Annotated in this window: 53 protein-coding genes (1 of these 53 cut by a window edge); 34 read left to right on the top strand and 19 right to left on the bottom strand. The window is 72.4% G+C overall.

The features are described from left to right. Positions 1–126: 126 nt before the first annotated feature. From dnaK to U5C87_RS01320, 7 genes are all read left to right on the top strand, one after another. Entirely contained in the window at positions 127–2,040 is a 1,914-nt protein-coding gene (gene dnaK, locus U5C87_RS01350) for a molecular chaperone DnaK (RefSeq protein WP_330474864.1), read from the top strand. Further along, complete coding sequence (locus tag U5C87_RS01345) at positions 2,037–2,726, top strand: nucleotide exchange factor GrpE (RefSeq protein WP_330474863.1); 690 nt, start codon at positions 2,037–2,039, stop codon at positions 2,724–2,726. Before dnaK ends, U5C87_RS01345 begins: the two co-directional genes overlap by 4 nt. An 89-nt stretch (positions 2,727–2,815) precedes the next feature. Further along, positions 2,816–3,829 (top strand): DnaJ C-terminal domain-containing protein, encoded by a 1,014-nt coding sequence (locus U5C87_RS01340; protein ID WP_330474862.1) that lies wholly within the window; start codon positions 2,816–2,818, stop codon positions 3,827–3,829. Positions 3,830–3,878: 49 nt separating this feature from the next. Next, a complete protein-coding gene (locus U5C87_RS01335; RefSeq protein WP_443082119.1) occupies positions 3,879–4,331 on the top strand; it encodes a heat shock protein transcriptional repressor HspR in 453 nt (150 codons plus the stop codon). A 252-nt stretch (positions 4,332–4,583) separates the two neighbouring features. Next, positions 4,584–7,664, top strand: coding sequence for an ATP-binding protein (locus tag U5C87_RS01330; protein ID WP_330474860.1), 3,081 nt, complete (start codon positions 4,584–4,586; stop codon positions 7,662–7,664). Between the two features lie 194 nt (positions 7,665–7,858). Beyond that, entirely contained in the window at positions 7,859–8,524 is a 666-nt protein-coding gene (locus U5C87_RS01325; RefSeq protein WP_330474859.1) for an ANTAR domain-containing protein, read from the top strand. 18 nt (positions 8,525–8,542) lie between these two features. After that, on the top strand, positions 8,543–8,821 hold the full coding sequence (locus U5C87_RS01320; protein ID WP_330474858.1) for a hypothetical protein: 279 nt from the start codon (positions 8,543–8,545) through the stop codon (positions 8,819–8,821). A 31-nt stretch (positions 8,822–8,852) separates the two neighbouring features. Here the strand turns inward: U5C87_RS01320 and U5C87_RS01315 are convergent, their stop codons facing one another. Next, a complete protein-coding gene (locus U5C87_RS01315; protein WP_330474857.1) occupies positions 8,853–9,251 on the bottom strand; it encodes a DivIVA domain-containing protein in 399 nt (132 codons plus the stop codon). Positions 9,252–9,414: 163 nt separating this feature from the next. On the opposite strand from U5C87_RS01315, the gene clpB reads away from it, so the two are divergent. Continuing rightward, on the top strand, positions 9,415–11,976 hold the full coding sequence (gene clpB, locus U5C87_RS01310) for an ATP-dependent chaperone ClpB (RefSeq protein ID WP_330474856.1): 2,562 nt from the start codon (positions 9,415–9,417) through the stop codon (positions 11,974–11,976). Here clpB and U5C87_RS01305 read toward each other — a convergent pair. Both U5C87_RS01305 and U5C87_RS01300 read right to left on the bottom strand, forming a co-directional pair. Further along, positions 11,963–12,562, bottom strand: a complete 600-nt coding sequence (locus tag U5C87_RS01305; protein WP_330474855.1) for an HAD family hydrolase — start codon at positions 12,560–12,562, stop codon at positions 11,963–11,965. The genes clpB and U5C87_RS01305 overlap by 14 nt on opposite strands. Continuing rightward, the gene (locus U5C87_RS01300) at positions 12,559–13,290 is read right to left on the bottom strand and encodes a hypothetical protein (RefSeq protein WP_330474854.1); all 732 of its coding nucleotides are present in this window, start codon (positions 13,288–13,290) and stop codon (positions 12,559–12,561) included. The genes U5C87_RS01305 and U5C87_RS01300 overlap by 4 nt, the downstream gene beginning before the upstream one ends. Positions 13,291–13,449: 159 nt before the next feature. Between U5C87_RS01300 and U5C87_RS01295 the strand changes: the two genes are divergently transcribed. Beyond that, positions 13,450–14,160: an LppX_LprAFG lipoprotein gene (locus U5C87_RS01295; RefSeq protein ID WP_330474853.1), complete on the top strand. Its 711-nt coding sequence runs from the start codon at positions 13,450–13,452 to the stop codon at positions 14,158–14,160. Positions 14,161–14,167: 7 nt separating this feature from the next. Then, a complete protein-coding gene (locus U5C87_RS01290; protein WP_330474852.1) occupies positions 14,168–15,904 on the top strand; it encodes an MFS transporter in 1,737 nt (578 codons plus the stop codon). A gap of 102 nt (positions 15,905–16,006) precedes the next feature. Here U5C87_RS01290 and U5C87_RS01285 read toward each other — a convergent pair whose 3' ends face one another. Continuing rightward, positions 16,007–16,897 (bottom strand): alpha/beta fold hydrolase, encoded by an 891-nt coding sequence (locus U5C87_RS01285; protein ID WP_330474851.1) that lies wholly within the window; start codon positions 16,895–16,897, stop codon positions 16,007–16,009. Further along, positions 16,894–17,703 (bottom strand): exodeoxyribonuclease III, encoded by an 810-nt coding sequence (locus U5C87_RS01280; RefSeq protein ID WP_330474850.1) that lies wholly within the window; start codon positions 17,701–17,703, stop codon positions 16,894–16,896. Before U5C87_RS01280 ends, U5C87_RS01285 begins: the two co-directional genes overlap by 4 nt. 52 nt (positions 17,704–17,755) lie before the next feature. Here U5C87_RS01280 and U5C87_RS01275 point away from each other — a divergent pair, with 52 nt between their 5' ends. From U5C87_RS01275 to pyrE, 5 genes are all read left to right on the top strand, one after another. Next, positions 17,756–18,532 carry an SDR family NAD(P)-dependent oxidoreductase gene (locus U5C87_RS01275; protein ID WP_330474849.1) on the top strand — a complete coding sequence of 259 codons (777 nt, stop codon included), beginning with the start codon at positions 17,756–17,758 and terminating at the stop codon, positions 18,530–18,532. A 123-nt stretch (positions 18,533–18,655) separates the two neighbouring features. Continuing rightward, the gene (locus tag U5C87_RS01270; protein ID WP_030199069.1) at positions 18,656–19,117 is read left to right on the top strand and encodes a MerR family transcriptional regulator; all 462 of its coding nucleotides are present in this window, start codon (positions 18,656–18,658) and stop codon (positions 19,115–19,117) included. Between the two features lie 121 nt (positions 19,118–19,238). Further along, the gene (locus tag U5C87_RS01265; RefSeq protein ID WP_330474848.1) at positions 19,239–19,655 is read left to right on the top strand and encodes a (R)-mandelonitrile lyase; all 417 of its coding nucleotides are present in this window, start codon (positions 19,239–19,241) and stop codon (positions 19,653–19,655) included. Between the two features lie 59 nt (positions 19,656–19,714). Further along, entirely contained in the window at positions 19,715–20,755 is a 1,041-nt protein-coding gene (locus U5C87_RS01260) for an NAD(P)-dependent alcohol dehydrogenase (RefSeq protein ID WP_330474847.1), read from the top strand. 70 nt (positions 20,756–20,825) lie between these two features. Beyond that, positions 20,826–21,389 (top strand): orotate phosphoribosyltransferase, encoded by a 564-nt coding sequence (gene pyrE / locus U5C87_RS01255; RefSeq protein ID WP_330474846.1) that lies wholly within the window; start codon positions 20,826–20,828, stop codon positions 21,387–21,389. Between the two features lie 34 nt (positions 21,390–21,423). Here the strand turns inward: pyrE and U5C87_RS01250 are convergent, their stop codons facing one another. Then, positions 21,424–22,059, bottom strand: coding sequence for a hypothetical protein (locus U5C87_RS01250; RefSeq protein WP_330474845.1), 636 nt, complete (start codon positions 22,057–22,059; stop codon positions 21,424–21,426). Further along, complete coding sequence (locus U5C87_RS01245; protein ID WP_330474844.1) at positions 22,056–22,349, bottom strand: DUF1905 domain-containing protein; 294 nt, start codon at positions 22,347–22,349, stop codon at positions 22,056–22,058. Before U5C87_RS01245 ends, U5C87_RS01250 begins: the two co-directional genes overlap by 4 nt. Before the next feature lie 131 nt (positions 22,350–22,480). Here U5C87_RS01245 and U5C87_RS01240 point away from each other — a divergent pair, with 131 nt between their 5' ends. Next, entirely contained in the window at positions 22,481–23,221 is a 741-nt protein-coding gene (locus tag U5C87_RS01240; RefSeq protein WP_330474843.1) for a LemA family protein, read from the top strand. Positions 23,222–23,333: 112 nt separating this feature from the next. Here the strand turns inward: U5C87_RS01240 and U5C87_RS01235 are convergent, their stop codons facing one another. Together U5C87_RS01235 and U5C87_RS01230 are read right to left on the bottom strand one after the other, a co-directional pair. Further along, complete coding sequence (locus U5C87_RS01235; RefSeq protein WP_330474842.1) at positions 23,334–24,284, bottom strand: TIGR03086 family metal-binding protein; 951 nt, start codon at positions 24,282–24,284, stop codon at positions 23,334–23,336. A 119-nt stretch (positions 24,285–24,403) separates the two neighbouring features. Continuing rightward, complete coding sequence (locus U5C87_RS01230; protein ID WP_330474841.1) at positions 24,404–25,129, bottom strand: DedA family protein; 726 nt, start codon at positions 25,127–25,129, stop codon at positions 24,404–24,406. 436 nt (positions 25,130–25,565) lie between these two features. On the opposite strand from U5C87_RS01230, the gene U5C87_RS01225 reads away from it, so the two are divergent. The 4 genes from U5C87_RS01225 to U5C87_RS01210 all read left to right on the top strand — a co-directional run bounded on the left by U5C87_RS01225 (position 25,566) and on the right by U5C87_RS01210 (position 28,817). Beyond that, positions 25,566–26,435 (top strand): ABC transporter substrate-binding protein, encoded by an 870-nt coding sequence (locus U5C87_RS01225; RefSeq protein ID WP_330474840.1) that lies wholly within the window; start codon positions 25,566–25,568, stop codon positions 26,433–26,435. Between the two features lie 23 nt (positions 26,436–26,458). After that, the gene (locus U5C87_RS01220) at positions 26,459–27,379 is read left to right on the top strand and encodes an amino acid ABC transporter permease (protein ID WP_330476645.1); all 921 of its coding nucleotides are present in this window, start codon (positions 26,459–26,461) and stop codon (positions 27,377–27,379) included. Beyond that, positions 27,376–28,131 (top strand): amino acid ABC transporter ATP-binding protein, encoded by a 756-nt coding sequence (locus tag U5C87_RS01215; protein ID WP_330474839.1) that lies wholly within the window; start codon positions 27,376–27,378, stop codon positions 28,129–28,131. Before U5C87_RS01220 ends, U5C87_RS01215 begins: the two co-directional genes overlap by 4 nt. A gap of 80 nt (positions 28,132–28,211) precedes the next feature. After that, positions 28,212–28,817 (top strand): TrmH family RNA methyltransferase, encoded by a 606-nt coding sequence (locus U5C87_RS01210; protein ID WP_330476644.1) that lies wholly within the window; start codon positions 28,212–28,214, stop codon positions 28,815–28,817. 19 nt (positions 28,818–28,836) lie between these two features. On the opposite strand, the gene U5C87_RS01205 is transcribed toward U5C87_RS01210, so the two are convergent. Then, positions 28,837–30,000 carry a citrate synthase gene (locus tag U5C87_RS01205; RefSeq protein WP_330474838.1) on the bottom strand — a complete coding sequence of 388 codons (1,164 nt, stop codon included), beginning with the start codon at positions 29,998–30,000 and terminating at the stop codon, positions 28,837–28,839. A gap of 100 nt (positions 30,001–30,100) precedes the next feature. Between U5C87_RS01205 and U5C87_RS01200 the strand changes: the two genes are divergently transcribed. Both U5C87_RS01200 and U5C87_RS01195 read left to right on the top strand, forming a co-directional pair. Next, positions 30,101–31,273, top strand: coding sequence for a citrate/2-methylcitrate synthase (locus U5C87_RS01200; RefSeq protein WP_330474837.1), 1,173 nt, complete (start codon positions 30,101–30,103; stop codon positions 31,271–31,273). A gap of 224 nt (positions 31,274–31,497) precedes the next feature. Further along, positions 31,498–32,775, top strand: coding sequence for an MFS transporter (locus U5C87_RS01195; protein WP_330474836.1), 1,278 nt, complete (start codon positions 31,498–31,500; stop codon positions 32,773–32,775). Here the strand turns inward: U5C87_RS01195 and U5C87_RS01190 are convergent. The 4 genes from U5C87_RS01190 to U5C87_RS01175 are packed head-to-tail and all read right to left on the bottom strand — an operon-like array spanning position 32,759 to position 37,091. Next, the gene (locus U5C87_RS01190; RefSeq protein WP_330474835.1) at positions 32,759–34,012 is read right to left on the bottom strand and encodes an ABC transporter permease; all 1,254 of its coding nucleotides are present in this window, start codon (positions 34,010–34,012) and stop codon (positions 32,759–32,761) included. The two genes, U5C87_RS01195 and U5C87_RS01190, sit on opposite strands and share 17 nt — an antisense overlap. After that, positions 34,009–34,935 (bottom strand): ABC transporter ATP-binding protein, encoded by a 927-nt coding sequence (locus U5C87_RS01185; RefSeq protein WP_330474834.1) that lies wholly within the window; start codon positions 34,933–34,935, stop codon positions 34,009–34,011. The genes U5C87_RS01190 and U5C87_RS01185 overlap by 4 nt, the downstream gene beginning before the upstream one ends. A gap of 36 nt (positions 34,936–34,971) precedes the next feature. Beyond that, entirely contained in the window at positions 34,972–35,682 is a 711-nt protein-coding gene (locus U5C87_RS01180; protein WP_330474833.1) for a response regulator transcription factor, read from the bottom strand. Then, positions 35,679–37,091 carry a sensor histidine kinase gene (locus U5C87_RS01175; protein WP_330474832.1) on the bottom strand — a complete coding sequence of 471 codons (1,413 nt, stop codon included), beginning with the start codon at positions 37,089–37,091 and terminating at the stop codon, positions 35,679–35,681. The genes U5C87_RS01180 and U5C87_RS01175 overlap by 4 nt, the downstream gene beginning before the upstream one ends. Before the next feature lie 79 nt (positions 37,092–37,170). On the opposite strand from U5C87_RS01175, the gene U5C87_RS01170 reads away from it, so the two are divergent. Continuing rightward, positions 37,171–38,298, top strand: a complete 1,128-nt coding sequence (locus U5C87_RS01170) for a M24 family metallopeptidase (RefSeq protein ID WP_330474831.1) — start codon at positions 37,171–37,173, stop codon at positions 38,296–38,298. A gap of 99 nt (positions 38,299–38,397) precedes the next feature. On the opposite strand, the gene U5C87_RS01165 is transcribed toward U5C87_RS01170, so the two are convergent. Beyond that, on the bottom strand, positions 38,398–39,810 hold the full coding sequence (locus U5C87_RS01165) for an NAD(P)/FAD-dependent oxidoreductase (RefSeq protein ID WP_330474830.1): 1,413 nt from the start codon (positions 39,808–39,810) through the stop codon (positions 38,398–38,400). A gap of 35 nt (positions 39,811–39,845) precedes the next feature. Between U5C87_RS01165 and U5C87_RS01160 the strand changes: the two genes are divergently transcribed. The 5 genes from U5C87_RS01160 (at position 39,846) to U5C87_RS01140 (ending at position 43,905) form a co-directional block, all read left to right on the top strand. After that, positions 39,846–40,679 carry a GNAT family N-acetyltransferase gene (locus tag U5C87_RS01160; protein ID WP_330474829.1) on the top strand — a complete coding sequence of 278 codons (834 nt, stop codon included), beginning with the start codon at positions 39,846–39,848 and terminating at the stop codon, positions 40,677–40,679. Positions 40,680–40,736: 57 nt separating this feature from the next. Beyond that, the gene (locus U5C87_RS01155; protein ID WP_330474828.1) at positions 40,737–41,537 is read left to right on the top strand and encodes a hypothetical protein; all 801 of its coding nucleotides are present in this window, start codon (positions 40,737–40,739) and stop codon (positions 41,535–41,537) included. A 103-nt stretch (positions 41,538–41,640) separates the two neighbouring features. Further along, positions 41,641–42,669 carry a class II fructose-bisphosphate aldolase gene (gene fbaA, locus U5C87_RS01150; protein WP_330474827.1) on the top strand — a complete coding sequence of 343 codons (1,029 nt, stop codon included), beginning with the start codon at positions 41,641–41,643 and terminating at the stop codon, positions 42,667–42,669. Next, positions 42,666–43,073 carry a DUF3151 domain-containing protein gene (locus U5C87_RS01145; protein ID WP_030199148.1) on the top strand — a complete coding sequence of 136 codons (408 nt, stop codon included), beginning with the start codon at positions 42,666–42,668 and terminating at the stop codon, positions 43,071–43,073. Before fbaA ends, U5C87_RS01145 begins: the two co-directional genes overlap by 4 nt. Before the next feature lie 16 nt (positions 43,074–43,089). Next, positions 43,090–43,905, top strand: a complete 816-nt coding sequence (locus U5C87_RS01140; protein WP_330474826.1) for a Cof-type HAD-IIB family hydrolase — start codon at positions 43,090–43,092, stop codon at positions 43,903–43,905. Positions 43,906–43,985: 80 nt separating this feature from the next. Here the strand turns inward: U5C87_RS01140 and U5C87_RS01135 are convergent, their stop codons facing one another. Beyond that, a complete protein-coding gene (locus U5C87_RS01135; RefSeq protein WP_330474825.1) occupies positions 43,986–44,648 on the bottom strand; it encodes a hypothetical protein in 663 nt (220 codons plus the stop codon). Positions 44,649–44,841: 193 nt separating this feature from the next. Here U5C87_RS01135 and U5C87_RS01130 point away from each other — a divergent pair, with 193 nt between their 5' ends. Together U5C87_RS01130 and lysS are read left to right on the top strand one after the other, a co-directional pair. Further along, positions 44,842–46,152: an adenylosuccinate synthase gene (locus U5C87_RS01130; RefSeq protein WP_330474824.1), complete on the top strand. Its 1,311-nt coding sequence runs from the start codon at positions 44,842–44,844 to the stop codon at positions 46,150–46,152. A 60-nt stretch (positions 46,153–46,212) separates the two neighbouring features. Then, positions 46,213–47,991, top strand: a complete 1,779-nt coding sequence (gene lysS, locus U5C87_RS01125; protein ID WP_330474823.1) for a lysine--tRNA ligase — start codon at positions 46,213–46,215, stop codon at positions 47,989–47,991. A gap of 79 nt (positions 47,992–48,070) precedes the next feature. Here the strand turns inward: lysS and U5C87_RS01120 are convergent, their stop codons facing one another. Beyond that, positions 48,071–49,648, bottom strand: coding sequence for a M4 family metallopeptidase (locus tag U5C87_RS01120; protein ID WP_330474822.1), 1,578 nt, complete (start codon positions 49,646–49,648; stop codon positions 48,071–48,073). 494 nt (positions 49,649–50,142) lie between these two features. Beyond that, positions 50,143–52,461 (bottom strand): HelD family protein, encoded by a 2,319-nt coding sequence (locus U5C87_RS01115; RefSeq protein ID WP_330474821.1) that lies wholly within the window; start codon positions 52,459–52,461, stop codon positions 50,143–50,145. A gap of 59 nt (positions 52,462–52,520) precedes the next feature. Between U5C87_RS01115 and U5C87_RS01110 the strand changes: the two genes are divergently transcribed. From U5C87_RS01110 to U5C87_RS01095, 4 genes are all read left to right on the top strand, one after another. Next, positions 52,521–53,159, top strand: a complete 639-nt coding sequence (locus U5C87_RS01110) for a GNAT family N-acetyltransferase (RefSeq protein ID WP_330474820.1) — start codon at positions 52,521–52,523, stop codon at positions 53,157–53,159. 10 nt (positions 53,160–53,169) lie between these two features. Continuing rightward, the gene (gene purD, locus U5C87_RS01105) at positions 53,170–54,447 is read left to right on the top strand and encodes a phosphoribosylamine--glycine ligase (RefSeq protein WP_330474819.1); all 1,278 of its coding nucleotides are present in this window, start codon (positions 53,170–53,172) and stop codon (positions 54,445–54,447) included. A gap of 36 nt (positions 54,448–54,483) precedes the next feature. Next, the gene (locus tag U5C87_RS01100) at positions 54,484–55,131 is read left to right on the top strand and encodes an RNA polymerase sigma factor (protein WP_330474818.1); all 648 of its coding nucleotides are present in this window, start codon (positions 54,484–54,486) and stop codon (positions 55,129–55,131) included. An 80-nt stretch (positions 55,132–55,211) separates the two neighbouring features. Then, positions 55,212–56,117: a phosphoribosylaminoimidazolesuccinocarboxamide synthase gene (locus U5C87_RS01095; RefSeq protein ID WP_330474817.1), complete on the top strand. Its 906-nt coding sequence runs from the start codon at positions 55,212–55,214 to the stop codon at positions 56,115–56,117. On the opposite strand, the gene U5C87_RS01090 is transcribed toward U5C87_RS01095, so the two are convergent. Continuing rightward, on the bottom strand, positions 56,087–56,389 hold the 3' portion of the coding sequence (locus U5C87_RS01090; protein ID WP_330474816.1) for a GNAT family N-acetyltransferase. 981 nt of this gene lie beyond the right edge of the window; the window shows 303 of its 1,284 coding nt (coding positions 982–1,284); its start codon lies beyond the right edge, outside the window; it ends in the stop codon at positions 56,087–56,089. The two genes, U5C87_RS01095 and U5C87_RS01090, sit on opposite strands and share 31 nt — an antisense overlap.

The raw sequence follows: 56,389 nt of genomic DNA, 5'->3' as shown, positions 1-56,389 counted from the left end.
TCGAGTGAACGCAAGATTTGCGAGTCCGGTTTTGACAATCACGACCCGGCCGGAGCAGATTGAGCGAGGACCTGTTCACCAGACCATCAGCATCACGATCTCCACCTAGCTCACAAGGAGTCACCCATGGCACGTGCGGTCGGAATTGACCTCGGTACCACCAACTCGGCCGTCTCCGTCCTCGAGGGCGGCGAGCCGAGCATCATCGCGAACGCCGAGGGCGGGCGCACGACGCCGTCCGTCGTCGCGTTCTCCAAGAACGGCGAGGTACTCGTCGGCGAGGTGGCCAAGCGCCAGGCCGTCACCAACGTCGACCGGACGATCCGCTCCGTCAAGCGCCACATGGGCACCGACTGGAAGTCGCCCGAGATCGACGGCAAGACCTACACGGCGCAGGAGATCAGCGCCCGCATCCTCCAGAAGCTGAAGCGCGACGCCGAGTCCTACCTCGGCGAGTCGGTGACCGACGCCGTCATCACCGTCCCCGCGTACTTCGACGACGCCGAGCGCCAGGCCACCAAGGAGGCCGGTGAGATCGCGGGCCTCAACGTCCTGCGCATCGTCAACGAGCCCACCGCGGCGGCTCTCGCCTACGGCCTCGACAAGGGCAAGGAGGACGAGCTCATCCTCGTCTTCGACCTCGGTGGCGGCACGTTCGACGTGTCCCTCCTCGAGGTCGGCAAGGACGCCGAGGACGGCTTCGCCACGATCCAGGTGCGCGCGACCAACGGTGACAACCACCTCGGTGGCGACGACTGGGACGACGTCGTCGTCCAGCACCTCATCACGCAGGTGAAGAACAAGACCGGCCAGGACCTGTCCAAGGACAAGATCGCGATGCAGCGCCTCCGCGACGAGGCCGAGCGCGCCAAGAAGGAGCTCTCCACCGCGACGAGCACCAACATCTCGGCCCAGTACATCTCGATGACGCCCGAGGGCCCGATCCACCTCGACGAGACCCTGACGCGTGCGCAGTTCGAGCAGATGACCAAGTCGCTCCTCGACCGCACCAAGGCGCCGTTCCACAAGGTCATCGAGGACGCCGGCATCAAGGTCGCCGACATCGACCACGTCGTGCTCGTCGGTGGCTCGACCCGCATGCCGGCCGTCACCGCGCTCGTCACCGAGCTGACCGGCGGCAAGGCCCCCAACAAGGGCGTCAACCCCGACGAGGTCGTCGCCATGGGCGCGAGCCTGCAGGCCGGTGTCCTCAAGGGTGAGCGCAAGGACGTCCTGCTCATCGACGTCACGCCGCTCTCGCTCGGCATCGAGACCAAGGGTGGCCTGTTCACCAAGCTCATCGAGCGCAACACCGCGATCCCGACGAAGCGCTCGGAGATCTTCAGCACCGCCGACGACAACCAGCCCTCGGTCCTCATCCAGGTCTTCCAGGGTGAGCGCGAGATCGCCCAGCACAACAAGTCGCTCGGCACCTTCGAGCTGACCGGCATCGCGCCGGCCCCGCGCGGCGTGCCGAAGATCGAGGTCACCTTCGACATCGACGCCAACGGCATCGTCAACGTCAGTGCCAAGGACCAGGGCACCGGCAAGGAGCAGAAGATGACGATCACCGGCGGCTCGGCGCTGTCGAAGGAAGAGATCGACAAGATGGTCAAGGACGCCGAGGCGCACGCCGACGAGGACCGGAAGCGTCGCGAGGAGGCCGAGGTCCGCAACCAGGCCGAGCAGCTCGTCTTCTCGACCGAGTCCTTCCTCAAGGAGTCCGGCGACAAGGTCCCGGCCGACGTCAAGACGCCGGTGGAGGAGTCGCTCGCCGACCTCAAGGCGTCCATCGCCGAGGGCTCCGAGGCCAGCGCCGACGACATCAAGGCCAAGGTCGAGGACCTCAACACCAAGTCCCAGGCCATGGGCCAGGCCGTCTACGCCTCGGAGCAGGCCTCGGCCAACGCCGCCGGTGCGCAGGACGGCTCGCCCTCGGGTGAGAGCACGTCGGGCACGTCGGACGCGTCGGGCAACGCCGACGAGGACGTCGTCGACGCCGAGGTCGTCGACGACGACGAGGCCAAGGACGCCAAGTGAACGAGTCCCCGAACCAGGGCACGTCCGGCGAGCAGCCCGACGTGACCGGCACGGGCGCGACGGGTGCCGGCGGCGACGCCGCCGGCACCCCGCCCCGGGGCGGCTCCGGCGAGTCCCAGCACGGGGAGCGCCACCACACGTACTACGAGGGCGGCCCGGGCGCTTCGTCCGAGCCCGGTGGCGAGGACGAGTTCGACCACCCCGCAGGCGAGTCCGCTCCGTCCTCCGACCCGGAGGAGGGCGTCGCCCTCGCCGAGGAGGACACCATGGCCGCGACGCTGCTCGCGGACCTGCAGCGACTGCAGGCCGAGTACGTCAACTACAAGAAGCGCGTCGACCGCGACCGCGAGGTCATCCGGCACACCGCGGTGGGCAGCGTCGTCGAGTCGCTGCTGCCGGTGCTCGACGACATCCACATGGCGCGCCAGGCCGGCGACCTCGCCGGTGGCCCGTTCGCGGCCATCGCCGACAAGCTCGAGTCCACCCTCGGCCGCTACGGCGTCGAGCGCCTGGGCGAGGCCGGGCAGGAGTTCGACCCCAACGTGCACGAGGCCCTCATGCACGTCGAGGCCGAGCTCCCCGAGGGCGCGACGGGCACCACCGTCGTGCAGGTGCTGCAGCCGGGCTACCGCATCGGTGACCGGCTCGTCCGGGCCGCGCGGGTGTCGGTTGCCGACCCCACCTGAGACGTCCGCCGCCGGGCTGCACACGCAGCCCGGCGGCATACCCGATGATGGGAGCAGCGTGAGAGTCACCGCGAAGGAGGAGGTGCGCCATGGCTAGTCAGGACTGGTTCGAGAAGGACTTCTACGCGATCCTCGGCGTGCCCCAGGACGCCGACGCCGCGACGATCAAGAAGACCTACCGCAAGGTCGCGCGCACGATGCACCCCGACCACAACGTCGGGGACGCCAAGGCCGAGGAGCGCTTCAAGGAGGTCGGCGAGGCGTATGCCGTGCTGTCCGACCCCGAGAAGCGCCGCGAGTACGACGCGATCCGTGCCATGTCCCACGGCGGCGCCCGCTTCACCGCGGGTGGCGCCGGCGGTCAGGGTGCCGGCTTCGAGGACATCTTCTCGGCCTTCGGTGGCGCGGGTGGCCCCGGTGGCCAGCGCGTCCGCTTCAACACCGGTGGAGCGGGTGGTGGCCAGCCCAACCTCGAGGACATCCTCGGCCAGATGTTCGGCGGCGGGGCCCCCGGTGCCGGCTATGGCGGCTACGGCGCGACGCCCGGCCCGCGCCCCGGCGCCGACGTCCAGGCGAGCACCCACATCGCCTTCCGCGACGCCGTGCAGGGCTCCACGGTCTCGCTCAGCTCGCCCGACCTCGGGCGCATCAACGCCCGCATCCCGGCGGGCGTCAAGGACGGTCAGCGGATCCGTCTGCGCGGCAAGGGCCGTCAGGGCGACCCTGGCGCCCCGGCCGGTGACCTGATCCTGACGGTCTCGGTCGACAAGCACCCGGTCTTCGGGCGCGACGGCGACAACCTCACGCTCGACCTCCCGGTCACCTTCGCCGAGGCCGCGCTCGGCGCGACCGTCGCCGTGCCCACGCTCGACGGCGGCTCGGTCAAGGTCAAGGTCGCTCCCGGCACGCCGAGCGGCCGCGTCCTCCGGCTCAAGGGCCGTGGGGTCAAGCGCGGCGACCACGTCGGCGACCTGCTCGCCAAGGTGCAGGTCGTCGTGCCGCAGCGGCTGACCGACGAGGCGCGCGAGGCCGTCGAGAAGATGGCCGCGGCCGAGGACGGCCACGACCCGCGCGCCGACCTGTTCCAGCGCGCCCGAGCCTGACGAGAGCCCGACGAGAGCCGACGAGAGCCGACGAGAGGAGGTGGCGATGATGGCCCGCAAGAGCGCCCGCACCGGCGGGCACGACGACGACGCCCCGGTCTTCGTCATCTCCGTCGCGGCCGAGCTCGCCGGCATGCACGCCCAGACGCTGCGTCAGTACGACCGCCTCGGGCTCGTCTCGCCGTCGCGCACGCGCGGCGGCGGGCGCCGTTACAGCACGCGCGACGTCGAGCTGCTCCGCGAGGTGCAGCGCCTGTCGCAGGAGGGGGTGTCGCTCGCCGGCATCCAGCGCATCCTCGACCTCGAGAACCACGTCGCAGCTCTCCGCTCCCGGGTCGAGGAGCTGACCTCCGAGCTGGCGGCCGCCCAGGTCGCGCTGTCGTCGGGGGCCCGCGTCTTTGCGGTGGGCCCGAGGGGCGAGGTCGTGGCCGTGCGCCCCGGCCAGCGGCCGCCGCGGCCGCACTCCTCGCAGGCCCTCGTCGTGTGGCGACCCGAGCGCTGAGCGAGCCGGGGCCTCTCGGAGGGCACCCGCGTCGCGGGGGGTGCACCTCCGCGTAGCGGGCCGCCGGGCCGTTGGCGTGTGACAGACTGTGCTGCGGCCTCAAGCAGATGGGGCGCGCCCGTTTGAAGCCGCCGGAGGCTGCATCTTGATCCCACTCCCGGAGGTCGTGTGACCCCGCACCATCCGGAGGGCAACCTCCCGGGCTCCTCACAGGCGCACCTCCCTGCCGACGGGTCCGCGTACCAGGGCGAGATGTCGAGCCTGTTCGAGCGCACCGACTGGGCGGCGACGCCGCTCGGCCCGCTCGAGTCGTGGCCCGACACGCTGCGCGTCATGGTCGACGTCAGCCTGTCGTCCCGCTTCCCCATCCTCGTGTGCTGGGGACCCGACCTCGTCATGGTCTACAACGACGGCTACCGCTCCCTGCTCGGCGAGAGCAAGCACCCCGGTGCGTGGGCGCGGCCCGTGCGTGACGTCTGGCCCGAGGTCTGGGACGTCATCGGCCCGATGTTCGCCGAGGTCACGGGCGGTGGCGCCGCGACGTGGGTCGAGGACGAGCTGCTCGTCGTCGACCGCGCGGGCTTCCTCGAGGAGGCCTACTTCACGTGGTCGTACGGCGCCATCCACGACGAGTCCGGTGCCGTCGTCGGCGTGCTCAACGTCGCCACCGAGACGACGGCCAAGGTGCTCGCCGAGCGTCGCGCTGAGGTCTCCTCGAGCCTCGCCGCAGCCCTCTCCGACGCCAGGACGCCCGAGGACGTGCGCGTCCGCACCCTCGACGTCCTGCGCTCGCACCGGCACGACCACGTCACGAGCGACCTGCGCTGGGGGCCGCCCGGCGACGACGTCCCGTCCGTCGACGGTGAAGGGCGACGCGTGCACGTCGTGCCCGTCGTCGAGCCCGGCCTCACCGAGCCGACGGCACACCTGCTGCTGACCGAGAACCCCCAGCGGCCCTGGGACGCGCAGCTGCGGACGTACGCCGAGCTGTGCGCCTCCCACGTGGCGAGCGCTCTCAGCGGCATCCGCAGCCTCCAGGACGAGCGGCACCGCGCCGAGGCCCTGGCCGAGCTCGACGCCGCCAAGACCGACTTCTTCGCCAACGTCAGCCACGAGCTGCGCACGCCGCTCACCCTCATCGCGGGACCCGTCCAGGACGCCCTGGAGGCCGACGGGCTCGATCCCGAGCAGCGTTCGCGCTTCGAGCTGATCCGCCGCAACACCGACCGGCTCACCGCCCTCGTCGACCGCATCCTCGACCTGACCAGGGTCGAGGCTGGGGTCGTCGAGCCGCACTGGGTGTCGGCCGACGTCGAGGAGCTCACGACCGGCATCGCCGCGAACTTCCGGCCGGCCATCGAGCGCACCGGCCTGACCTTCGAGGTGCTCTGCGACGAGCTCGACCACGAGGCGTTCGTCGACGTCGACATGTTCGAGCGGGTCGTGCTCAACCTGCTCTCCAACGCGCTGAAGTTCACCCCGCGGGGCGGCATCACGCTGCGGCTGACCGGCAGCGCCGAGGGCTTCGCCGTGGCGGTCAGCGACACCGGCATCGGCATCCTCGAGAAGGACCTCGACCTCGTCTTCGACCGTTTCCGCCAGCTCGACCGCGGTGAGGACCGCCGCTCCCGCGAGGGGGCCGGCATCGGCCTGTCTCTCGTGCGCCAGCTCGTCGAGCTCATGGGCGGGCGCGTCTCGGTCGAGTCGGTCCACGGCCAGGGCAGCACGTTCACGGTGTCGTTCCCGTGGGGCGAGCCGGCGTCGCGCGAGGCGCTGCGCCCCTCGATCACGGTGCGGTCGGCCGAGTCGTTCATCGACGAGGCCAGCAGCTGGGTGATCCGCGACGACGTCGCGGCCGGCATGGGTGCGAGCGCCGCGGCCGTCTCCGGGGGCGCTGCTGCCCGGACCGATGCAGGGACCAGCGCCTCGAGCTCCTCGCCGCTCGGGGGAGCCCGGCCGACGCTGCTCGTCGTCGAGGACAACCACGACATGCGCGACTACATCGCGCGGCACTGCGTCGTCGACTACGACGTCCTGTCGGTGCGCGACGGGGTCGAGGCCCTCGAGCACCTGCGCCTGAGTCGTCCGGCGATCGTCCTCGCCGACGTCATGATGCCGCGCATGGACGGCCTGACGCTCGTGCGCGAGATCCGGGCCGACCCTGCGCTGCGGGACCTGCCGGTGGTGCTGCTGTCGGCGCGGGCCGGCGTCGAGGCGAGCACCACCGGGCTGCTCGAGGGCGCTGACGACTACGTCGTCAAGCCGTTCCAGCCCGAGGAGCTGCGGGCACGCCTCGCCGCCAACCTCGTCCGGTCCCGGTCGCGGTCCCGCGACGCGGCATGGCTGCGGGCCATCCTCGGTGCCATCCAGGAGCCGTTCGTCGTCGTCGACGCCGACGGGCTCGTCGTGCAGGTCAATGACGCCTTCACCCGCACGTTCGGCTGGTCGCTCGCCGACGGCCCGCTCGTGCCGCCCTACCCGTGGTGGGTCCCCGAGTCGCAGTCTTCCGACGAGCGGCGCCAGCACGAGCGGCGCATGGACCTGCTGCAGGCGGGTCAACCCGTCGAGGACGACCGCTACCGCATCCTTCGGCGCGGCGGCGGCGAGGCGTGGGTGCACGTGCGGTCTGGGAGCGTCCCGGGCACGGCGGAGTACGACGGTTTCATCATCGTCGTCATCCGCGACGAGACGCGCGAGCGCGAGTCGCGCATGCGGCGTGAGCTCGCCGCGCGGATCGCCGTCGACCTCGCAACCGCCGATGACCTCGACCAGGTGCTGGCGACCGCCGTCACCGGCTTCACCGTGCTCTTCGACGGCGGGGTGACGCTGCGGGTGGCCCCGACCAAGGGCACGCCGGTCGTGCTGTCCCCGCGGGGACGGGTCGACGTCTCGGAGCTCGAGGACGGCGTGCGCGAGGGGCTGATGTCCTCGCCGCACGGCCACGAGGTGCTCCTCGGTGACAAGCGCGATGGACTGCTGCTCCTGCCCTCGGCGCACGAGTCCGACTGCCGGGCCTGGGTGCAGTTCGACGAGCCGCGCCACGTCTCGAGTGACGAGCTCATCGTCGGTGACCTCCTCGCCCAGTCGCTGGGCCAGGCCGTCGACCGGGTGGTCGCCCAGCAGGCGCGGGCCGAGAAGGAGCACCAGCTCGAGCAGGCCATCGAGAGCCACCGGCTCATCGGCCACGCCGTCGGCGTCCTCATCGAGCGCCACCGCATCACGGCGAAGCAGAGCTTCGAGATGCTGCGGCAGGCGTCGCTCAACCGCAACATCAAGCTGCGCGAGATCGCGGCCCGCGTCGTCGAGAGCGGTCAGGACCCCGACCGGGCCTGACCCGACCCGCACCCCAACGGCTCCCGGCGCCCTCGTGGCTCCGGGGGCCGCGGTGTCCGGGCGCCGCTGCGACGGGCGGCGACCGGCCCATCAGGCGATTGGGCCGTGTCTGGTTTTGTCCGTCGGTGGGGCGGGATGCAACACTGTGCTGCCTCCAAGTTCGCGGGCCTTCCCACGCGTACCCAGGAGGCCCCGTGACCGCCCTGCCACCGGCGACGGCTGCGAACGACGACAGCGTCGAGCACGCAGCTCGCGTCACCGCGGCAGCCCGGCTGCTCGTGTGCTCCGAGGACCTCGAGGAGGCCCTCGCCGTGGCGGCCTCGACGATCGGGGCCGTGCTCGGCGGCGAGGCGGTGCTGCGCGTGACGGCGACCCAGCACGACCTGCACGCGAGCGCGTCCGGTGTCGTGCCGCCGGCGGCCCTGTCGCCCTCGGTGCGCTCGGTCCTGTCCGCACCGACCGCCGCCGGTGAGGCCCGCGCCCAGGACGGGCGCGGGATCCTGCTCGAGTCGTCGGGCACCCGCGCCACCTGCCGCGTGTGGGTGGGGGGCGCCGTGACCGCGCAGCCCGGTGTCGCCGACTGCGTCGTCGCGGAGCTGCTGCTGCACTCGCTCGCCCAGGCCGTCGACCGCATCGTCATGGTCGACCGCTTCCGGCAGAACGAGGCCAACCTCGAGCGTGCCGTCGAGAGCCACCGGCTCGTGGGCCAGGCCATGGGCATCCTCATCGAGCGCCACCGGATCCTGTCCGAAGAGGCGTTCGAGGTGCTGCGCCGCGCGTCGCAGGACCACAATGTCAAGCTGCGCGAGGTCGCCCGACGCGTCATCGAGACGGGCGCCGAGCCGGACGAGGTCGTCTGACCGTCCTACGCTGGCGCCGTGGGCACGACTGCAGGAGCTGACGACGCGAACGGGACCAGGGAGCACCTCATCGTGCTGCCCGAGCGGGACGTCGCCGAGTCGCTCGCCGACGACCTCGAGGCCGAGGGCCTGTCCGACGTCCGTGTCGTCCGTGAGGCGCTCGCCGGTGAGGACGACTCCGAGGCCCACGAGTGGGCGGTCTACGTGCGCACGCCGTCCGACCCTGCGTATGCCGTGCGCTTCGAGGCGCTTGCCGCCGCGCACGACGGGTGGTACGACCCCGACCCGCACGGCTGAGCTCTCGGGTCGGCTCAGGGCCGGGCTGTCGTCAGCGTCCGAGGAGGCGCGCCAGGAAGCCGCGCGGCGGCTCGATGAGCGCGGAGGGGAGCGGCTCGGCGGACGTCGAGGTCGTCTGCGAGGGCGTCGACGACGAGGTCGGGGCGCCGTCGGTCGACGACGTCGGGGTGGCCGCGCCGCCGAGGCTCGTCACGACCCGCTCGAGCAGGGCGTCGACCTCGGCCATCTCGTAGCCGCGCCGGCCCGTGGTCGTCGGGAAGCGGCTGGACTGCGCCGTCTGCACGATCTCGTGGTCGGCAACGCCCACCGTCAGCTGCCCCACGATGGTGTCGATGACGTCGTCGACTGCATCCTCCCGGTAGCCGGCCCGGAACTGGGTCGTGCGGAAGCGCGCGGTGCGCAGCTCGTCGGCGAGAGCGGTTCGGTCCATGCGCCCGAGACTAGGTGGAGGAGGAGGCGGAGCGTGGGAACGGGCCCGGCGGCGCGCGCCGGGCGGCATACGTCACCTTCCTCTGACGCACGAAGTTGAGCGGAATACACTCAAGTCAGCACCGGTTGACGCCTGTGAACCCATCCCGTTACCAGGAGCACGCATGGATCTGTCTCTGACCACCAAGGCGCAGGAGGCCTTTGCCCAGGCCGCGACGACCGCGACGGGCAAGCACCACCCCAACATCGAGCCGGCGCACCTGCTGCTCGCGCTGGCGGCCCAGAGTGGCACGACCACCCCGGCCCTGCTCACCGCGGCGGGCTCGAGCGTCGCCGCAGCGACGGCCGCAGCCGAGCGCGCCATGGCCACGATGCCGCAGGTCACCGGCGGCACCCAGCAGCCCCAGCTCTCGCCCACCGGCCTGCGCGTCATCCAGCAGGCCCAGCAGTACATGACCGCCATGGGAGACTCGTACGTCTCCACCGACCACCTGCTGCTGGCCATCGCGCGCACGGGACAGTTCGGCCTCGACGCCGACGCGATCGAGAAGGCGATCCCCGAGCTGCGGGGCGGGCGACCCGTGACGTCCGACAACCCCGAGGGCACCTTCGAGGCGCTCGCGAAGTACGGCACCGACCTCACCGCCCGCGCCCGTGAGGGCAAGCTCGACCCCGTCATCGGCCGCGACGCCGAGATCCGCCGGGTCGTGCAGGTCCTCTCCCGCCGCACGAAGAACAACCCCGTCCTCATCGGTGAGCCCGGCGTCGGCAAGACGGCTGTCGTCGAGGGTCTCGCCCAGCGCATCGTCGAGGGCGACGTGCCCGAGAGCCTGCGCGACAAGACGCTCTACAGCCTCGACCTCGGCGCCATGCTTGCCGGGGCGAAGTACCGCGGCGAGTTCGAGGAGCGGCTCAAGGCCGTCCTCGAGGAGATCAAGGCCAGCGACGGCCAGATCGTCACCTTCATCGACGAGATCCACACCGTCGTCGGCGCGGGCGCCGGCGGCGAGGGCGCCATGGACGCCGGCAACATGCTCAAGCCCATGCTGGCCCGCGGCGAGCTGCGGCTCGTGGGCGCCACGACCTTGGACGAGTACCGCAAGCACATCGAGAAGGACGCCGCCCTCGAGCGCCGCTTCCAGCAGGTCTTCGTCGGCGAGCCGTCGGTCGAGGACACCATCGCGATCCTGCGCGGGCTCAAGGAGCGCTACGAGGCGCACCACAAGGTGACGATCGCCGACTCCGCGCTCGTCGCGGCCGCCTCCCTCAGCGACCGCTACATCAGCGGACGGCAGCTGCCGGACAAGGCCATCGACCTCATCGACGAGGCCGCCTCGCGCCTGCGCATGGAGATCGACTCGAGCCCCGTCGAGATCGATGAGCTGCGCCGCGCCGTCGACCGGCTCAAGATGGAGGAGTTCGCCCTCGAGCAGGAGACCGACGAGGCGAGCAAGGAGCGGCTCGCCCGGCTGCGCAAGGACCTCGCCGACCGGTCCGAGGAGCTCGCGGCCCTCAACGCCCGGTGGGAGGCCGAGAAGGCCGGCCTCAACGCCGTCGGTGACATCAAGGCCCAGATCGACGACCTCCGGGTGCAGGCCGACCGGCTCCAGCGCGAGGGCGACCTCGCGGGCGCGTCCAAGCTCGCCTACGGCGACATCCCCGCCCTCGAGAAGCAGCTCGCGACTGCCCAGGAGCGCGAGGCGGCGGCCACGTCCGTCGACGAGGAGCCGATGGTCAAGGAGGAGGTCGGCGCCGACGACATCGCCGACGTCATCTCGGCCTGGACCGGCATCCCTGCCGGGCGGCTCATGGAGGGCGAGTCCGAGAAGCTGCTGCACATGGAGCAGCACATCGGCGCCCGCCTCGTCGGGCAGACCGACGCCGTGCGTGCCGTCTCCGACGCCGTCCGCCGCACGCGGGCCGGCGTCTCGGACCCCGACCGGCCCACCGGCAGCTTCCTCTTCCTCGGCCCGACGGGTGTCGGCAAGACCGAGCTGGCCAAGAGCCTCGCCGACTTCCTCTTCGACGACGAGCGCGCGATGGTGCGCATCGACATGTCGGAGTACTCCGAGCGGCACTCGGTCGCGCGTCTCATCGGGGCGCCCCCCGGCTACGTCGGCTACGAGGAGGGCGGCCAGCTCACCGAGGCCGTGCGCCGGCGCCCCTACTCGGTGATCCTGCTCGACGAGGTCGAGAAGGCCCACCCCGAGACGTTCGACATCCTGCTCCAGGTGCTCGACGACGGGCGGCTCACCGACGGCCAGGGTCGCACCGTCGACTTCCGCAACGTCATCCTCGTGCTGACCTCCAACCTCGGGTCGCAGTTCCTCACCGACCCGCTGCTGAGCCCTGAGGCGCGCCGCGAGTCGGTGATGGGCATCGTGCGCTCGTCGTTCAAGCCGGAGTTCCTCAACCGGCTCGACGAGGTCGTCGTCTTCGACGCCCTGAGCCGCGACGACCTCGCGCACATCGTCGACCTGCAGGTGCGGGCCTTCGCCGAGCGGCTCGCCGACCGGCGGATCACCCTCGAGGTCACCGACGACGCCCGCCAGTGGCTCGCGACGCGTGGCTTCGACCCGGCCTACGGCGCCCGCCCGCTGCGCCGGCTCGTCCAGCGCGAGATCGGCGACCGGCTGGCCCGGGGGCTGCTCTCGGGTGAGGTCCGCGACGGCGCCACCGTGCAGGTCGGCGTCGACGCTGCAGGGGAGTCGCTCACCCTCGGCTGAAGACCTCTGCGTCCCAACCGAACTCACGGGCGGCCGCGACGTTCTCGTCGCGGTCGTCCGTGAACCACACCTCGTCACGGGCCACCACGCGCCCGAGGTCGGCCTCGATCGCCCGGTGGGCTGCGGCATACGCCAGCGGGTCGGGCTTGACCACGCCGAAGTCCGCGCTGTTGAGCAGGCCGTCGAAGAGGCGCGTGATCCCGAGCAGCTCCATCTCCTGCGGCACGTAGTCGGTGCCGTTGGTGAAGACGTAGGTGCGGTGCCCGGCCGAGCGGAGCGCCCGGAGACGCTCGACGGTCTCGTCGATCACGGTGCCGCGGTGCTCGCGCCAGCGCGTCATGTGCTCGCGCACCCGCGCCGGCTCGGGGACGACGTCCTCGAGCGCGGCGCAGATGGCGGCATACCACTCGTCGAAGCTGCGCCGGCCGGTGATGGTCGGCAGCAGCAGCTCGCTGCGGAACGCCGTCGCCGCGACGTGCCCGGCGGGCAGCCCGAGGGCCGCCTCGATGGCCGGGTTCGCGTCGCCGGGAGCGAAGTCCCGCACGACGCCGTCGAGGTCGAAGACGTATGCCGTGTGCTCCCTCACGCCGCCCCGTCGCGCTGCTGGGCGCGCTCGTCGGCGTAGGCGGGGTCTGTGGTCGAGTCGGAGGTCGAGCCGGTGTCGTGGCCGGTGTCGTGGCCGGTGTCGTGGCCGGTGTCGGCGTGGGAACCGGTGGGGTCGACCGACTCGGTCTGGTCGGTCCGGTCGCTGCGGCGGCTGCCGCGGGTCTCGGCCGGGCGCTCGACGCTGCCGGCCGAGCGCTGGTCGTCGGTCCACGACGCGGTGCCCTCGTGGACGTTGCCCTCGGCGCGGCCGGTCACGACATCGGCGACCGACGGGCCCTCGCGCTCGCGCCACTCGGCCTCGCGGCGCGACAGCTCGGCCTCACGGGTGTCGAGGCCCTCGTGCCGGGCCGCCAGCTCGCTCTCGCGGCGGCGCAGGTCCTCGTCGCGCAGGCCGGACTCCTGGAGGCGGTGCTCGTGGTCGCGGCGGGCGGCCTCGGCGTTCTCCTCGACCTCGGCCAGACGGGCCGACTCCTTCTCCTCACGGCGCAGGCGGACCCGGCGGCGGGCGGCGGCCGAGATCATCGCCCAGCCGAGCGCGAAGAGCAGGACCGCGACGGCGCCGTAGATCGCGAGCTCGAGCGGGGTCGCGTTGCGGGTGAAGCCGAAGGCCGAGACGGGGACCGTCCCGGCGGCGGCGTGCGTCGCCAGGTAGGTGACGACGCCGGCTCCGGCGCCGATCAGCAGCAGGATCACTCCGAGCAGGGCCATGGGTTCGTGCTCCTTCGTCAGGTGGCGGGGTGGTCCCGCCGTGATCGTCCCCGACCCTAGCCATACCCACCTGGCCGGACCCACGTCGACGAGACCGCCCGAGCGCGGCCCCGCGCGGCCGACCGGAGGGGGCGGCTCCGCTCGGTTAGCCTGACCCCCATGCGCATCACGGGAAAGCTCGCCGCCGCCGCCCTCTCGGCGCTCTGCGTCGTCACGGTGGCGTCCTGCTCGAGCGACTCGGGGGGCTCTGCGGCAGGGCAGACGCAGCAGTCGCCTGCGCAGCGCCTCGCTGCCGCCAAGGCCAAGGTCGACGCCGCGCCGTCGGTGCACCTCACGCTGGCGAGCGCCGACGTGCCCCAGGGGGCGAGCGGCGTCGTGTCGGCCGACGGCTGGGGCAAGCACCCGCCGGCGTTCAAGGGCACCTTCAAGGTGACGCTCAAGGGGGTGCAGGCCGACGCCGAGATCACCTCGCTCGACGGCGACGTCTACGCCAAGCTGCCGCTCATCCCCGGCACCAACAAGATCGACCCCAAGGCCTTCGGCCTGCCCGACCCGGCCGTGCTCTTCTCGCCCGACAAGGGCCTGACCACCCTGCTGACCGCGACGACGTCGCCGGTCGCGGGCGACCAGGTGCGCCGTGGCTCCGAGGTGCTCACGACGATCAAGGGCAGCGTGCCGGGCAAGGCGGTCACCGACCTCTTCCTCATCGGCGATCCCAACGGCACCTTCACGGCGACCTACGGCCTGACCGACGCCTCGGAGCTGCGGCAGGTCGTCATCACGGGGCCGTTCTTCGGGGCCGGCACGACCTCGACCTACACCCTGACGCTCGACCAGTACGGCAAGCCCGTCACGATCACCAAGCCCTGACCTGCCGGTGACCTCCAGCGCCCAGCCCGTCGGCACCCACCGTTTCGCGCTGCTCTCGGCGGCGTCCGCGGCCGTGGCCCTCGCGGCCGCCGACACCTACGTCGTCGTCCTCGCCCTGACCGACATGATGGCCGGGGTCGGCATCGGCATCGACGCGCTGCAGCGCGCGACGCCGATCATCTCCGGCTTCCTCCTCGGCTACATCGCCGTGCTGCCGCTCATCGGGCGCCTGTCCGACCTGCTCGACCGGCGCCGCATCCTGCTCGGCTGCCTCCTCGTCTTCGTCGTCGGCTCGGCCGTCACGGCACTCGCCGTCGAGATGCCGGTGCTCGTCACGGGGCGCGTGCTCCAGGGCATCGGCGGCGGCGGGCTCGTGCCGGCGACGCTCGCCCTCGTCGCTGACCTGTGGCCGCCGCACCGGCGCGGCACGCCGCTCGGCGTCGTCGGCGCCGTGCAGGAGCTGGGCTCGGTGCTCGGCCCGGTGATCGGCGCCGTCGTGCTCGCGTGGTCGGGTTGGCGGGCGATCTTCTGGCTCAACGTCGCTGCGGCCCTCGTGCTGTATGCCGTCATCCACCTCCTCGGCGCCCGCGGGCTGCCGTCGGGGTCGGCGCCCGAGCTCGCGCGGTCGCGCAGGGGGCGGGCCGTCCCGGTCGTGGCGGCGGTGCTGACCGTGCTCGGTCTGGGCGTCACGGGGCTCGCGCTCGCGGCGCCCGAGGCGCTCGTCACCGACGTGGCGCTCGGTGCGCCCTTCGTCCCGTTCGCCAGCACGTCGCGGGTGCTGACCCCGATCGGCGTGGTGGGCCTCGGGCTGCTGCTCGTCGTCGTGGTGCTCACCGCCCCGCGCTGGTGGGCCGTCCTGCGGCGCGCCGACCTCGTCGGGGCGGCGCTCGTGGCCGTCGCCCTCGGCAGCCTCGTGCTGACCTTCGCGTCGTCCGACCCGGAGAAGGAGGTCGTCGGACCGCTCGGCTACAGCCTGCTGCCGGTCGGTGCGGCCGCCCTCATCGTGCTCGCGTGGTGGCACCGCCGCGCCGCCGACCCGCTCATCCCGCGTGGGGTCGTCGGGGCCCGCGGGCTGCGTGCGCTCGTCGTCAGCCTGCTCGTCGGCGCCGCGCTCGTGGCGGTCGTCGTCGACGTGCCCCTGCTCGCGCGCCTCACCGACACCTACGACGAGACAGGCGCCGCCCTGGTGCTGGTCCGCTTCCTGCTGGCCGTGCCCGTCGGCGCGCTCCTCGGCGGGTGGTCGCTGCGCCGCCTCGGCGACGGCGCCGTGGCCGGGGTGGGGCTCCTGCTCGCCGGGGGCGGCCTGCTCGTCATGTCGCGCTGGACCCTGGACTCGGTCAGCCAGACGGTGCCGGCCACGGTCGTGCTCGTCGTCGTCGGGCTCGGCATGGGCCTGGCCCTCGCGCCGGTCAACAACGCCGCGCTCGCCGACTCACCGGCCGACGCGCACGGCGTCGCGAGCTCGCTCGTCGTCGTCGCCCGCATGGTCGGGATGGTCGTCGGTCTCGCCCTGCTCACCTCGATCGGGCTCAACCGCTACTTCGAGGCGGTGCGCCGCCTGCCGGACCAGCTCGACACCGATGACCTCATCGGGGCCGGCGTCGTCCAGGTGCAGACGGTCTTCCTCGGCGGCGCGATCGCCGCGCTCGTCGGTGCAGCGGTGGCGTTCACCCTCGGTGTCAGTGGCCGCGTGACCGCGGCCGAGCCAGCCGACGCCGACGCGCCCCGCTTCGTCGCTCTCTGACGGAGAAGCAGCGGAGAGCGTGACCGCGGCTGACGGCAGACGTGTCACGCTGCCGTCCGACGCCGGCGGCGACCTCCGGTCCTGGCTGCTGGTCCTGGCTGCTCAGGCGGTCGGGGTGCCGGCGCGCATCTCGGCGAGCAGACCGCGCACCTCGTCGGCGAGGACCTCGGTGGCCTCCCACGGCAGCATGTGCCCGCCGCGGGCGATGTCGACGAAGGTCGCGTGCGGCAGCGCGACACGCAGCGCGCGCGCTCGCGTCACCGGCATGAGCGGGTCCAGCCGGCCGGCCACGATGGCGACCCGGACGCGTTCGAGGGCGGGGAAGCCGGCGCGCTGGTCGACGCCGAGCAGCGCACCGTAGAAGGCAGCGAAGGTCGTCAGCTTGGTCGCGGCGACCTGGTCGCACGCGGCCTCGACGTCCACCGGGTCGGCGCCGGCGCCGAAGAGCCCGCGCACGAGGGCGCGGATCCGGCCGTTGCCGCCCGGGGGAAGCGGCAGGCCCTTGGCAGCCAGGCGCATGACGGCCGCCTCGCCGGTGCGCTCGCCGAGGGCGACATGGGACGACGCCGTCGCGACGAGGAGCGCCGCCCGCACCCGGGAGCCGAAGAGGTCAGGCCGCTGCTCCGCTAGCGCCATGACCGTCATGCCGCCCATCGAGTGCCCGGCGAGGAGCACGGGGGACGCCGGCGGCACGACGCTGCGCAGCACGACGTCGAGGTCGCGCCCGGTGTGCTCGACCGACACCGAGGCGATCTCGGGCCGGCGCAGCCCGATCGTCGAGCGCCCGTGCCCCCGCTGGTCCCACAGCACGATCCGGACCGGCTCGTCGGCGAGCTTCTCGACGACCGGGAGCCAGCTCTCGTGGTTGACGGCCCACCCGTGGGCCAGGACGAGCGTCGGTGCGTCCGGCGGCAGCTCGGGGTCGACGTGGGTGTGGACGGACAGGATGGCGCCGTCGGGCGTGACGATGCCGCGGCGGTCGTGGCGCCTCACGCGTCGGACCCCGACGGCTCGCCGACCTGGAAGACGACCGGGGCGTGGTCCGACGCGCCCTTGCCCTTGCGCTCCTCGCGGTCGATGGCGGCGCCGACCACTCGCTGGGCGAGGGCGGGGGAGCACAGGGCGAAGTCGATGCGCATGCCCTGGCGCTTCCGGAAGCGCAGCTGGGTGTAGTCCCAGTAGGTGAAGGTGCCCGGCTCGCTCGTGTGCGGGCGCACGACGTCGCTGTAGCCCGCGTCGACGACGGCCTGGAAGGCGGCCCGCTCGCCGGGCGAGGTGTGCGTGCGGCCCTCGTAGTAGGGCACGCTCCACACGTCGGCGTCGGTCGGGGCGATGTTCCAGTCGCCGAGCAGCGCGATCTGCGCGTCGGGGTCGTCGGCGAGCCAGCCCCGGCCGGCGGCTGCGAGGGCCTCGAGCCAGCTCAGCTTGTAGCCGAGGTGCGGGTCGTCGAGCGCCCGGCCGTTGGGCACGTAGAGGGACCACACGCGTACGCCGTTGCACAGCGCCCCGATGGCGCGGGCCTCGGGCGCGGCCGGCTCGCCCCAGCCGGGCTGGCCGTCGAAGCCGACCCGGACGTCCTCGAGGCCGACCCGCGAGACGACGGCGACGCCGTTCCACTGGCTGAGGCCGTGGTGGGCCACCTCGTAGCCGAGGGCCTCGAACCGCTCGAGCGGGAACTGGTCCTCGCGGGCCTTGGTCTCCTGGATCGCGAGCACGTCGACGTCGCTGCGCTCGAGCCAGGCGGCGACGCGGTCGATGCGGGACCGGATGGAGTTGACGTTCCAGGTGGCGATGCGCACAGTCGGCCACCCTAGACCGCCGGGTCGGCGCCGTGTGCCTAGGGTGAGCCGCATGACTGCAGAGCGCGCGACGCGACCCACGGCCCTCGTCACGGGCGCCAGCGCCGGCATCGGCCACGAGTTCGCGCGGCAGCTCGCGGCTCGCGGGCACGACCTCGTGCTCGTCGCCCGCGACCGCGCGCGCCTCGACGCCGTGGCCGCAGAGCTGACGAGCAGGTATGCCGTGTCGGCCGAGGTGCTCGTCGCCGACCTCTCCGACCGGGCGGCGCTGCAGACGGTCGCCGACCGGGTGGCCGACCCGGACCGGCCCGTCGACGTGCTCGTCAACAACGCCGGCTACGGCCAGCGCCGCAGCTTCCTGCGCAACGACGTCGCGGTCGAGGAGGCGGCGTTCGACGTGCTCACCCGTGCGGTGCTCGTGCTGTCGCACGCGGCCGGGGTCGCGATGCGCGAGCGCGGCCGCGGTCGCATCGTCAACGTCTCGTCGGTAGCGGGGTTCATCGCCTCGGGTTCCTACTCCGCCGCCAAGGCCTGGGTGACGACCTTCAGCGAGGGCCTCGCGAGCGAGCTCGCCGGCTCGGGCGTCACGGTGACGGCCCTGTGCCCCGGCTTCACCAACACCGAGTTCCAGCAGCGGGCCGGCATCAGCAAGCCGGGACCCGACTTCATGTGGCTCGACCCGACGAGGCTCGTCTCCGACTGCCTCGACGACGTCGGCAAGGGGCGGGTGCTGTCGGTGCCCGGCCTGCAGTACAAGGCGATCGTCGGCCTGCTGCGGGTCGTCCCGCGCTCGCTGGTGCGCAGCCGGGCGCGCCTCGTCCGCCGCTGACCGCGCCCTGACTGTGCCCTGACCGCGCCCTGACCGACCTGTCTGACCCGCGCCGCAGCAGGCGACCCCGGGTGTCCCGCCGGCCTTTGACTTCGAGTACTTGAAGTTCCTACCGTCGTAGGGGTGAGCGCACCGACGACCGGACACACCTACACGATCAAGGAGGCCGCAGCCCTGACCGGGCTGCCGGCCAGCACGCTGCGCTACTACGAGACCATCGGGGTCATCGCCCCCGTCAGCCGCGGCGCGAGCAGCGGCCACCGGGTCTACGACGAGAGCGACCTCGACCAGCTCATGTGGGTCGCGTGCCTCGCCGCGACGGGCATGTCCGTCGCCGACATGCGCAGCTACGTCGCCAACGGACCGCTCGGCGCCCAGCGGGCCGACGAGCAGATCCGGCTGCTCACCGAGCAGCAGCGCCGGCTCGCGGCAGAAGCCGAGCAGGTCGCCCTGCGTCAGCGCTACGTGCGGATCAAGGTCGACTACTGGCACGCGGTCGCCGCCGGTGACCCCGAGCGCGCCGAGCTGCTCTCGGAGCAGGCCCGGGCGCTCGCCGACGCCCTGAGGCGGGTCCGGCCGCAGTAGCCCCCGGCCCACAGCTCCACCCCGCAGTTCCACCCGCTGCTCCGCCCCGGCGTGGCTCCCGCCGCGCTGCGCTGCGCCATGCCTCGCCAGCACCCCCGCACACCGACCGAGGAGGACGACCGTGCAGATCACCCGCAGCACCACCGAGACCGGCACCATCAAGGGACCGGCCGACTGGTTCACCGGCGACGTCTACATCGACGCCGTGGCCGCCGCCCCCGCCCCGTCGAGGCTCTCGGCCAACCTCGTGCACTTCATGCCCGGCGCCCGCACGCACTGGCACCGCCACCCCCTGAGCCAGACCGTCTTCGTCACCGAGGGGATCGGGCTCTGCCAGCGCCGCGGCGGCCCCGTCGAGGTCATCCGCCCCGGCGACCGCGTCCTCTTCGAGGCCGACGAGGAGCACTGGCACGGCGCGGCCCCGAACCGGCTCATGGTCCACCTCGCCGTCAACGAGGGCGACGACGACCACGACGTCGTGCACTGGCTCGAGCCGGTGACCGACGAGGAGTACGCCGCGGCACCCGCCCAGGGCTGAGCCGCCTCCCCAGACCCACCTCCAGAAACGCACGACCCACCTCCCAGAAGGAGAACCCCATGAAGGTCAACGCCTACGCCGCCCCCGCCGCCGGAGAGCCGCTGGCTCCCACCACGATCGAGCGCCGGGCCGTCGGCCCGAACGACGTCCTCATCGAGATCGAGTTCGCCGGCATCTGCCACTCCGACATCCACACGGTCAACGGGGACTGGGGCCCGCAGCCCTTCCCGGTCGTGCCGGGGCACGAGATCGTCGGTCGCGTCACCGAGGTCGGCGCCGACGTCAGCCGCCACTCGGTCGGTGACCGCGTCGGGGTCGGCTGCATGGTGAACTCGTGCGGCGAGTGCACCAACTGCCGCAACGGCGACGAGCAGTACTGCTCCCAGGGCATGGTCGGCACGTACGCCGCGACGGACCGCGACGGCACGACGACCCAGGGCGGCTACTCGACGCACGTCGTCGTCGACGCCGACTACGTCCTGACGGTCCCGGACGGCATCGACCCCGCCGCGGCGGCGCCGCTGCTGTGCGCCGGCATCACGACCTACGCGCCGCTGCGCAAGTGGCAGGCCGGCCCCGGCAAGAAGGTCGCGGTCGTCGGCCTCGGCGGTCTCGGCCACATGGCCGTCAAGATCGCGCACGCCCTCGGCGCCGAGGTGACCGTGCTGTCGCAGTCGCTGAAGAAGCAGGAGGACGGCCTGCGGCTGGGCGCCGACCACTACTTCGCGACGTCCGACCCGGGCACCTTCGAGACGCTCGCCGGCCGCTTCGACCTCATCGTCAACACGGTGAGCGCGAAGATCGACCTCGACGCCTACCTCGGCCTGCTCGCCGTCGACGGGACGCTCGTCAACGTCGGTGCCCCGGCCGAGCCGCTCGACGTCAACGTCTTCTCGCTCATCGGTGGCCGGCGCTCGTTCGCCGGCTCGATGATCGGCGGCATCGCCCTGACGCAGGAGATGCTCGACTTCTGCGCCGAGCACCACATCGGTGCGGAGGTCGAGGTCATCCCGGCCGAGAAGGTCAACGAGGCCTACGAGCGCGTGCTCGCCTCCGACGTGCGCTACCGCTTCGTCATCGACGCCTCGACCCTGGCGTGAGCCACCCGGGCGTCCCACCGGTGCGCACACCGGTGGGACGCCCGGCGCCCGCGCCCTACGATGGAGCCTCGTGACCACCATCGACGCCTCCGCCGCCCGTGCCCGCCTGCTCGAGATCGTCAAGGACAAGGCGATCGTCCACGGTCGCGTGACCCTGAGCTCCGGCAAGGAGGCCGACTACTACGTCGACCTGCGCCGCATCTCCCTCGACGGCGAGGCCGCCCCGCTCGTCGGGATCGTCATGCGTGAGCTGACCAAGGACCTGACGTATGCCGCCGTCGGTGGCCTCACGCTCGGCGCCGACCCGGTGGCGACCTCGATGCTGCACGCCGCCGCGGCTGCCGGGGAGCGCCTCGACGCGTTCGTCGTGCGCAAGGCCGGCAAGGCGCACGGCCTCCAGCAGCGCATCGAGGGCCCGTCGATCAAGGGCCGCCAGGTGCTCGTCGTCGAGGACACCACAACGACCGGCGCCTCGCCGCTCGCCGCCGTCGAGGCCGCCCGCGAGGACGGCGCCGAGGTCGTCGCCGTCGCGACGATCGCCGACCGGGCGACCGGCGCCGGCGAGAAGATCACCGCCGAGGCCGGCGTGGAGTACCGCTACGCCTTCTCCCTCGAGGAGCTCGGGCTCGCCTGAGCACGGCCCGGGCCGGCGCCGCCTGGTCGAACGGTCAGAGCGGCCCGACCTGCACGGGGTAGCCGGCGCGCAGGGCCTCGACCGACGAGGGTGGCGTGATGACGCTCGCCGTCCCGGTGCGCGGCCGCTCGACGGCGGACGCGGCATACGTGTTGTCGGGCTGCCAGGCGAGCAGGTCGTCGCCCCGGACGACGGCCGGACCCGACGCCAGCAGCACGAAGGTGGCGTCGGGGAGGTCACCCCACGCGTACGCGTGCAGCCGGCGGGTGCGTCGGCGGGTGTCCCAGCGCTCCTCGTGGAGGAGGCGGTCGAGCCCTGTCGCCGGCAGGTGGGTCGTGCCGGGTGCGGCCGCGACGAGGTCGCGGAAGCGGGTGTAGTCGGCGCGACGGCACTCGGCGCACGGACGGTGGCCCGCGGCGAGGGCGGTCGCCTCGTCGAGGAAGAAGAGCGGCGTGTAGTGGCCTGGGTCCCACTGGCGCACCCGCCGCCCGCGGAAGTCGAGGGCGCACGTGATCCAGGCCCGGCCGACGTGGTGCCGGCGCACGTCGCGGCTGCCGGCCCCGTCGTGGAGGCGTCCGCGGTTGCCCATCCACGCACCGAGGCCCGGCGCGGCCACGACGTCGCCGAACGGGTCGACGCGGTTGCGCGCGGGACCGCTGGGAGCACTCACTCGAGCACCTCGAGGCGGACGTCGGCGGGGTCGCCCTCGCCGAGGCCCTCGGCCTGACGGACCGCCTTCTTGACCGGCAGCACGTAGGCGCCGCGCGAGGCGTCCGGGAAGACGGACGTCGTCCACGACGTGCCGCCGACGGTGGCGCGGACCCGGACCGACCCGAAACCGCGGGGCGGTCTGGGGACCTCACGGATGCGCGCCGACGCGTCCAGTGCGACGGTCACGAAGAACCAGCCGGTCTGCGCCTCCCACCGCCAGAGGTCGGCGGTGAAGCGGAGGGTCGTCATGCACCCACCGTAGGGCTGGGCACCGACAGGAACCGGGGGAGCGGCGTCGTCGTCGCACCAGCGGCCCGGTCCGCTCGTGCGTCGCCCGCACTAGGATCGGCACACTGACCGCCCTGCTCTCGGGAGAACCCATGATCATCGTCTGGATCCTGCTCGGCCTCGTCGTGCTCCTCGCCGTCGTGGGCGTCGTCATGTACAACGGTCTGATCGGCCTGCGCAACAAGGTCGAGGAGGGCTGGCGCCAGATCGACGTCGAGCTCAAGCGCCGCCACGACCTCATCCCCAACCTCGTCGAGACGGTCAAGGGCTACGCCTCCCACGAGCGGGGCACCCTCGAGGAGGTCATGCAGGCGCGGTCCGCGGCCATGTCCGGCGCGTCGACCCCGGCCGCCGCGGCCCAGGCCGAGGGCCAGCTGAGCCAGGCGCTCGGTCGCCTCATGGCCGTCGCCGAGGCCTACCCCGACCTCAAGGCCAACCAGAACTTCCTCGCCCTCCAGCAGGAGCTGACGAGCACCGAGGACCGCATCGCGAGCTCGCGCCGCTACTACAACGCGCTCGTGCGCGAGCTCAACACCAAGGTCGAGTCGGTGCCCTCGAACATCGTCGCCAACATGGCCGGCGTCAAGCGGGCCGAGTACTTCGAGGCCCCGGCCACCGAGGCCGTCGTCCCCAACGTCAGCTTCGGCGGTGACGCGATCGGCGGCTCGGGCTCGCCGGCCGTCGCGCCCTCGACGCAGCCCGGCGCCGTCGGCGGCCCGTCGACCCAGCCTGGCGCCGCGCCCGGCGCACTGCCGCAGGCCCAGGCCCCCGGGGCGGCCCAGCCCGACCCGACCACCGACTCCGCTCCCGGGCAGGGCACGCCCAACGCCTGACCCGCCTGCGCGGCCGACGAGCGCCGTCAGAGCAGCCACGCCCCGAGCCACCGCTCGGGGCGTCCTGCTGCCCTCAACCGGTTCAGCCCAGCTCAGCGTCGGTCAGACCGGGTCAGCCCTTGACGTAGGACAGCTTCTCGCTGACCTTGCCGTCTCGCAGCCGCACGACGTCGACGCCGCGGACGTGACCGGGCGAGCCGTCGGGGGCCACCCAGTCGAAGCGCCAGCGCAGCACGCCCCGGTCGCCCGCCACGAACGACTCCTCGGCCGTGAAGGCGGGGCTGCCGGTCTCGGTGAAGAGCGACTCCCACACCGAGCGCACGTCCGCCGCGCCCTCGTGGCGCACGCCGTCCGGCGCGGGACCCGTGGCCTCGAAGACGCAGTCGTCGGTCATCAGCGCCATGATCGCCTCGACGTCGCCGCGCCCGAACGCCGCGACGAACTGCGCGAAGCCGGCGTGCGTCGGGCCCCAGGCCGCGTCCCGGCCGAAGCGCGCGAGGAGGTCGGTCTGCGGGTCGCCACCGGACGGCATACGCGCTCCGACGGCCCCGCCGGAGCGGTAGGCGTCCTCCATCCCGTCGAACCACGCCGCCACGTCGGCGACGAGCGCGGGGTCGAGGTCGCGGGCGCGGCCGGTCGCGACGGCGAGGTCCCAGCCGTGCACGAGATGGTCGGCGACGAGCTGGCGGACGTACTCGTCCATCGACTCCTCGCCGTAGGAGAGCTGCACGGCTCCGTGCGTGGGGAGCGTCTCGTCGACGACGCCCACCGCCTCGGTCGCCGCCGACGCGGCAGCGCCGCGCGGGTCCTCACCCAGGAGGTCGCCGTCGAGGCGGGAGCCCACGTCGGCGATGGTGCGCCCGTGCATCAGGGGAGCGGTCCAGAGGTCCTCGCCCGCGACGTGGTTGACGAGGTCACGCACCGTCCAGTCGCTGCACGGCGTCGGCAGGTCCCACTGGTCGTCGGCGACGCCGTGCACCTGCTGGACCCACCACTGCACGCTCCGGCGGTAGCTCTCGCCGAGGTCGGGACCGGTCTGCCGGTCCCTGGTGTCTGTCTCCACGACGTCCTCCCATCACCCCTGCACCCACCAGTGTGCGCCCGTGGCGGGTGCGGCGTCACGGCATCGCCGCACGTCGCGCCCGATCAGAGAGACGTCAGAGTGGGGCCAGGGGTAGTGGCTCAGGAGCGGCGGTCGGTCCCGGTCGCGTTCTCGGCGATGTCGCCCACGGCGTCGGCGGTCTCGGCGGCGATCGCCTTGGTCTCGCGACGGTGCTTGACGAACTCGTAGACCATCGGAAGGAGGGAGACGAGCACGACGAGGAGGATGGCGTACTCGATGTTCTTCGTCAGGCCGGGGAACGCCTGGCCGAGGAAGTAGCCGAGCAGGGTGACGCCGACGACCCACGCCACGGCGCCCACGGCGCTCCAGCCGAAGAAGCGCTGGCGGTGCATGCGGCCGATGCCGGCCACGACGGTGATGAAGGTGCGCACGATCGGCACGAAGCGGCCGAGCACGAGCGCGCGGTTGCCGTACTTGTCGAAGAACGCGTTGGTCTTGTCGAAGTTGGCGGTGTTGATGAACCGCCCCTGCCGCTTGTAGAGCGGCCTGCCCACCGCCCGGCCGATCTCGTAGCCGACGACGTTGCCGAGGAAGGCCGCGAGCGTCAGCGCCGCCATGGCGAGCCCGAGGTTGAGGTCGATCTGGCCCGTGGCGATGAAGAGGCCGACCGCGAAGAGCAGCGAGTCGCCGGGCAGGATCGGGAAGAGCAGACCGCACTCGACGAAGACGATGACCAGGGCGATGACGAAGAACGCCCCCTGGTACTGCTCCAGCAGGTAGGTGGGGTCCATCCACTTCGGGCCGAGGGCCGGAGCGACGGCCGGCAGGGCGGCGAGTAGCTGCATGGGTCACAGGGTATGCCGTGTGCCCGGGAACCCCTGAATCCTCGCTGTCCGCGGGCTGTGGGTGTCCAGCGGCTCCCCGGCGGGTCCGCAGCGCCTCCTCACCAGCCTCCCAGCGACTTCCCAGCGCAGGTCTCGAAGACGTATCGATCGTGGGGCCGTCCCTTCCGTCCGTGGGCCGGGCCGGGCCACCATGAGGTCAGGGAGCGCAGGAGGAGGGCCGGCGACGCGCCGGGATCTCGGGGTCGCCCCGCTCCGGCGGGCGCGACGGCGGACGTGCCGTCCTCCTCCTGGTCCGCCCGACCTGCGTGCCCGACCCCGCTCCACCCTGCCCGAACACGCCCGGCGGGGACGCGACCGGATCGCGGACCGGATCGGACGGCATACCGCACGCTCGTAGACTCTGCACGTCGAAAGCCGCCCGTCCGCAGGAGCCCGCATGTCCCGTCCCCGTCTCGCCCTCGCCGCCGTCGCCGCGCTCGCCGTGGCCGCCCTCGGTGCCTGCGGGTCGTCCACGCCCGACGCGTCGACGGGGACCGCCGGCGCCACCGCCGCGGCCGCCTCCTGCGCCAAGGACTCGCTCAAGCTCGTCACGGCCGGCACGCTCACCGTGGGCACCGACAAGCCCGCCTACGAGCCGTGGTTCAGCGGCGACGACCCGAGCAACGGCAAGGGCTACGAGTCCGCGGTCGCCTATGCGATCGCCGGCAAGCTCGGCTTCGCCAAGACCGACGTCAAGTGGACCGTCGTGCCGTTCAACACGGCGATCTCGCCCGCGCCGAAGAGCTTCGACTTCGACGTCAACCAGATCTCGATCTCGGAGGACCGCCGCAAGGCCGTCGACTTCAGCTCCGGCTACTACGACGTGCGCCAGGCCGTCGTGACCTACAAGGGCAGCCCCATCGACGGCAGGACGACCGTCGCCGACCTCAAGGGCGCCAACCTCGGGGCGCAGGTGGGCACGACCTCCCTCAATGCGGTCCAGGACCAGGTCAAGCCGAGCAACGACCCGAAGGTCTTCGACACCAACGACGTCGCCGTCCAGGCCCTGAAGAACAAGCAGATCGACGGCATCGTCGTCGACGTGCCGACGGCCTTCTACATGGTCGCGGCGCAGCTCGACAACGGCATCATCGTCGGCCAGCTCCCGAGCGCCGGCACGCCCGAGCAGTTCGGCGCCGTCCTCGACAAGGGCTCGGCCCTGACGCCGTGCGTTTCCAAGGCCGTCGATGCGCTGCGCGCCGACGGCACGCTCGAGAAGCTGCAGCAGCAGTACCTCGCCAACGCGGGCGCCCCCGAGCTGAAGTGAGCACGCCGAGCAGCCCGGTCGGTATGCCGTCACCGTCCTCGGGCGCGCCGAGTGCGTCGGGCGCGACGAGCGCCTCGAACGCGTCGGGCGCGGGCGGCCAGGTGTGGTCGCCGTCGTCGGTCGAGACCGAGCGGCGTGCCTTCCGACGCTCGCGCACGGTGCGGTCGGCGGCTGTGTCGGCCCTCAGCACCGTCGTCGTGCTCGGCGTCCTCGGCTGGCTCATCACGCACTCGGCTGGATGGCCGCGGGTCCAGGAGACGTTCTTCAGCTGGGACAAGGCGATCGAGTCGTTCCCGGCCGTGCTCAAGGGCCTGTGGCTCAACATCCGCCTCATGGTCGTCTGCGGCCTGTCGATCCTCGTCCTGGGGCTGACGCTCGCGATCATGCGCACCCTGCGCGGCCCGATCTTCTTCCCGCTGCGCCTGCTCGCGACGGTCTACGTCGACCTCTTCCGCGGGCTGCCGCTGCTGCTCCTGCTGCTCCTGCTCGGCCTCGGGGTGCCGGCCCTGCGCCTGCCCAACGTGCCGACCGAGCTCGTCTTCTGGGGCGCCGTCGCCATCATCCTGTCCTACTCGGCCTACGTCGCCGAGGTCTTCCGGGCCGGCATCGAGTCGGTGCACCCGTCGCAGCGCGCCGCGTCGCGGGCCCTCGGCCTCTCGAACGGCCAGACCCTGCGCCACGTCGTGCTGCCCCAGGCCGTGCGCCGTGTCGCGCCGCCGCTCATGAACGACTTCGTCTCGCTGCAGAAGGACTCGGGCCTCATCGCCGTGCTCGGCGCGATCGACGCCATCCGGGCCGCCCAGATCGAGACGGCGACCGACTTCAACTACACCCCCTACGTCGTCGCGGGCGTCCTGTTCCTCTGCCTGACGATCCCGATGGCACGGCTGACCGACAGGGTCGCCCGCAAGCAGGGGTGGCACGGAGCAGGAGGCACGCTGTGACCGGAAAGCCGGCGTTCGACGGGCCTCTGCTGTCGGTCCGGGGACTGCGCAAGAGCTTCGGCGAGAACGTCGTGCTCGACGACGTCGACCTCGACGTGGCGCCGGGGGAGTGCGTGGTGCTCATCGGTGCCTCGGGCTCGGGCAAGTCGACCCTCCTGCGCTGCGTCAACCTGCTCGAGCAGGTCGACGACGGCGTCATCACGCTCGCCGGGCTCGACATCACCGACCCGCGCGTCGACGCCGACGAGGTGCGCTCGCGCACCGGCATCGTCTTCCAGGCCTACAACCTCTTCCCGCACCTCACGGTGCTCGACAACGTCACGCTCGCTCCGCGCCGCGTGCACAAGGTCGCGCGGGCCGAGGCCGAGGCGCGCGCCATGGCCATGCTCGAGCGTGTCGGGCTCGCCGAGAAGGCCCGCGCCCGGCCCGACGACCTGTCCGGCGGCCAGCAGCAGCGGGTCGCCATCGCGCGCGCCATGGTCAACTCGCCGCAGCTGCTGCTCCTCGACGAAGTGACGAGCGCCCTCGACCCTGAGCTCGTCGGTGAGGTCCTCGACCTGCTTCGCGAGCTGCGCGAGGAGGGGATGACGATGATCCTGTCGACGCACGAGATGGGCTTCGCCCGCAACGTCGCCGACAGCGTCTGCTTCCTCGACGGCGGCCGGGTGCTCGAGCAGGGCTCCCCCGCAGAGGTGCTCGGCTCACCGCGCGAGGCCCGCACGAAGCAGTTCCTGTCACGGCTCGTGTCGTGAGCGACGCCGATACGGTCGCGGGGGCCGGGGCGGCCGGGACGGCCCGGACGGCCTGGACGCCGGAGGCACCCGCGGGGCCCGTGGTCGGGGTCGGACCGTGGCCGGGCCCCTGGCCCGACGGTGACCACTGGGACCCCGAGCTGCTCGAGCACGGTGACCGGCGCAACGTCGTCGACGCGTACCGCTACTGGCGGCACGACGCGATCTTCGCCGACCTCGACACCCGGCGGCACGACTTCCACGTCGCCGTCGAGAACTGGGGCCACGACTTCAACATCGGCTCGGTCATCCGCACGGCCAACGCCATGGGCGCGCAGGCCTTCCACATCGTCGGCAGGCGCCGGTGGAACCGCCGCGGGGCGATGGTCACCGACCGCTACCAGCACGAGCACCACCACCCGGACGCCGCGGCGCTCGCGGCCTGGGCGGCTGCCGAGGGACTGGTCGTCATCGGCATCGACAACCTGCCCGGCTCGGTGCCGCTCGAGACCTTCGACCTGCCGCGCCGGTGCGTCCTCGTCTTCGGGCAGGAGGGGCCGGGGCTCTCGGAGCCGATGCGCGCCGAGTGCGCCGCGGTGCTGCACATCGAGCAGTTCGGCTCGACCCGCTCGATCAACGCCGGCGCGGCCGCCGCGGTGGCGATGCACGCCTGGGTGCGTCGGCACGTGTTCGACCAGCACGTCTAGCCGGCCGCCGGCCGCTGGCTCAGCCCTGCGGGTCACGGCCCCGCCAGCGCAGCGGCTCCTCGGCATACTCCTCGGCGACGTGCGCGGCGACGCCGACGGTGCGGGCCACCTGGAAGACGACCTCACCGGACTCGGCAGGCAGGCCCAACGCGTGCAGCACGGCTGCGCTCGCGAGGTCGATGTTGGGCAGCGCGCCGGTGCGCTCGGCGACGAGAGCGGCGAGGCCCTCGACGCGGCGCCGCAGACGGGTCGTGCCGCGTCGGCGCCAGAGGGCCTCGAGGACGACGTCGGCGCGCGGGTCGCCGCCGGGGTAGAGGAAGTGGCCGAATCCGGCCACCGCACCACGCTCGCGCAGAGAGCGCGCGACGAGGACAGCCGGGTCGACGCCGTCCGTGAGCAGGGCGTGGGCGGCGACCGGCGCCGCACCGTGGAGCGGCCCGGCCATCGCGGCATACGCGGCGCAGAGGCAGTCGTGGAGTCCCGCTCGCGTCGATGCGGTGACGCGGGCCGCCACCGTCGAGGCCGTCAGGCCGTGGTCGAGGAGGGCGACGAGCAGGACCCGGAGCGCCGCGACGTCGGCGCGTGCCGAGAGTGACCCGCCCAGCGCCGCCAGGGCGAGCGCCGCCAGGTCCGGCTGGCCCTGACCCCCGGCGAGCAGCGTCAACGCAGCCCGCAGCGTCGGCACGGCTGCGGCCCTGACCCGTGCGGGGTCGGTGTCGGACGCGAACGGGTCGGCCGCGGCAAGCAGCTGCACCGCGACCGGCATCCGGCGCTCGAGCGGCAGGCTCGAGAGATCGACGCCGGCTGGCACCACGGGGTCTGTGATCGGAACTCCCTGCACCACAGTGGATCCCAGCACGATGGCAGCCGCCTCCTCGAGCGACCCCAGAGCCACGACCTCCGACAGAGGGTGCCCGCGATAGAGCAGGTCGCCCTCGGTCTGGCTGCTCACCGACGTCGCGATGCTGCGGAAGCGCAGGACCGGCTGCGGACCTCCCGGCGGGCGGGTGGCCGAAGCCATGGCGTCGATCTGGGCGCGGTCGAAGAGGCTCTCCTGCTGGCCGGGCCGGCGCTCGCTGCGGAGCAGCCCCCGGCTGACGTAGGCGTAGAGCGTCGCGCGCTTGACGCCGAGCCGCTGGGCGGCCTCGGTCGTCGTGATCCACGTGCCTGACGTCATCGCCATGTCGCCTCCGGGTTGATCGGGTCAACAGTTGACGCGATCAACATTGACGGTGTTGATCAACATCGCTGAGAGTGATGAGTGAACCCGAGAGGAGCACCCCATGTCCACCAACCCCACCGGTTTCATCACCGTCCCGAAGGGCCTGGCCAAGGTCGTCGTCACCGACACCGAGCTCGGCGACGTCCGCGGCGACGAGGGCTTCTTCCACTACCGGCAGTACTCGGCCGTCGAGCTGGCCGAGAAGGTCGGCTTCGAGCAGGCCTGGCACCTGCTCGAGCGCGGCCACCTCCCGGACGCCGACGAGCTCGCGGCCTTCACCGCCGAGATCGGCCGACTGCGCGTCCTGCCGGCCGCCCTCGCCGACCTGCTGCCGGCCGTCTGCGCGACGACGACCGACTCGCTCCAGGTGCTGCGCACGGCGCTGTCGGCGTGGGGCGGCATCGCCGGCCTGCGGCCCCTCTACGACTGCGACGAGGACGAGAAGCTCGCCGCCGCGATGGCCTCGGTCGCGATCACGCCGACGATCCTGGCCGCGGCCCACCGGCTGCACCAGGGCCTCGAGCCCATCTCCGCGGACCCGAGCCTCGGCCACGCCGAGGACTACCTGCGCATGGTGACGGGACGGCTCCCCGCCGCGCGCGACGCCCGGGCCGTCGAGCAGTACCTCGTCGCGACGATGGACCACGGCTTCAACGCCTCGACCTTCACGGCCCGGGTCATCGCGAGCACCGGCGCCGACCTCGCGGCCTGCCTCGTCGGGGCCATCGGCTCGTTCTCCGGGCCGCTGCACGGCGGGGCCCCGAGCCGCGCGCTCGAGGCCCTCGACGAGATCGGCACGCTGGACCGCGCCGACGGCTGGGTGCGCGAGCGCATCGCTTCGGGCGCCCGGATCATGGGGTTCGGACACGCCGTCTACCGCACCCGCGACCCGCGCTCGGAGATGCTCAAGACGGTCGCCCGGGGCTGGGACGACCCGCTCGTCGACCTCGCCGTCGGGGTGGAGGACGCCATCGAGCAGGCGCTGGCGGACCTCAAGCCGGGGCGCGAGCTGCACGCCAACGTGGAGTTCTACGCCGGCGTCGTCATGAAGCTGGCGGGGCTCGACCCGTCGATGTTCACGCCGACGTTCTGCGTCGCGCGGGTCGTCGGCTGGACGGCCAACGTCCTCGAGCAGAGCCGCGACCCGAAGATCATCCGGCCCGTCGCGCGCTACGTGGGGCCGCCGCCGCCCCAGCCCGTGCCGACCGGCACGCGCACGCCGCTGCCGGCCTGAGTCCCCCGCCCGGAAGAGGGCATCGAGCAGGCCCCGACGCATCCGGTTGCCGGGGCCTGCTCGGCGCGACCGGGGGAGCATCCGGTCACTGGTTTCGTCGCCCGGAGCCCTCCGAACGTCACGTCCACGGTAGGGCAGATCCGACGCGTCGGGTCGACGTTCAGGTCAGAACTCGACAAGGTGGTGTCAAGGAATCGTCGGCTGCACGTAAGGAGGGGGCACGCGTGTCCCGATCGGCGGTCGATACGTCCCGATCCGGTGCTTTCGTCCGTTTCTGGATCGCCGACGCAGTCTCGAATCTCGGAACCTTCGTCTCGACCCTCGCCCTGCAGCTGCTCCTCATCGAGACGCTGCACGCCGACCAGACGGCGCTCGGGATCGTGCGGTCCGCGCAGTGGCTGCCCTACCTGCTCTTCGGCCTGCTGGCCGGCGTCGTCGTCGACCGGGTGCGCCGGCGTCCGCTCCTCGTCGTGGCCGACGTGCTGTGCGCCGTGCTGCTCGGGGCGGTGGGAGTGCTCGCGCTGACCGGCCACCTGACGGTGCCGATCCTCGCCGTCCTCGTCTTCGCCACCGGCTCGGCGTCGATGTTCTTCACCGCTGCCCACCTGTCGCTGCTGCCGACGATCGTCCCAGCGCCCGGACTCGCATCGGCGGATGCCCGCCTGGCACAGACGTATTCGGCGACGCAGTCCCTCGGGCCGCTCGTCGGTGGGACTCTCGTGCGACTGCTCTCCGCGCCCGTGGCCATCCTCGTCGACGCGATGTCGTATGCCGTGTCGGCCGTCGTGCTCGCGACGCTCCGTCTCGAGGAGACGCGGCCAGAACCGTCCGCCGAGCGGCACCTCCGGAGCGAGCTGCGCGAGGGAGCGGCGTGGGTCTACCGCCACGCCACCCTCGGGCCGTACGCGATCGCCCTGCACCTGTGGTTCTTCGCCAACGCCATGGTGACGACGGTGCTCGTCTACTTCGCGACGACCGAGCTGCAGCTGGGCCCGATCGCGGTCGGGCTCGTCCTCGCCGCGACCGGGGTCACCGGTGTCGTCGGCGCCGGGCTCGCCCCGCGCCTCGGACGGCGCTTCGGGACCGGGCGGGTGGTCACGACGACCGAGTGGCTGAGCCCCACGGCATACGCCCTCCTGCTGCTCGCGCAGCCCGGCCCGTCAGCGCTCCTCTGGCCACTGGTCGCCAACGCGCTCTTCGGGCTCGCGATGGGCGTCCGCGGGCCGCTCGAGATGAGCTATCGCAACCTCGTCACGCCCGACCGGCTGCGCGGACGGATGAACGCCACGATCCGCTCGTTCAACTGGGGGTCCATCGCGGTGACCGCCCCGCTCGGCGGCTGGGTGGCGGCGACGTGGGGCAATCGAACCGCCATCGCGGCGGCCGTCGTCGGGCTCGCCGCGTCGGCGCTCATCCTCTGGTGCTCGCCCTACCGTCACGTGACGGGCGAGGGCGAGCACCAGCGGGGAGGAGCAGCCACCCCGGTCAGTCCCGAGCCGTGAGCGCCTGCTTCCACGAGACGCGGCCCCCGGACTGCATGAGCGAGCGGCGGTAGATCCGCTCGCCCACGACGACGGTCACCGCGGAGAAGGCGGCCATGAGCAGGAGCGCGACCACCGGCTCCCACCAGGCCGCGTCACCGGCGAGCAGACGTCCCGGCATCGACACGACCGACGCGATCGGCACGAACGAGGCCACCTCGAGCGCCTTGCCGGACAGCCCGAAGCTCGCGACGTAGACGGCCATGAGGATCGTCGTCATCGGCGCCGTCGTCGACTGCAGGTCCTCGGTGCGCGACGCGAGGGCACCGGCGACGGCGTAGAGGCACGCCAGGGCGAAGAAGCCGACCGCGAAGAAGAGCACGAACCACACGACGGCCGTCGACAGGCTCGGCAGCAGCGTCGAGAGGTCGGTGAACGACACGGCCACGAGGCCGACGGCGGCGAAGAGCACCACCTGTCCCAGCGCGATGACCGAGTTGCCGAGGATCTTGCCGGCGAGCAGCTGCCGCAAGGGGATCGCCGTCGCCAGGATCTCGACGAGGCGGGACTGCTTCTCCTCCACGACGCTGGCCGAGATCTGCTGGCCGAACATCATCGCCGCCATGAAGAAGAGCAGCGCGAAGGCGAACGTCGCCCCCTTGACGAAGCCGCTGTTGCCGACCTGGCCGTCGAAGCGGGTCGTCGTCAGCGCCGTGCCCTGCTCGAGGGCCTGGACGGTCGTGCCGGCCGCAGCGGCGTTGCGCTCGAGGGCAGTGCTCCGCAAGGCGGTCTCCACCGCGGTGCGCAGCGCGAGGTCGGCGTCGTCGGCCGACGTCAGCGTCCAGCCGGTGCCCGTCTCGTGCAGCCACGCGTCGGCCGACCCCTCGTCGACGAGGGTGCGCGCCGCGGGCTCGCCCGAGACGGAGGTCGCGACGACCGACACCTTGTCGTCGTCCTGTCGCGCCGACACCGCGGCTCGCTCGACGAGCGCACGGCCGTCGGCGCCGGCCACGGCCACGGTGTAGGTCGTCGTCCGGCTGCCCTCCCACACCGAGAAGGCTCCGAAGCCGGCGATGAAGACGAGCGTGATGAGGGTCGAGACGAGGAACGCGCGGTTCGTCAGGCGCACGACGATCTCGCGCGCCGCCACGACCGCCCAGGCGCGCCCGCCTCCCGCCGTGTTGGTGGTGTCGGCGAGCGCGGTCTCCGTGACGGGGCCGCGGTCGCGGTCGGTGGGGCGCTGGTCGGTGGTGGTCATGCCGTCACCTCACGGTAGATCTGGGCCAGGCTCGGTCGCTGGGGTGAGAACTCGTGCACCTCGCCGCGGCGCAGCGCCTCCTCGAGCAGTCGCCGCTCGGCGCCGTGCTCGACGACCTCGAGCAGGGCGGTCGACCCCTCGACGTCGACGGCGTGGATGCCGGGGACCCCGCGCACCCAGCCCGCGTCGCCGGACAGCACGAGACGGTGCCGGGCGACGGAGTTCGAGCGCAGGTCCTCGGGGGTGCCGGATGCGACGACGCGGCCGCGGGCCAGGACCACGAGACGCTCGCAGAGCCGCTCGACGAGGTCGAGCTGGTGGGAGGAGAAGAGCACCGGGACGCCGCGCGCGGTGTGCTCGCGCAGCAGGTCGGCCATGTTGTCGACGGCCGCCGGGTCGAGCCCGCTGAACGGCTCGTCGAGCACGAGGGCGCGCGGGTGACCCATCAGCGCCGCGACGATCTGCACCCGCTGCTGGTTGCCGAGCGACAGCTTCTCGACGTGGTCCTTGGCCCGGTCGGCGAGGCCGAGGCGCTCGAGGTGGCTCGTCACCGAGGACCGGGCCGCGGCGGCGGAGAGCCCGCGCAGTCGGCCGAGGTAGACGAGCTGGTCGAGCACGGCCTGCTTGGGGTAGAGGCCGCGCTCCTCGGGCATGTAGCCGAAGCTGCGGCGGTCGAGCTGGGTGATCGGCCTGCCGTCCCAGAGCACCTCGCCGCCCGTGGGGGACAGGACCCCCATGAGCATCCGCATCGTCGTCGTCTTGCCTGCGCCGTTGCCGCCGACGAAGCCGGTGAGCAGTCCTGCCGGCACGTCGAAGCTGACGTCGTCAACGGCGCGGATCTCGCCGAACGTGCGGGAGAGGTGCCGCAGCTCGATGTCGGCCGTGGCTCGTGGGCTGGTGAGTCGTTCCCCGGATGCGCTCATGCGCCCAACGCTAGGCGGGGACGGGCGCGCGGCGGATCAGTCGCGCGGGGGATCCGCGACGTCCCCCGGCAGGATGAGCCCGGCCTCGTAGGCGAGGACGACGGCCTGGACCCGGTCGCGCAGGTGCAGCTTGGCGAAGACGTTGGACAGGTGGGTCTTGACGGTGGCCTCGCCGACGAAGAGGTGGGAGGCGACCTCGGCGTTGGACAGGCCGCGACCGACGAGGCCCAGCACCTCGAGCTCGCGCGGGGTCAGCTCGTCGAGCCGCGGGTCGCGCTGGTCCGGCCGACCGGGCACGCCGGGACGGGCCGCCGGGACCGGCGCGGAGGTCATCTGCGCGATGACGCGGCGCGTGACCTCCGGCGCGAGCAGCGCGTGACCACCGGCGACGGCGCGCACGGCCTGGACGAGCTGCTCGGCGTCGGAGTTCTTGAGCAGGAAGCCGCTGGCGCCGGCTCCGAGACCCGCGAACACGTAGTCGTCCTGGTCGAAGGTCGTCAGGATGACGACCTTGGCGAGGTCGTCGGCCACGATCCGGCGGGTGGCCTCGATGCCGTCCATGACCGGCATCTGTACGTCCATGAGCACGACGTCGGGGCGCAGCTCGTGCGTCAGCCGCACGGCCTCGGCACCGTCGCTGGCCTCACCGACGACCTCGAGGTCCTCCTCGACGGAGAGGATGAGCGAGAAGCCGGAGCGCACGAGGCGGTGGTCGTCGACGAGGAGCACGCGGGTGGGCGGCGTCACGACGCGTCCTCGGGCAGCGGCATACGCACCCGGACACGGTAGCCGCCGGTGACGCGCGGGCCGATCTCGCTGACGCCCCCGTGGGTCGCGAGGCGCTCGCGGACCCCGAGCAGGCCGAGCCCGGTACCCGACGTGCCCGAGCGGGGACGCCCGGCGTCGAGCACCTCGACCTCGGCGTAGCCGTGCGCGAAGCCGTGCTCGGGCCGTCGGTCGACGCGGACGAAGACGGTCGCCGACGACGCCGTCGAGTGCCGGCGGACGTTCGAGAGCGCCTCCTGGGCGGTGCGGTAGAGCGAGAGGCCAAGGGGTGCGGGCACGGAGGTCACGGCGCCGGCGGGGTCCTCGACGACGTGGCACCGGACGTCGAGGCCGTGGGCTGCCGCCTCCTCCGCGAGCGCCGGCACGTCGGCGAGCACCGGCTCGGGAGCCCGTGAGCGCCGCGGCGAGCCGGAGCCGTCGCCGACGGGCTCGCCGGAAGGACCTCCAGCGGGCTCGGTGTCGTCCGCGCGTAGGGTGCCGAGCAGGCCGCGCATCTGGGCGACGGCGTCGCGCGAGGAGGTCTCGACCGAGCGGAGGGCGCCCTCGGCCGCGTCGGCGTCGCGGCGCAGCACCCGGCGCGCCGCGGCCGCCTGGATGCCGATGACCGAGATGTGGTGGGCGACGACGTCGTGCAGCTCCCGGGCGATGCGGAGGCGCTCCTCGACGACCGCCTGCCGGCGCAGGCTCGTCGCCTGGTTCTCGATGGTCCGCGCCTGGTCGGCCATCCGGTCGCGACGCAGCGCCGAGCGCCAGGCCGCCTGCCCTCCGACGATGGCGCCGCCGAAGTAGGAGGCGTTGATGAGCAGGCTGTAGACGACGTAGGCGGTGGCCGGCCCGAACAGGCCCTGCCGCTGGGGCATCCGGCCGTCGTGGCTGAGGGCCTGCTCGATGCCCGAGCCCACCGCGAACTGCCAGGTGAGCCAGCCGAACATCAGCAGCACGATCCCGACGACGACACCGATCATGAGGCGCCGGTCGCGCGCCCAGGCGACGCCGGTGAAGATCGCGACGAAGTAGACGACCTGCATCGGCACCGACGCCGCGACGCCCGGCATCACGATGCCGACCGCGAAGAAGTGCAGCGACAGGCCGGCGGCCACGGCGAGCGGCCAGCGCCGCCGCCAGACGAGGGGCACCGTGCCGGCGAGGACGACGAGGTGCGGCCACACCCACGAGTCCTGGAACGAGCCGAGGGCGTCGATGCTGCGCAGCAGCTCGACCCCGAGAGACCCGGTGACGAGGAAGGCGAGGGCGAGCCACGCGTCGACCCGCCGCACGTGGGCGCGGTCGGCCGGCACGCGTTCCCAGTCGGTGTCGACGCCGAAGTACGTCTGCACCCGCGCCACGAGGGCAGTCCACCGGCCGTCCATGGGCTCCACCCTAGGCAGGTCGGTCGGCGGTGCGGCTCCCCCTCGAGGGGGAGCCGGCGTCGGCGGTACGGTCGGCTCCATGGGTGTCACCTCCACGGTCCTCGACGTCACGACGATGCGCTCACGGCTCGACCGGTTGCGTCGGCACGCGGCCGACGCGGGGGTGGCGACGACCGTCGTCTCGCCGGGGTCGGACCTGCGCTACCTCACCGGGGTGGCCGGTTCGTCGTTCGAGCGGCTCACGGCACTCGTCGTCCCGAGCGACCCCGCGGTCGCTCCCGTCTTCGTCTCGCCCGCGCTGGAGTACGCCGGGCTGGGGCACGTCCCGCTCGGCGACCTGGGCGTCGAGGTGCGCACGTGGGTCGACGGCGAGGACCCCTACGCCTTGGCGCTCGGCGGGGTGCCCGGTGGCCGGGCCGCGGTGTCCGACATGATGCCGGCGCTGCACCTGCTGCAGCTGCGAGACGCCGGTGCGGTCGACCAGCAGCTCGCCGGTCCGGTGCTGCGGGAGCTGCGCATGCGGAAGGACGAGGCGGAGCTCGCCGAGCTCCGAGCAGCGGGAGCAGCGATCGACCGGGTGCACGCGCGGGTCGGCGAGTGGCTGCGCGCCGGTCGCACCGAGGCCGAGGTGGCAGCAGACATCGCGGCCGCGATCCTCGAGGAGGGCCACGCCGCAGCGGAGTTCGTCATCGTCGGCTCGGGTCCCAACGGAGCGAGCCCGCACCACTCCGTCAGCGACCGCGTCATCGAGCAGGGTGACGTCGTCGTCGTCGACATCGGCGGCCCGCTGCCGTCGGGCTACAACTCCGACAGCACGAGGACGTATGCCGTGGGCGCCCCTCGCGAGCCCGACGTGGCCACGGCCTACGCCGCGTTGCAGGCGGCGCAGCGGGCGTCCGTCGCGTCCGTGCGCCCCGGCGTCACGTGCCAGGACGTCGACCGCGCCGCGCGGGACGTGCTGGCCGCTGCCGGCCTGGCCGAGCACTTCATCCACCGCACCGGGCACGGCATCGGGCTCGACGTCCACGAGGAGCCCTACATCGTCGCCGGCAACGACCTGCCCCTCGAGGCCGGGATGACCTTCAGCATCGAGCCGGGCGTCTACCTCGCCGGTCGCTGGGGCGCGCGCATCGAGGACATCGTCGCCGTGACGGACGACGGCGTCGAGCGCCTCAACACCCGCCCCACCGACCTCGTCGTCCTCTGACCCGAGGACCCCAACCTCCGTCACACTCGAGTGGCCCCGTCGTCACACCCACCGACCCCCAACGCCCGCCGAGTGGCCCCGTCGTCACACCGCCCGGCGTCAGGAGTCGAAGCCGACGCCCATCCGGTCGAGCGTGCGCAGCCACACGTTCCGCTTGCCGGTGCGGTCCTCGGCAGCGAGCGAGGACCGCGTGGCCCGCACCGCGGCATACCGGATCGGCTCGGGAGGGAAGGGGATCGGCTTGTGCCGCACCATCCCCAGCCGGGTCAGCTCGGTGTCCCTGCCGTCGACGAGGTCGAGGGCGACGGCCGCACCGAAGCGGGTCGAGGTGACGCCCAGCCCGGTGTAGCCCACGGCATACGCCATCCGTCCGCCGAGGGCGGTGCCGAAGACGGGCGTGAAGCGTGAGGTCGTGTCGATGACGCCGGCCCACCGGTGGGTGAAGCGGATGCCCTCGAGCTGCGGGAAGAGGTCGAGGAAGTGGTCCGCGAGCAGGCCGTGCGACGCGTCGTTCTGCTCAAGCGCCGGGTCGATGCGCCCCGGGAAGTGGTAGTTGGCGTCGTAGCCGCCGAAGAGCACTCGGTCGTCGAGCGTCCTTCTGTAGTAGTGGAACTGGTTGCCCGCGTCCGTCAGTCCCTCGCGGCCGCGCCACCCGATGGCATCGAGCTGGGCGGGCGTCAGCGGCTCGGTCATGAGGACGTGGTCGTAGACCGGCAGCACCCAGGCGCTGAAGCGCTTGAGCACGCCCTGGGACGCGTTCGTGCCGATGACGACGCGTCGCGCATGGATCGAGCCCGCGTCGAGGGTGACCCGCACGCCATCGCCCTCGGAGTCGAATCCCGTTGCGCGCGTGTGCTCGTGGAGCCGGACGCCGAGCGACTCGGCGACGCGCGCGAGACCCCAGACGAGCCGGGCCGGGTCGACGAGCGCGACCTCCGGGTCGTACATGCCGGCGAGGTAGCGCGGCGAGTCGACCCGGGCGCGGGCCTGGTCCGCGTCCAGCAGCTCGACCGGCACCCCGTGCGCGCGGTGCAGCTCGAACGACTCACGGACAGAGGGGATCTGGTGCTCGGTCAGGGCGAGGGTCAGCTCGCCGGGCACGTGGAGGTCAGCGTCGATGCCGTATGCCGTGACCGACCTCTGGATGGCCGCGAAGTTCTCCGCCGCGAGGCGCTCGAGCGTCTCCATCTCGTCGGGCCAGCACGAGACGCCCTGGGCAAGGCCGTGCGTGAGGGACGGTGCCATGAAGCCGCCGTTGCGACCGGACGCGCCGTCGCCCAGGCGTCCCGCCTCGACGACGACGACGTCGCGCGAGGGGTCGGCCTCCTTGGCCTGGATCGCCGCCCAGAGCCCGGTGAACCCGCCGCCGACGACGAGCAGGTCGGTGCGGGGCGCGGCACCGGTCAGGGCCGCGCGCGGGTCGGGGCGCTCCGGCCGATCGGTCCAGAACGGGACGGGGCGGGCGTCGGCGAGCGCGGCGGCGGCGCGGGGCGAGAGCGGGGAAACAGGCATGACGAGACGGATCAGACCATGCTTGGCTGCTGCCTGTGAACCCCTCTTCGTTCCAGAGCGATCCCGAGTCCGTGGCCCAGAGGCTGCTGCAGGTGTTCCACGACGAGACCCGCGCGCCGATCCGGCTCGGCACCTCGCAGCGCCCCATCGAGCTCGACGGCCTGGTGCGGCGCGAGTACGAGATCGACGGCGGCCACTGGAACATGATCGAGAGCCCCGACGGCCTCGGTCCCGACCCGGACGAGTGGGACGCCGTCATCGCGCGGCAGCGTGACTTCTTCTCCGGCCTGGGCCTGCGCGTCGAGTGGAAGACCTACGACTACGACGAGCCGGTCGACCTCGGCGAGCGCCTCCTGAGGGCGGGCTTCGTCAAGGAGGACGACGAGGCCCTCATCCTCGGTGAGGCCGCGCCGCTCGCGGCCCAGGACCTCGACCTCCCCGACGGCGTGGTCGTGCGCGTCGCCGACTCCGACGAGGACTTCGTGCGGATGGCCGAGATGCTGGAGCTCGTCTGGGACGAGCCGCAGTCCTGGGTGGTGGAGTCCCTGCTGCCCCGGTGGCGCACCGACCCGACGTCGATGGACGTCGTGGTCGTCGAGGAGTCCCGCACCGGGCCGGTGCTCTGCGCCGCCCGCGCGGAGTACGACGAGAGCGGCTTCACCGGCCTGTGGGGCGGGTCGACGCTGCCGGAGTGGCGCGGCCGCGGCCTCTACCGGGCGACGCTGCTCCACCGCGCCCGCCTCGGTCTCGCGCGCGGCAAGGACCACGTCCGCGTCGATGCCTCGCCGGACTCGGAACCGATCCTGCGCCGGCTCGGGCTGCACCGCGTCGCGACGACGACGCCCTACGTCTTCGACCCCGCTCTCTGAGCCCAGTGCGACACTCCTGAGGTGACGAGGGGGAAGAGGGTGCCGCGTCGAGGACCGGTGACGCGGGCACGACGTCTGCGCGCCGTCCCCGCCCTAGCCGCCCTGGCCGCCCTGGCGCTGGCTGCCTCGGCGCTCGGCGCCTGCACCTCGGAGGCCCTCGACCCGGTCGCGGGAGGATCCACGGCGTCCGCGCCGACCGCAGTGAGCTCGGGCGCCTCCACGGCCCAGCCCGACCCGGGGATGACCCCGATCGAGGCGGCGGCGCGGTGCACCACGACGCGCCGCCTCACCGGCAAGGGCGAGGTGCCGCTCGACGCCGTCTTCCCCGGCGCCGAGACGAGCGCGACGTCCGACCCGAAGGAGACCGTGCCGGGTCCCGACGCAGCCGACCGGACCCAGTGCCCCGGCGAGCTGCCGGCCGAGCCGCAGTGCGACGGCCTCGTGCCCTGGACCGACCTGCTCCCGGACGAGTTCGTCCCCGCGAGCGGGGCGCGCCGCATCGTCGGCGGCTACCTCCTCACCATGCCGAAGCAGGCCGGCAACCAGGCCCCGCCCGAGAGCTCCGCGGGCACCAAGGTCGTGACCTTCAGCCTCGTCGACCTGGTGGCAGGCGACCCGGGCGGTCTCGTGGACTACCTCGACGTCGCGTTCCGCGCCTGCGCGAAGGCCACTCCGAGCACCGTCGCCGGCGTCGGCGCCCTCGTCGGGACGGTGCGCTCGGAGTACGGCGCCGGGTCGGCGGAGGTCGTTCTGCTGCGCCGCGGTACGCACCTCGTGTGGGCCGCCCTCGACGGGAGCGGCTGGGAGAAGGGGGAGCAGCAGCGGGCTCTCGCCGTGCTCGTCGCGCGCCTGCTCTGAGCGGGCGCTCACCGATGGGTGGGCACCCGTGGGCACCGGACGGCATACGTGGCAGGATTTCGGACGGATCTTCAAAGCCGCACACGAGACTGCAGGAGTAGCAATGCCCATCGCCACACCCGAGGTGTATGCCGACATGCTCGACCGCGCGAAGGCCGGCTCCTTCGCGTACCCCGCCATCAACGTCTCGAGCTCGCAGACGCTGAACGCCGCGCTCAAGGGCTTCGCCGACGCCGGCTCCGACGGCATCATCCAGGTCTCGACCGGCGGCGCGGACTACCTCTCCGGCCCGAGCATCAAGAACATGGTGAGCGGCTCGCTCGCGTTCGCCGCCTACGCGCACGAGGTGGCCAAGAACTACCCCGTCAACATCGCGCTGCACACGGACCACTGCCCCAAGGACAAGCTCGACTCCTTCGTGCGCCCGCTCCTCGCGGCGTCGACCGAGCGCGTCCAGGCCGGCGGCACGCCGTGGTTCCAGTCGCACATGTGGGACGGCTCGGCCGTGCCGCTCGACGAGAACCTGACGATCGCGCAGGAGCTGCTCGCCCTGGCCAAGGCCGCCAACGTCATCCTCGAGATCGAGGTCGGCGTGGTCGGCGGCGAGGAGGACGGCGTCGAGGGCGCCATCGACGAGAAGCTCTACTCCACGCCGGAGGACGCCATCGCCACGGTCAAGGCGCTCGGCGCCGGCGAGAACGGCCGCTACCTGACGGCCCTGACGTTCGGCAACGTCCACGGCGTCTACAAGCCCGGCAACGTCAAGCTCCGCCCCGAGATCCTCCTGCAGGCCCAGCAGGCTGCCGCCAAGGAGCTCGGCCTGTCCGACGACGCGCGCCCCTTCGACCTCGTCTTCCACGGCGGCTCCGGATCGCTCCCCGAGGAGATCTCGGCCGCCGTCGACAACGGCGTCGTCAAGATGAACGTCGACACCGACACGCAGTACGCCTTCACCCGTCGCATCGCCGACTGGATGATCTCCGGCTACGCCGGCGTGCTCAAGGTCGACGGCGAGGTCGGCAACAAGAAGCAGTACGACCCGCGCGCCTGGGGCAAGGCGGCCGAGGAGGCCATGGCGGTGCGCATCGTCGAGGCCTGCACCGCGCTGCGCTCGGCGGGCACGCACCAGTGAGCGACAACCTGCTCGGCATCCCCGAGACCCGTCTCGCGGTCGACCCGGCGGCCGAGAAGCTCGACGCCGGCGTCGACCCCGTCCAGGTGGCGGCGGCCTACCCCGCGAGCTCGCTCGCGTGGGCGGTCCTCGCCGAGGACGCGCTCGCCGACGGTGACCGCGACGTCGAGGCCTACGCCTACGCCCGCACCGGCTACCACCGCGCCCTCGACAGCCTGCGCAAGTCGGGCTGGCGCGGGCAGGGCCCGGTGCCGTGGTCGCACGAGCCCAACCGCGGCTTCCTCCGCGCGCTCGCGGCCCTGGCCCGGGCGGCTCGCGCCATCGGCGAGAGCGACGAGGAGGCCCGCTGCACGCAGTTCCTGCGCGACAGCTCGGCCGAGGGCGCCCGCGAGCTCGGCCTCTGAGGGCTCGCACGACCGCATGACGCTCTTCTGCTCCGACGTCGACGGCACGCTGCTCGACCACCGACGCACCCTCTCCGACCGCACCGTCGCCGCCATCCGGGCGGTGCGGTCGGCAGGGCACACGTTCGTGCTGTGCAGCTCGCGCATGCCGGCGTCCCTGGAGGGGCTCGAGCGGCTGTGCGGCGTCGAGCCCACCCCGCTCATCGCATACAACGGCGGTCTCGTGCTGCGCGCCGACCGCACCGTCGTGACCGACGTTCCCATCACGCCGGGCGACGCCCGGGAGGCGTATGCCGTGTGCTCGCGTCTCGGACTGCACGCGAGCTTCTTCGCCGGTGACGACTGGTACGCCTGGGGGCCCGACCAGTGGACCGAGCGCGAGGCGACCATCACGGCGGTCGAACCGAGCCTCAAGTCGGCGCACGACTACGTCGCGAGCGGGCGCGTCGACACGCACCCGCCGCACAAGGTCATGGCGATGGGGGAGCCGGCGCTCGTCGACGAGCTCGAGGCGGTACTCGCCGGACGCCCCGGTCTCGTGACCTACCGCTCCAAGCCGACCTACCTCGAGATCGCCAACGCCGCCTGCTCCAAGGGCGACGGGCTGCGGGCCCTCGCCGACGAGCTCGGCATCGACGTCGCCGACACGGTCTTCTTCGGCGACAACCACAACGACGTCTCGGCGTTCGAGGTGGCCGGCACGGCGGTGGCTGTGTCCAACGCGGTCGAGCCGGCGCTCGACGCCGCGCACGTCGTCACCGGCCACCACCGCGAGGACGGCGTCGCCGACTACCTCGAGGACTGGCTGGCAGCCCGCGGGTCCCAGAGCTAGCTGCAACTCCGGTCGTCCCACGGACCAGGCAACCTCGCTCGAACAGCTCCGTGCAGATTCGCGGGAGTCCGGTCCCTGGCTCAGGAGCCGCCTAGTTGCGTGATGCTCGGGCTCGCGTCAGCAGTGACCGCGACATCCCGATCGGATGTCATGACGGCGCCTGCAGACCCGGGCTTGCCGAATGCCACCCCGATTGCCTTGGCCACACTGATAGCAGCTTCGCTACCGAAGTAGAAACCGACGATCACCCCGACCGAGCCGCGCAGGTCAGACAGGAAATCGACCACTCCGCCGGAGACCTCGGTCCCGCCTGACTTCGCCGATAGTTCGACCAAGGTCAGCTCGTAGGTGAGGAGCACGAGGAACGTGAGGAGAAAGCTCGAGGCAATCGCGACACGAGCGCGTCGTGCTCCAGCGTAGAAGCCGCCAAAGCTCAAGGTGGCTATCGCTGCCAGAGAGATGCCCACAACCGGCTCCCATGGGATCCAGTTCGGCCCATTCTGGAGACGGATCAGATAGCCGATCCAGATGAGTATGTGCCCGGCGCACGCAGCCAACGCGCACCACGTCGTCGTCCTGAGGATGCGCTTGACCGACACACCCTCGTCCGCCCCACCACCTTGGTCCCGCCCAACCACTGTTTGTGATGCGCCCGAGCTGGCGGCCGCTGGCGGCGGGTTCAGGTCCTCGTCGGTGACCGCGACGTCTTCTGACCGTCCACCGGTTGGCCGGGTCGTTGCCATGATCGTGCCCCCTATCGCACGTCGGCCCGCCCTAGCCGCCGGCCGGTATCGAACCAGATTCCCACGGTCACGGATTCTCGTCTCCGCTTTTGGGACTCTGTCTGTCGACGAGCAGATCTGGGCGGCGTCCGGGGCACCGGTCTCGAACCGATAACCTTGCGGTTGGCTTTGACCACAACCGGAAGGCAGACCGATGCCGGCAATCGTGCTCGTCGGAGCGCAGTGGGGTGACGAGGGCAAGGGCAAGGCGACCGACCTGCTCGGCAGCAGCGTCGACTACGTCGTCAAGTTCAACGGCGGCAACAACGCCGGCCACACCGTCGTCATCGAGAAGGACGGCAAGCGCGAGAAGTACGCGCTGCACCTGCTGCCCTCGGGCATCCTCAGCCCCAACTGCGTGCCGGTCATCGGCAACGGCGTCGTCATCGACCTCTCGGTGCTCTTCGAGGAGCTCGACGGCCTCGAGGCCCGCGGCGTCGACACGAGCAAGCTGCTCGTCAGCGCCAACGCGCACGTCATTCCGAGCTACAACCGCACCATCGACAAGGTGACCGAGCGGTTCCTCGGCAAGCGCCGGATCGGCACGACGGGCCGGGGCATCGGCCCGACCTACGCCGACAAGATGAACCGCGTCGGGATCCGCATCCAGGACCTCTACGACGAGGGCATCCTGCGCCAGAAGGTCGAGGCCGCGCTCGAGCTGAAGAACCAGCTGCTCGCCAAGATCTACAACACGCGCGGCGCCGAGGTCGACGAGGTCGTCGAGGAGCTGCTGTCGTATGCCGCCCGCCTCGCTCCCATGGTCGCCGACACGAGCCTCGTGCTGAGCCAGGCGCTCGACCGGGGCGAGACGGTGCTCTTCGAGGCCGGGCAGGCGACCCTGCTCGACGTCGACCACGGCACCTACCCCTACGTCACGTCGAGCAACGCCGTCTCCGCGGGCGCGTGCACCGGCTCGGGCGTCCCGCCGACCCGCATCGACTCGGTCATCGCGATCCTCAAGGCCTACACGACCCGCGTCGGCGAAGGGCCGTTCCCGACCGAGCTGCACGACGACAAGGGCGAGTTCCTCCGCAAGACGGGCGCCGAGTACGGCACGACCACCGGCCGCCCGCGCCGCTGCGGCTGGATGGACACCGTCGTCGGCCGCTACGCGACGCGCATCAACGGCGTCACCGACTTCGTCATCACCAAGCTCGACGTCCTCACCGGCCTCGACAAGGTGCCGGTCTGCGTCGCCTACGACGTGGGCGGCGTGCGCCACGACGAGATGCCGGTCAACCAGACCGACTTCCACCACGCGACCCCGATCTACGAGGAGCTCGACGGCTGGTGGGAGGACATCACCGACTGCCGCACCTTCGAGGACCTGCCGGCCAATGCCCAGGCCTACGTCCTGCGCGTCGAGGAGCTCATCGGCGCCCGGGTCTCGGCCATCGGGGTCGGCCCCGGCCGCGACGAGATCATCGAGCGCTTCCCGCTCAAGCCGGCCGTCGCGGGCTGACGCATCCACGCGTCACTCGAGGACACGGCATACGAAAGCGTCTGGAACTGAAGGAAACCCATGACTGAAGAGGTCACCCCGATCGACTGGGTCACGCGTCTGGCTGACGACGTGATCGCCGAGGCGCAGCAGCGCAACCCCGGCGCGACGATCGTCTGCGCGTCGGGCATCAGCCCCTCGGGACCGATCCACCTCGGCAACTTCCGCGAGCTCATCACGCCGCACCTCGTCGCCGACGAGATCAAGCGCCGCGGCATCGACTGCGAGCACATCCTCAGCTGGGACGACTTCGACCGCTTCCGTCGCGTGCCGAAGAACCTTGCGGGAGTGGACGACTCGTGGGAGCAGTACATCGGTATGCCGCTGACCGCGGTGCCGCCGCCCGCCGGCTCGCCGCACGCGAGCTGGGCCGACCACTTCAAGGCGCCGCTCATCGAGGCCATGGAGGCCACCGGCATCGAGGTGCGCCAGATCAGCCAGACCGAGCAGTACCGCGCGGGCGTCTACCGCGACCAGGTGCTGCTCGCGATGCGTGAGCGCACCGCCATCGACAAGGTGCTCGACCAGTACCGCACGCTCGAGGCCGTCGAGGCCGCGCGCCAGAAGTCGAGCGGCAAGGGCAAGGGCCAGCAGCAGCAGAAGGCCGCGAAGCTCACTGAGGAGCAGGCCGCCGCGGCCACCGAGGCCGAGCGCGGCTCCGGCGCGGCGAGCGAGGACGACGGCAGCGAGGGCAAGGCGGGCTACTACCCGTTCAAGCCGTTCTGCTCCTCGTGCGGCACCGACTTCACGACCGTCACCGCCTACGACGACGACAGCCACGAGCTGACCTACGACTGCACGAAGTGCGGCCACTCCGAGACCGTCGACCTCGACACCTTCACCAACGGCAAGCTCGTGTGGAAGGTCGACTGGCCGATGCGCTGGGGCCACGAGCACGTGATGTTCGAGCCGTCCGGCGTCGACCACCAGAGCCCCGGGAGCAGCTTCGTCGTCGGCAAGGACCTCGCGCCGATCTTCGGCTGGCAGCGCCCGGTCGGCCCGATGTACGCCTTCGTCGGCATCGCCGGCATGGCCAAGATGAGCTCGAGCAAGGGCGGCGTGCCGATCCCGACCGACGCGCTCGAGGTCATGGAGGCCCCGGTGCTGCGCTGGCTCTACGCCCGCCGTCGGCCCAACCAGAGCTTCGACGTGGCCTTCGGGCCCGAGCTGCAGCGTCTCTACGACGAGTGGGATGCCCTGAACCGCAAGGTCGCCGACGGTTCGGCCCAGGCCGGCGACCTTGCCGCGCACCTGCGTGCCACCTCGACCGCCACGGGCCCGTTGCCCACGACGCCGCGCCCGATGCCGTTCCGCACCATCGCGTCGGTCATCGACGTGACGCAGGGCGACGAGGAGCAGGCCGTCCGGATCCTCAGCGAGCTCGAGCCCGACAACCCCGTCGCCTCGACCGACGACCTGCGTCCGCGCCTGGACTGCGCCGAGCGCTGGATGCTCGGCTACGTCCCGGCCGAGGACCGCACGATCGTGCGCACCGAGCCCGACGCGGAGCTGCTCGGCAGCCTCGACGAGCAGCAGCGCGAGTCGCTCCGGCTGCTCGCCGACGGCCTCGACGAGCACTGGTCGCTCGACGGGCTGACGCACCTCGTCTACGGCGTGCCGAAGATCCAGCGCGGCATCGACCCCGAGGCCAAGGTCAAGGACCCCGAGCTCTCGGCCGCCCAGCGCGCCTTCTTCGTCCTCGTCTACCGGCTGCTCGTGTCCAAGGACACCGGGCCGCGCCTGCCGACGCTGCTGCTCGCCGTGGGCGCCGACCGCGTCCGCACCCTCGTCGGCCACTGAGCCGAGCGGCCCAGGGTCTGAACGAAAGTGCCCACCCGACGGGAGTCGAGTGGGCACATTCGCGCGTCAGGCCTGTGGGTCAGTTGACCCCGACGGCCGACCAGGCGCTGGCGGTCGCGTTGTACTGCGTGCTGGTGGCGCCGTAGAGGTCCTTGGCCGCCGAGAGCATCCCGGTGCGCGCACCGGCGTAGTTCGTCGACGAGGTCCAGTACGTCGTCAGGGCGCGGTACCAGATCGCGGCGGCAGCGTCGCGGCCGATGCCGGTCACGCTGCTGCCGTTGCACGTCGGGCTGTTGTAGCTGACGCCGTTGATCGTCTTGGCGCCGCTGCCCTCGGACAGCAGGTAGAAGAGGTGGTTGCCGACGCCCGAGGAGTAGTGGACGTCGAGGCTGCCGACGGTCTTGCTCCAGCAGTTGGCCGATGCGCCGTCCTTGCTCGGCTGGTCCATGTAGCGCAGCGGCTTGACCGTCGGCTTCAGCGCGAAGGTCTCGCCGATGAGGTAGTCGCCCGGGTCGCCGGTCGTGTTGGCCGTGAACTCGACCATGGTGCCCATGACGTCGGACGTGGACTCGTTGAGGCCACCGGACTCGCGGCGGTAGGCGAGGCCGGCCGTGGCCGACGTGACGCCGTGCGTCATCTCGTGGCCGGCCACATCGAGCGAGACGAGCGGCCCGTAGCTGACGCCGTCACCGTCGCCGTAGCGCATGCAGAAGCACGTGTCGCTCCACGAGGCGTTGACCCAGTTGGTGCCGACGTGGACGAGGCTGCGGGCGCCCTTGCCGTCGTTCTTGATGCCGTTGCGGCCGAAGGTGTTCTTGTAGAAGTCCCACGTCGCGCCGACGCCGAAGTCCGCGTCGACGGCGGCCGTCTGGCGGTTGGTGTTGGAGCCGGTGCCCCAGGCGTTGTCGGCGTCGGTGAAGAGCGTCCCGGTCGTCGAGGAGGTCGAGCCGTTGTTGCCGTCCTCGGTGCGGGCGCCACCGCGCGTCGCGTCGATCATCTGGTAGCTGCCGCCCGACAGCGTCGTCTGCAGCGTGACGGTGCCGAGGTAGAGGCTGGCGCCCGTGCCGGCGTCGTTGATCTCGGTGGCCCACGAGTCGACGACCGAGCCGGAGCGCGCGTCGACGAAGACGACCGTGCCGGCCGGCTCGCCGTGGGCGCCGACGCCGTCGACCTGCGTCTTCCACACGAGGCGGGCCGGACCCGACATCGCGTAGACCGCGAGGGTCGGCTTGCTCGTGCTGACCGTGAAGTCGACCGAGCGCGCGGCCGTCGCCGCTGCCGTGGACGGCGCGACGGCCGGCGTCGTCGAGGCGACACGGACCGACGTGGAGGCGGCGTTCACGCCCTTCCAGCCACCGGCCTTGTCGGTGTGCACGACGAGGTCGCCGCCGACGACCGGCAGGCCCTTGAAGGTGCGGTCGAAGCGGACGTGCGTCGTCCCGTCCGTGTCGGTGGCGACGCTGCGGGTGGTGAGGCCCTGGTCCTGGTCGAGGCCGAAGGCCGCGCCGTGGGCCTTGGCGGCGGCGACGGCCCGGTCGAGGCCGGCTCCCGAGGCCGCTGGGGTGGCTGCCTGCGCGGTGCTCGTGGCGATCGTCGCGAGGGCAGTGGCGGCGATCGCTGCGGTGGCGACCGACGTCGTGATGAAGCTCTTCTTCAAGGCGTTCTCCTGGCTACCGAGGTGCCCCCGAGGGCGGTCGGACGACCTGCGGCAACAGTGGTCGGTCCCGCGGTGCGACGCCAGAGAGCCGGAGCAATGTTTGCCCCGGCTTGAACAACTTTTTACGGATCGCCGATGCCCGGCCGAGGAGGAGGCGAGACCGGGCCCGCGAGAAGGCCCGCGGGACAAGGCCCGGACATGGGAACGGGCGAGGGGCGAGATGCAGGGGGGTTGCATCTCGTCCCTCGCCCGGAGCGAGCTCCACATTGGGGGGCGGGACCTCGCCGGACCGTCAAGGGTCTCAGGGGGGAGGAGACGGCGGGGAGGGTGGTGTCGCGCGCCTTGACGTTGAAGTAATCATCCCTCCGCTTCGGGGGTGAGTCGATGCTTCACCGAATCCTTGAACAAGTCTTTACCTTGCCGAAAGCAGGCCGAACTCGCCCATCCTGCGCGTCGCGACACGAGCCACCACGTGCGCGTCCCCGCCCGAGATGTCAGGACAGGACGGTCATCCGGTGCGCCGCGCGGGTCAGCGCGACGTAGAGCACGCGGACGCCGCCGGGCGACTCACGGGTGATCTCGTCGGGGTCCACGACGACGGTGGCGTCGTACTCGAGGCCCTTCGTCGACATCGGGTCGATGACCTGGACGCGGCCCTCACCGAGCTCGGCGACGGGTGCGAGCAGGTCGGCGTGGGTCGACGGCGTGATGACGGCGATGGCCCCCTCGACCTGGCCCAGCAGCGACTCGACGGACTGCCTGACGGTCGACAGGACATCGGGTCCGAGGTCGGCCTCGACCGGCTCGATGCCCGTCTCGCGGACCGCCTGCGGGATGTCCGCGTCGGGGACCTGGCGGCGCACGACCTCGGCGGCGTAGTCGAAGATCTCGCGCGCGTTGCGGTAGTTGGTGTCCATGTGGAAGAGCTGGCGCGCCTGCGAGCCGAACGCCTCCTCGCGCGCGGCCGTGGCCTCTGCGGCGTCGGGCCACGACGCCTGGGCGGCGTCACCGACGACGGTCCACGACGCATACCTCCCGCGGCGCCCGATCATGCGCCACTGCATGGGGGAGAGGTCCTGCGCCTCGTCGACGAGGACGTGGGCGTACTCGTCGGGCTTGCCGATGCGGCCGGCGAGCAGCTTCTCGTGCGGGTCGGTCAGCACGACGGGCGCGCCGGCGTCGCGGGCGGCGCTGACCACGGGCTGCACCTCGGTCACGCCGTACTGGCTGAGGTCCTCGAGCTCCTCGATCTCGTAGAAGCCGCGCTCCTCCTTGGGCGCCTCCTGCACCGGCCCCACCCGCGCCGAGATGTCGTCGATGAGCGCGACGTCGGCCACCGACCACGTGCCGGTCTCGAGGGCGAGGCGGAAGGACGCCGCCAGCGGCTCGATCTCGTCCTCGCGCAAGGACCCGCGCGCGTGGCGGCGCACCAGCTCGGGGTCGGCGAGCCAGAGCAGGACCTCGCGCGGGTCGACCTGCGGCCACCAGACCTGCATGAACGCCTCGACGTCGAGGTGGTCCTCCCACCTGTCGAGGAACTCGGCCCTCGCGTCGCGGTCGCCGGTGATGCCGAGCGAGGACCACGCGACCTCGCCGAGGGCGTCCTGGGCGGCGGCGGTGGCCGTGTTGCGCTGGTGCTGTCGCAGCACCTGCGAGCGCACGCGGTCGAGATCACGCGCCTCGAGCCGGACCGGGCGGCCGGCGACCATCGCGCGGAACTCGGTCGGCGTGCCGGGCACGCGGCCACGGGCGGCCGCACCGAGCAGCGTGCGGATGCGGGTCGAGCCCTTGGTGCGCGCGACGGCGGGGGGGTCGAGCCGTTCGGTGTGCACGACGTCGAGGACGTCGCCGAGGGCGCGGAGGATGACGCTGTCCTCGCCGAGCGAGGGCAGCACGCGCTCGATGTAGGCCGTGTAGGCACCGGAGGGGCCGACGACGAGGATGCCGCCGGACTCGAAGCGGCGCCGGTCGGAGTAGAGCAGGTAGGCGGCGCGGTGCAGGGCGACGACGGTCTTGCCCGTGCCGGGCCCGCCGGTGATCTCGGTGATGCCGCGGGCGCTGGCGCGGATCGCCTCGTCCTGGTGGGCCTGGATCGTGGCGACGATGTCGCGCATCGTGCCGCCGCGGCTGCGAGTGAGGGCCGCCATGAGGGCGCCGTCACCGACGACGACGAGGTCGTCGGGCGCCTCCGGCACCATGAGGTCGTCCTCGATGCCGATGACGGTGGTGCCGCGGCTGCGGAGCACGCGACGGCGCAGCACGCCCATCGGCTGCGTCGGGGTGGCCCGGTAGAAGGCGGAGGCTGCCGGCGCGCGCCAGTCGATGACGAGCGGCTCGTAGTCGTCGTCGCGGACGCCGAGACGACCGATGTAGCGGATCTCGCGGTCGCCGCCCGACGACCCGTCGGCCGGTCGGTGGCCGTTGCCGTTGGACTCGGCGGCGGCCGCACGCAGCATGGCGTGGTCGATGTCGAGGCGTCCGAAGACGAGACCCTCGTACTGCGTGTCGAGGGCGGTGCGCCGCTTGGCGGCGTGGAACATCAGGGCGTCGCGCTCGAAGAGGGCCGCGCCCTCGGCGTCGCCGACCTCGACCTGGCGACCGAACTGGCTGCGGGCGAGGCCCTCGGCCTGGACGCTGTCGGCGCGCACGCCGGCCTTCTCCAGTTCCTCGTGCACGCGGTCGACGTGCGCCTGCTCGACGGCGATCTCGCGGGCGAGCTCGTCGGGGATGCTCTTGGTCGACACCGGCGACGCGCCGCGGGATCCGGGCGCGCTGCTCCGCTGTGACGATGCGTTCGAAGTGCTCACTGACATCCAAGGACTCTGAGGGACGCCTCGGGCGGCGCGGGAACCATCAAGTCTACTGTCACTCCATGCCCAGAGAGGTCTGTGTCCCGCCAACCGGCGTGCCGCTCGTCGGACGCCACGTCCGCCTCGACGTGACGACCGCGGACGACGCCCCCGGACTGTTCGCCGTCTACTCCGACCCGCGCTGCTACGAGCAGGGATTCGCGATGATGCGTCCCCACCGGACCCCGGCCGACACCGAGGCGCTCGTCGAGGCGGCGGTCGCGGCCCGCGCGGACGACGGGACGGGCCGGACGGCATACACGATCAGGCTCGTCGCCGACGGCGACCTCGGCCCGGCCGGGACCGTCGTCGGGTCGAGCTCGCTCGGCGACGTCGACACCACGCGCGAGCACGTGCACCTCGGCTGGACGATGTACGGCTCGCGCTGGTGGGGTACGCAGGTCAACCCCGAGGCGAAGTTCCTCCTGCTCGCGCACGCGTTCGAGACGTGCGGCTTCGGCCGGGTCAAGATCCAGACGGACGTCGTCAACGCGCGGTCGCGGGCGGCGATCCTCAAGCTGGGGGCGGTCTTCGAGGGCATCACGCGGCGCGACGTGCGCCGGGCCGACGGCACGTGGCGCGACACGGCCGTGCACTCGGTCCTCGTCGACGAGTGGCCCACGGTCCGGGCAGGCCTGCTCGCACGCCTCGACGCCCCCTAGGCTGACCGGCGTGAAGGTCCTCGTGCTCGGTACCGGTGCCCGTGAACACGCTCTCGTCAAGGCCGTTGCGGCCGATCCCGAGGTGGACGCGGTCATCGCCGCGCCCGGCAACCCGGGCATCGACGCGACCGCGCTGTGCGTGCCCGTCGACATCCTCGACGGCGCCGCGGTCGCCGCGGTCGCGCGCGAGCACGAGGTCGACCTGGTCGTCGTGGGTCCCGAGGCGCCCCTCGTCGCGGGTGTCGCGGACGTATGCCGTGAGGCCGGGTTCGCCGTCTTCGGCCCGTCCGCCGCGGCTGCGCGTCTCGAGGGGAGCAAGTCCTTCGCCAAGGAGGTCATGGCCAGCGCCGACGTGCCGACGGCGCTCGCCCACGTGTGCACGACGATGGACGAGGTGGAGGCGGCTCTCGATGCGCTCGGTGCCCCGCACGTCGTCAAGGACGACGGGCTCGCCGCCGGCAAGGGCGTCGTCGTCACCGACTCGCGGGAGGACGCCGTCGAGCACGCGCGGGCGTGCCTCTCTAAGCCCGACGGGCGGCTCGTCGTCGAGGAGTTCCTCGACGGGCCGGAGGTGTCGGTCTTCTGCATCAGCGACGGCGAGACGGTCGTGGCGCTGTCACCGGCCCAGGACTTCAAGCGCGTCGGCGACGACGACGCCGGCCCCAACACCGGTGGCATGGGGGCGTACTCACCGCTCGGGTGGGCGCCCGAAGGCCTAGCCGACGACATCGTGCGCCGCGTCGCCCAGCCGACCGTCGACGAGATGCGCCGTCGCGGGACGCCGTTCGTCGGGGCCCTCTACGTCGGCCTGGCGCTGACCTCGCGCGGGCCCAAGGTCATCGAGTTCAACGTGCGCTTCGGCGACCCGGACGGCCAGGCGTCGATCGCCCGGCTCGAGACGCCGTTCGCCCAGCTGCTCCTTGCCGCCGCCACCGGTGGCCTCGCCGAGTTCGGCCGGCTCCGGTGGTCCGACGACCACGCCGTCGTCGTCGTCGTGGCCTCGGCGGGCTACCCGGCGTCGCCGCGCACCGGCGACCCGATCACGGGGCTCGACGCCGCGGCCGAGGTGCCGGGAGTCACGGTGCTGCACGCCGGCACGGCCCTCGACGGCTCGGGCACGCTCGTCTCCGCAGGCGGGCGCGTGCTCGACGTCGTCGCGGTGGCACCCTCTCTCGCCAAGGCCCGCCGGGCGGCCTACGACGCGGTCGCCGTCATCGAGCTCGACGGCTCGCACCACCGCACCGACATCGCGCTGCGCGCCGAGCGCGGGGAGATCACCGCCTCCTGAGGCGAACCCTCCGGGCCGAGCCGGACTCTTCCGGGCATGAGCACCCTGACTGCGACCCGAGGAGACCCGGTGGCCGAGCCCGGTGGAGAGCCCGGCGGAGAGCCGGACGACCGGTGGCTGTGGTCCCGGCTGGCCGAGGCGGACGACGCAGCCCTGACGGCGCTCTACCGGCGGCACTGCGACGCCGTCCACAACTTCGCGTTCCGGCGCACCGCCTCCTGGGCGGCGGCGGAGGACGTCGTCCAGGCGACCTTCACCGCCGTGTGGCGACGGGCCCGCACCGGCTCGGTGGACCCGCTGCGGGCCGAGACGGCGCGCGCCGTGCTGCTCGTGATGGCCGGCCAGGAGTGCGCCAACGTGGCGCGCACGGCCCGACGCCAGCGGCTGCTGCGGGGGCGCATCGAGGCGGACGCCGGCGGCGCCGTCTCCGCCGACCACGCGGCCTCCACGGCAGCCCGTGTCGACGACGAGCGACAGATGAGCGAGGTGCGCCGCGCGCTCCAGCGGATCCCCGCGGTGCAGCGCGAGGCGATCGAGCTGGTCGTCTGGTCGCACTGCTCCCTCGCCGAGGCCGCGGACGCGCTCGGCGTCGCCGTCGGGACCGTGAAGTCCCGTCTGCACCGGGCTCGCAGGAGCCTGACCGACGTGATCGAGATCGACGCCCTCGAGGAGGACCTGTCATGACCCTGCCCACACCACCGTCCACCCCGCTGCCCACCCCACCCGAACGCGCCGTGCCCGATCGTCTGCGGAGGTGGCAGGCTGTGCGCGTGACCGATCTACCGCTTGACCTTCCGGGCTACGAGCACGTCTACTCCGGCAAGGTGCGCGATCTCTACGCGCCGCTCGACGCCGCGGGCGAGGTCGTCCCCGACCAGCTGCTCCTCGTCGCCTCGAACCGGCTCTCCGCCTACGACTGGATGATGTCGCCCGAGATCCCCGACAAGGGCGCCGTGCTGACGCGGCTGTCGCTGTGGTGGTTCGACCAGCTGCGCGACCTCGTGCCCAACCACGTCGTCTCGACCGACGTCCCGGACGCCGTGGCCGGGCGGGCCGTGCTCGTGCGCAAGCTCGACATGCTCAAGGTCGAGGCCATCGCACGGGCGTACCTCACGGGTGGCGGCCTGGAGGAGTACCGCGACAAGGGGTCCGTCTCCGGCGTCGCGCTGCCCGAGGGCCTCGTCGACGGCTCGAAGCTGCCCGAGCCGGTCTTCACCCCGACGACCAAGGCGCCGGTGGGGGAGCACGACCTGCCGATGTCGCCCGACGAGGTCGAGGCCGAGCTCGGCGCCGACGTCGCGGTCGAGGTCTCGCGGCTGACCCGCGCGATCCTGGCGCGGGGCAACGAGATCGCCGCCGAGCGCGGCATCCTCATCGCCGACACCAAGGTCGAGTTCGGCGTCGCGCCGGACGGCTCCGGCGGGCTCGTCCTCGCCGACGAGGTGCTGACGCCCGACTCGTCGCGCTTCTGGCCGGCCGAGCTCTGGGAGCCCGGGCACCCGCAGCCGTCCTACGACAAGCAGTTCGTGCGCGACTGGCTCACCTCGTCCGAGTCCGGCTGGGACCGCAAGGCCGGCGGTCCGCCGCCCGAGCTGCCCGCCCACGTCGTCGAGCAGACCCGCGCGAAGTACGTCGAGGCCTACGAGCGCCTGACCGGCGAGGCCTTCTGAGCGACGTCCACGACGCTCCGAGTCGTGCGCACGACGAAGTCCCGCACCTCGTCGTAGCGGCTCGGCTCGGTGTCCGGGCCGTCCGAGTACCACCAGTCCCGCGCCCAGACGACGAGGTCGGCGTCCTGCGGGTGGTCGCCGACGAAACGGTCGGCGGCCGCCCGCTTCGAAAGCCGCTCGCACCCGACCACCGCGCACCAGGCCCGGCACACCGAGAGCACTGAGTACGCCTGTGCCCCGACCGTCGTCATGGTCTCGACCCAGTCGGGCCA

The organism is Terrabacter sp. C0L_2 (assembly GCF_036352015.1).
Taxonomy (GTDB): domain Bacteria; phylum Actinomycetota; class Actinomycetes; order Actinomycetales; family Dermatophilaceae; genus Terrabacter; species Terrabacter tumescens.
Note: the sequence above shows the minus strand (reverse complement) of the source record. Positions and strands in the feature narration are given on the sequence as shown.

Excerpts from the sequence above, each read along its gene's own strand:
- dnaK (WP_330474864.1), top strand. The coding sequence starts at position 127 with ATGGCACGTGCGGTCGGAATTGACCTCGGTACCACCAACTCGGCCGTC.
- U5C87_RS01340 (WP_330474862.1), top strand. The coding sequence starts at position 2,816 with ATGGCTAGTCAGGACTGGTTCGAGAAGGACTTCTACGCGATCCTCGGC.
- U5C87_RS01335 (WP_443082119.1), top strand. The coding sequence starts at position 3,879 with ATGGCCCGCAAGAGCGCCCGCACCGGCGGGCACGACGACGACGCCCCG.
- U5C87_RS01330 (WP_330474860.1), top strand. The coding sequence starts at position 4,584 with ATGTCGAGCCTGTTCGAGCGCACCGACTGGGCGGCGACGCCGCTCGGC.
- U5C87_RS01315 (WP_330474857.1), bottom strand. The coding sequence starts at position 9,251 with ATGGACCGAACCGCTCTCGCCGACGAGCTGCGCACCGCGCGCTTCCGC.
- clpB (WP_330474856.1), top strand. The coding sequence starts at position 9,415 with ATGGATCTGTCTCTGACCACCAAGGCGCAGGAGGCCTTTGCCCAGGCC.
- U5C87_RS01300 (WP_330474854.1), bottom strand. The coding sequence starts at position 13,290 with ATGGCCCTGCTCGGAGTGATCCTGCTGCTGATCGGCGCCGGAGCCGGC.
- U5C87_RS01295 (WP_330474853.1), top strand. The coding sequence starts at position 13,450 with ATGCGCATCACGGGAAAGCTCGCCGCCGCCGCCCTCTCGGCGCTCTGC.
- U5C87_RS01275 (WP_330474849.1), top strand. The coding sequence starts at position 17,756 with ATGACTGCAGAGCGCGCGACGCGACCCACGGCCCTCGTCACGGGCGCC.
- U5C87_RS01260 (WP_330474847.1), top strand. The coding sequence starts at position 19,715 with ATGAAGGTCAACGCCTACGCCGCCCCCGCCGCCGGAGAGCCGCTGGCT.
- U5C87_RS01245 (WP_330474844.1), bottom strand. The coding sequence starts at position 22,349 with ATGACGACCCTCCGCTTCACCGCCGACCTCTGGCGGTGGGAGGCGCAG.
- U5C87_RS01240 (WP_330474843.1), top strand. The coding sequence starts at position 22,481 with ATGATCATCGTCTGGATCCTGCTCGGCCTCGTCGTGCTCCTCGCCGTC.
- U5C87_RS01230 (WP_330474841.1), bottom strand. The coding sequence starts at position 25,129 with ATGCAGCTACTCGCCGCCCTGCCGGCCGTCGCTCCGGCCCTCGGCCCG.
- U5C87_RS01225 (WP_330474840.1), top strand. The coding sequence starts at position 25,566 with ATGTCCCGTCCCCGTCTCGCCCTCGCCGCCGTCGCCGCGCTCGCCGTG.
- U5C87_RS01220 (WP_330476645.1), top strand. The coding sequence starts at position 26,459 with ATGCCGTCACCGTCCTCGGGCGCGCCGAGTGCGTCGGGCGCGACGAGC.
- U5C87_RS01205 (WP_330474838.1), bottom strand. The coding sequence starts at position 30,000 with ATGGCGATGACGTCAGGCACGTGGATCACGACGACCGAGGCCGCCCAG.
- U5C87_RS01200 (WP_330474837.1), top strand. The coding sequence starts at position 30,101 with ATGTCCACCAACCCCACCGGTTTCATCACCGTCCCGAAGGGCCTGGCC.
- U5C87_RS01190 (WP_330474835.1), bottom strand. The coding sequence starts at position 34,012 with ATGACCACCACCGACCAGCGCCCCACCGACCGCGACCGCGGCCCCGTC.
- U5C87_RS01185 (WP_330474834.1), bottom strand. The coding sequence starts at position 34,935 with ATGAGCGCATCCGGGGAACGACTCACCAGCCCACGAGCCACGGCCGAC.
- U5C87_RS01175 (WP_330474832.1), bottom strand. The coding sequence starts at position 37,091 with ATGGACGGCCGGTGGACTGCCCTCGTGGCGCGGGTGCAGACGTACTTC.
- U5C87_RS01170 (WP_330474831.1), top strand. The coding sequence starts at position 37,171 with ATGGGTGTCACCTCCACGGTCCTCGACGTCACGACGATGCGCTCACGG.
- U5C87_RS01165 (WP_330474830.1), bottom strand. The coding sequence starts at position 39,810 with ATGCCTGTTTCCCCGCTCTCGCCCCGCGCCGCCGCCGCGCTCGCCGAC.
- fbaA (WP_330474827.1), top strand. The coding sequence starts at position 41,641 with ATGCCCATCGCCACACCCGAGGTGTATGCCGACATGCTCGACCGCGCG.
- U5C87_RS01140 (WP_330474826.1), top strand. The coding sequence starts at position 43,090 with ATGACGCTCTTCTGCTCCGACGTCGACGGCACGCTGCTCGACCACCGA.
- U5C87_RS01135 (WP_330474825.1), bottom strand. The coding sequence starts at position 44,648 with ATGGCAACGACCCGGCCAACCGGTGGACGGTCAGAAGACGTCGCGGTC.
- U5C87_RS01130 (WP_330474824.1), top strand. The coding sequence starts at position 44,842 with ATGCCGGCAATCGTGCTCGTCGGAGCGCAGTGGGGTGACGAGGGCAAG.
- lysS (WP_330474823.1), top strand. The coding sequence starts at position 46,213 with ATGACTGAAGAGGTCACCCCGATCGACTGGGTCACGCGTCTGGCTGAC.
- U5C87_RS01115 (WP_330474821.1), bottom strand. The coding sequence starts at position 52,461 with ATGTCAGTGAGCACTTCGAACGCATCGTCACAGCGGAGCAGCGCGCCC.
- U5C87_RS01110 (WP_330474820.1), top strand. The coding sequence starts at position 52,521 with ATGCCCAGAGAGGTCTGTGTCCCGCCAACCGGCGTGCCGCTCGTCGGA.
- U5C87_RS01100 (WP_330474818.1), top strand. The coding sequence starts at position 54,484 with ATGAGCACCCTGACTGCGACCCGAGGAGACCCGGTGGCCGAGCCCGGT.